57 protein-coding genes (2 of these 57 only partly in view) are annotated in these 57,106 nt (G+C 54.3%); 15 read left to right on the forward strand and 42 right to left on the reverse strand.

Annotated features, from left to right (window positions below):
- From AACY26_RS06440 to AACY26_RS06450, 3 genes are all read right to left on the reverse strand, one after another.
- Positions 1–170 carry the 5' portion of a DUF6160 family protein gene (locus tag AACY26_RS06440; protein WP_339512167.1) on the reverse strand. 274 nt of this gene lie to the left of the window's left edge, so only the first 170 of its 444 coding nucleotides appear in the window; its start codon is at positions 168–170; the stop codon falls past the left edge of the window.
- A gap of 227 nt (positions 171–397) precedes the next feature.
- A complete protein-coding gene (locus AACY26_RS06445) occupies positions 398–3,118 on the reverse strand; it encodes a LuxR C-terminal-related transcriptional regulator (protein ID WP_339512168.1) in 2,721 nt (906 codons plus the stop codon).
- On the reverse strand, positions 3,115–5,826 hold the full coding sequence (locus AACY26_RS06450; protein WP_445261290.1) for a LuxR C-terminal-related transcriptional regulator: 2,712 nt from the start codon (positions 5,824–5,826) through the stop codon (positions 3,115–3,117). Before AACY26_RS06450 ends, AACY26_RS06445 begins: the two co-directional genes overlap by 4 nt.
- 167 nt (positions 5,827–5,993) lie before the next feature.
- Between AACY26_RS06450 and pabB the strand changes: the two genes are divergently transcribed.
- The gene (pabB, locus tag AACY26_RS06455) at positions 5,994–7,361 is read left to right on the forward strand and encodes an aminodeoxychorismate synthase component I (protein ID WP_339512172.1); all 1,368 of its coding nucleotides are present in this window, start codon (positions 5,994–5,996) and stop codon (positions 7,359–7,361) included.
- A gap of 41 nt (positions 7,362–7,402) precedes the next feature.
- Here pabB and thrH read toward each other — a convergent pair whose 3' ends face one another.
- The gene (gene thrH / locus AACY26_RS06460; protein ID WP_339512174.1) at positions 7,403–8,020 is read right to left on the reverse strand and encodes a bifunctional phosphoserine phosphatase/homoserine phosphotransferase ThrH; all 618 of its coding nucleotides are present in this window, start codon (positions 8,018–8,020) and stop codon (positions 7,403–7,405) included.
- Positions 8,021–8,389: 369 nt separating this feature from the next.
- On the opposite strand from thrH, the gene AACY26_RS06465 reads away from it, so the two are divergent.
- Positions 8,390–9,124 carry a phosphoadenylyl-sulfate reductase gene (locus AACY26_RS06465; protein WP_339512176.1) on the forward strand — a complete coding sequence of 245 codons (735 nt, stop codon included), beginning with the start codon at positions 8,390–8,392 and terminating at the stop codon, positions 9,122–9,124.
- A gap of 68 nt (positions 9,125–9,192) precedes the next feature.
- On the opposite strand, the gene cysB is transcribed toward AACY26_RS06465, so the two are convergent.
- The 5 genes from cysB to AACY26_RS06490 all read right to left on the reverse strand — a co-directional run bounded on the left by cysB (position 9,193) and on the right by AACY26_RS06490 (position 13,200).
- On the reverse strand, positions 9,193–10,167 hold the full coding sequence (gene cysB, locus AACY26_RS06470) for an HTH-type transcriptional regulator CysB (protein ID WP_339512178.1): 975 nt from the start codon (positions 10,165–10,167) through the stop codon (positions 9,193–9,195).
- A gap of 126 nt (positions 10,168–10,293) precedes the next feature.
- Positions 10,294–10,806: a universal stress protein gene (locus AACY26_RS06475; RefSeq protein ID WP_339512180.1), complete on the reverse strand. Its 513-nt coding sequence runs from the start codon at positions 10,804–10,806 to the stop codon at positions 10,294–10,296.
- A 135-nt stretch (positions 10,807–10,941) separates the two neighbouring features.
- Entirely contained in the window at positions 10,942–11,856 is a 915-nt protein-coding gene (locus tag AACY26_RS06480; protein ID WP_339512182.1) for a 5'-nucleotidase, read from the reverse strand.
- 7 nt (positions 11,857–11,863) lie between these two features.
- A complete protein-coding gene (locus AACY26_RS06485; protein WP_339512184.1) occupies positions 11,864–12,820 on the reverse strand; it encodes a putative 2-dehydropantoate 2-reductase in 957 nt (318 codons plus the stop codon).
- Positions 12,820–13,200 carry a thioredoxin family protein gene (locus tag AACY26_RS06490; protein ID WP_339512185.1) on the reverse strand — a complete coding sequence of 127 codons (381 nt, stop codon included), beginning with the start codon at positions 13,198–13,200 and terminating at the stop codon, positions 12,820–12,822. Before AACY26_RS06490 ends, AACY26_RS06485 begins: the two co-directional genes overlap by 1 nt.
- A gap of 346 nt (positions 13,201–13,546) precedes the next feature.
- Between AACY26_RS06490 and AACY26_RS06495 the strand changes: the two genes are divergently transcribed.
- Positions 13,547–14,623, forward strand: a complete 1,077-nt coding sequence (locus AACY26_RS06495; protein ID WP_339513106.1) for a 3-deoxy-7-phosphoheptulonate synthase — start codon at positions 13,547–13,549, stop codon at positions 14,621–14,623.
- 116 nt (positions 14,624–14,739) lie between these two features.
- Here the strand turns inward: AACY26_RS06495 and AACY26_RS06500 are convergent, their stop codons facing one another.
- From AACY26_RS06500 to AACY26_RS06510, 3 genes are all read right to left on the reverse strand, one after another.
- Positions 14,740–15,018, reverse strand: coding sequence for a GNAT family N-acetyltransferase (locus AACY26_RS06500; RefSeq protein WP_339512186.1), 279 nt, complete (start codon positions 15,016–15,018; stop codon positions 14,740–14,742).
- Between the two features lie 21 nt (positions 15,019–15,039).
- On the reverse strand, positions 15,040–16,302 hold the full coding sequence (locus tag AACY26_RS06505) for a hypothetical protein (RefSeq protein WP_339512188.1): 1,263 nt from the start codon (positions 16,300–16,302) through the stop codon (positions 15,040–15,042).
- 71 nt (positions 16,303–16,373) lie between these two features.
- Entirely contained in the window at positions 16,374–17,750 is a 1,377-nt protein-coding gene (locus AACY26_RS06510; protein WP_339512189.1) for a GntP family permease, read from the reverse strand.
- A gap of 317 nt (positions 17,751–18,067) precedes the next feature.
- Here AACY26_RS06510 and AACY26_RS06515 point away from each other — a divergent pair, with 317 nt between their 5' ends.
- Positions 18,068–18,319 (forward strand): Lpp/OprI family alanine-zipper lipoprotein, encoded by a 252-nt coding sequence (locus AACY26_RS06515; protein ID WP_010483743.1) that lies wholly within the window; start codon positions 18,068–18,070, stop codon positions 18,317–18,319.
- A 123-nt stretch (positions 18,320–18,442) separates the two neighbouring features.
- On the opposite strand, the gene AACY26_RS06520 is transcribed toward AACY26_RS06515, so the two are convergent.
- From AACY26_RS06520 to AACY26_RS06530, 3 genes are all read right to left on the reverse strand, one after another.
- Entirely contained in the window at positions 18,443–19,405 is a 963-nt protein-coding gene (locus AACY26_RS06520; protein ID WP_339512191.1) for a L,D-transpeptidase family protein, read from the reverse strand.
- Between the two features lie 154 nt (positions 19,406–19,559).
- Positions 19,560–19,841, reverse strand: coding sequence for a hypothetical protein (locus tag AACY26_RS06525; protein WP_339512192.1), 282 nt, complete (start codon positions 19,839–19,841; stop codon positions 19,560–19,562).
- Between the two features lie 63 nt (positions 19,842–19,904).
- Positions 19,905–20,522, reverse strand: a complete 618-nt coding sequence (locus AACY26_RS06530; RefSeq protein ID WP_339512193.1) for an arylesterase — start codon at positions 20,520–20,522, stop codon at positions 19,905–19,907.
- Between the two features lie 10 nt (positions 20,523–20,532).
- Between AACY26_RS06530 and AACY26_RS06535 the strand changes: the two genes are divergently transcribed.
- From AACY26_RS06535 to greB, 3 genes are read left to right on the forward strand one after another with little or no spacing between them, the layout of a single operon-like run.
- A complete protein-coding gene (locus tag AACY26_RS06535; RefSeq protein WP_339512195.1) occupies positions 20,533–21,216 on the forward strand; it encodes an ABC transporter ATP-binding protein in 684 nt (227 codons plus the stop codon).
- Positions 21,216–23,720, forward strand: a complete 2,505-nt coding sequence (locus AACY26_RS06540; RefSeq protein WP_339512196.1) for an ABC transporter permease — start codon at positions 21,216–21,218, stop codon at positions 23,718–23,720. The genes AACY26_RS06535 and AACY26_RS06540 overlap by 1 nt, the downstream gene beginning before the upstream one ends.
- 43 nt (positions 23,721–23,763) lie before the next feature.
- Positions 23,764–24,261 (forward strand): transcription elongation factor GreB, encoded by a 498-nt coding sequence (greB, locus tag AACY26_RS06545; RefSeq protein ID WP_339512198.1) that lies wholly within the window; start codon positions 23,764–23,766, stop codon positions 24,259–24,261.
- On the opposite strand, the gene AACY26_RS06550 is transcribed toward greB, so the two are convergent.
- The 3 genes from AACY26_RS06550 to AACY26_RS06560 form a co-directional block, all read right to left on the reverse strand.
- Positions 24,258–24,581, reverse strand: a complete 324-nt coding sequence (locus AACY26_RS06550; RefSeq protein ID WP_339512200.1) for a class I SAM-dependent methyltransferase — start codon at positions 24,579–24,581, stop codon at positions 24,258–24,260. The genes greB and AACY26_RS06550 overlap by 4 nt on opposite strands.
- Positions 24,582–24,872: 291 nt before the next feature.
- A complete protein-coding gene (locus AACY26_RS06555; RefSeq protein WP_339512202.1) occupies positions 24,873–25,307 on the reverse strand; it encodes a DoxX family protein in 435 nt (144 codons plus the stop codon).
- Positions 25,308–25,407: 100 nt separating this feature from the next.
- Positions 25,408–26,820, reverse strand: coding sequence for a transglycosylase SLT domain-containing protein (locus AACY26_RS06560; protein ID WP_339512204.1), 1,413 nt, complete (start codon positions 26,818–26,820; stop codon positions 25,408–25,410).
- A gap of 233 nt (positions 26,821–27,053) precedes the next feature.
- Between AACY26_RS06560 and AACY26_RS06565 the strand changes: the two genes are divergently transcribed.
- The 3 genes from AACY26_RS06565 (at position 27,054) to AACY26_RS06575 (ending at position 30,524) form a co-directional block, all read left to right on the forward strand.
- Positions 27,054–27,878: a TatD family hydrolase gene (locus AACY26_RS06565; RefSeq protein WP_339512206.1), complete on the forward strand. Its 825-nt coding sequence runs from the start codon at positions 27,054–27,056 to the stop codon at positions 27,876–27,878.
- Positions 27,879–28,529: 651 nt separating this feature from the next.
- Positions 28,530–28,928, forward strand: coding sequence for a molybdopterin-dependent oxidoreductase (locus tag AACY26_RS06570; RefSeq protein WP_339512208.1), 399 nt, complete (start codon positions 28,530–28,532; stop codon positions 28,926–28,928).
- Between the two features lie 3 nt (positions 28,929–28,931).
- Positions 28,932–30,524 (forward strand): sensor domain-containing diguanylate cyclase, encoded by a 1,593-nt coding sequence (locus AACY26_RS06575; protein ID WP_339512210.1) that lies wholly within the window; start codon positions 28,932–28,934, stop codon positions 30,522–30,524.
- Here AACY26_RS06575 and AACY26_RS06580 read toward each other — a convergent pair.
- Positions 30,508–31,305, reverse strand: coding sequence for an acyl-CoA thioesterase (locus AACY26_RS06580; protein ID WP_339512212.1), 798 nt, complete (start codon positions 31,303–31,305; stop codon positions 30,508–30,510). The two genes, AACY26_RS06575 and AACY26_RS06580, sit on opposite strands and share 17 nt — an antisense overlap.
- Before the next feature lie 182 nt (positions 31,306–31,487).
- Complete coding sequence (locus AACY26_RS06585) at positions 31,488–32,261, reverse strand: CHAD domain-containing protein (RefSeq protein ID WP_339512214.1); 774 nt, start codon at positions 32,259–32,261, stop codon at positions 31,488–31,490.
- A 203-nt stretch (positions 32,262–32,464) separates the two neighbouring features.
- Here AACY26_RS06585 and AACY26_RS06590 point away from each other — a divergent pair, with 203 nt between their 5' ends.
- Positions 32,465–32,788, forward strand: a complete 324-nt coding sequence (locus AACY26_RS06590) for a hypothetical protein (RefSeq protein WP_339512216.1) — start codon at positions 32,465–32,467, stop codon at positions 32,786–32,788.
- Between the two features lie 9 nt (positions 32,789–32,797).
- Here the strand turns inward: AACY26_RS06590 and AACY26_RS06595 are convergent, their stop codons facing one another.
- The 7 genes from AACY26_RS06595 to selD all read right to left on the reverse strand — a co-directional run bounded on the left by AACY26_RS06595 (position 32,798) and on the right by selD (position 39,948).
- The gene (locus AACY26_RS06595) at positions 32,798–34,786 is read right to left on the reverse strand and encodes a transglutaminase TgpA family protein (protein ID WP_339512218.1); all 1,989 of its coding nucleotides are present in this window, start codon (positions 34,784–34,786) and stop codon (positions 32,798–32,800) included.
- A complete protein-coding gene (locus tag AACY26_RS06600) occupies positions 34,779–35,759 on the reverse strand; it encodes a DUF58 domain-containing protein (RefSeq protein ID WP_339512220.1) in 981 nt (326 codons plus the stop codon). Before AACY26_RS06600 ends, AACY26_RS06595 begins: the two co-directional genes overlap by 8 nt.
- Positions 35,756–36,673: an AAA family ATPase gene (locus AACY26_RS06605; RefSeq protein WP_339512222.1), complete on the reverse strand. Its 918-nt coding sequence runs from the start codon at positions 36,671–36,673 to the stop codon at positions 35,756–35,758. The genes AACY26_RS06600 and AACY26_RS06605 overlap by 4 nt, the downstream gene beginning before the upstream one ends.
- A 142-nt stretch (positions 36,674–36,815) precedes the next feature.
- Positions 36,816–37,424: a flavin reductase family protein gene (locus AACY26_RS06610; protein WP_339512224.1), complete on the reverse strand. Its 609-nt coding sequence runs from the start codon at positions 37,422–37,424 to the stop codon at positions 36,816–36,818.
- A 34-nt stretch (positions 37,425–37,458) separates the two neighbouring features.
- Positions 37,459–37,737, reverse strand: a complete 279-nt coding sequence (locus tag AACY26_RS06615; RefSeq protein ID WP_089359022.1) for a hypothetical protein — start codon at positions 37,735–37,737, stop codon at positions 37,459–37,461.
- A gap of 76 nt (positions 37,738–37,813) precedes the next feature.
- Complete coding sequence (mnmH, locus tag AACY26_RS06620; RefSeq protein WP_339512229.1) at positions 37,814–38,914, reverse strand: tRNA 2-selenouridine(34) synthase MnmH; 1,101 nt, start codon at positions 38,912–38,914, stop codon at positions 37,814–37,816.
- Positions 38,914–39,948, reverse strand: a complete 1,035-nt coding sequence (selD, locus tag AACY26_RS06625; RefSeq protein ID WP_339512230.1) for a selenide, water dikinase SelD — start codon at positions 39,946–39,948, stop codon at positions 38,914–38,916. Before selD ends, mnmH begins: the two co-directional genes overlap by 1 nt.
- 110 nt (positions 39,949–40,058) lie before the next feature.
- Between selD and AACY26_RS06630 the strand changes: the two genes are divergently transcribed.
- Positions 40,059–41,090 carry a patatin-like phospholipase family protein gene (locus AACY26_RS06630; protein WP_339512232.1) on the forward strand — a complete coding sequence of 344 codons (1,032 nt, stop codon included), beginning with the start codon at positions 40,059–40,061 and terminating at the stop codon, positions 41,088–41,090.
- A 121-nt stretch (positions 41,091–41,211) separates the two neighbouring features.
- On the opposite strand, the gene AACY26_RS06635 is transcribed toward AACY26_RS06630, so the two are convergent.
- The 13 genes from AACY26_RS06635 to AACY26_RS06695 all read right to left on the reverse strand — a co-directional run bounded on the left by AACY26_RS06635 (position 41,212) and on the right by AACY26_RS06695 (position 52,723).
- Positions 41,212–42,048 carry a 5'-nucleotidase, lipoprotein e(P4) family gene (locus tag AACY26_RS06635; protein ID WP_339512233.1) on the reverse strand — a complete coding sequence of 279 codons (837 nt, stop codon included), beginning with the start codon at positions 42,046–42,048 and terminating at the stop codon, positions 41,212–41,214.
- A gap of 165 nt (positions 42,049–42,213) precedes the next feature.
- On the reverse strand, positions 42,214–43,302 hold the full coding sequence (locus AACY26_RS06640) for an AI-2E family transporter (RefSeq protein WP_339512234.1): 1,089 nt from the start codon (positions 43,300–43,302) through the stop codon (positions 42,214–42,216).
- A gap of 117 nt (positions 43,303–43,419) precedes the next feature.
- Complete coding sequence (locus AACY26_RS06645; protein ID WP_339512236.1) at positions 43,420–44,229, reverse strand: DUF4892 domain-containing protein; 810 nt, start codon at positions 44,227–44,229, stop codon at positions 43,420–43,422.
- Entirely contained in the window at positions 44,229–44,891 is a 663-nt protein-coding gene (locus AACY26_RS06650) for a glutathione S-transferase family protein (protein ID WP_339512238.1), read from the reverse strand. Before AACY26_RS06650 ends, AACY26_RS06645 begins: the two co-directional genes overlap by 1 nt.
- A 50-nt stretch (positions 44,892–44,941) precedes the next feature.
- A complete protein-coding gene (locus AACY26_RS06655) occupies positions 44,942–45,811 on the reverse strand; it encodes an alpha/beta fold hydrolase (protein WP_339512240.1) in 870 nt (289 codons plus the stop codon).
- Positions 45,808–46,629: an alpha/beta fold hydrolase gene (locus AACY26_RS06660; protein ID WP_339512242.1), complete on the reverse strand. Its 822-nt coding sequence runs from the start codon at positions 46,627–46,629 to the stop codon at positions 45,808–45,810. The genes AACY26_RS06655 and AACY26_RS06660 overlap by 4 nt, the downstream gene beginning before the upstream one ends.
- Before the next feature lie 86 nt (positions 46,630–46,715).
- Positions 46,716–47,369 (reverse strand): LysE family translocator, encoded by a 654-nt coding sequence (locus AACY26_RS06665; protein WP_339512244.1) that lies wholly within the window; start codon positions 47,367–47,369, stop codon positions 46,716–46,718.
- A 43-nt stretch (positions 47,370–47,412) separates the two neighbouring features.
- Positions 47,413–48,222 carry an AraC family transcriptional regulator gene (locus AACY26_RS06670; protein WP_339512246.1) on the reverse strand — a complete coding sequence of 270 codons (810 nt, stop codon included), beginning with the start codon at positions 48,220–48,222 and terminating at the stop codon, positions 47,413–47,415.
- A 98-nt stretch (positions 48,223–48,320) separates the two neighbouring features.
- Positions 48,321–48,761 (reverse strand): hotdog fold thioesterase, encoded by a 441-nt coding sequence (locus AACY26_RS06675; protein ID WP_339512248.1) that lies wholly within the window; start codon positions 48,759–48,761, stop codon positions 48,321–48,323.
- Positions 48,762–48,841: 80 nt separating this feature from the next.
- Positions 48,842–50,509 carry an AMP-binding protein gene (locus AACY26_RS06680; protein ID WP_339512250.1) on the reverse strand — a complete coding sequence of 556 codons (1,668 nt, stop codon included), beginning with the start codon at positions 50,507–50,509 and terminating at the stop codon, positions 48,842–48,844.
- Between the two features lie 326 nt (positions 50,510–50,835).
- Positions 50,836–51,297, reverse strand: a complete 462-nt coding sequence (sixA, locus tag AACY26_RS06685) for a phosphohistidine phosphatase SixA (RefSeq protein WP_339512252.1) — start codon at positions 51,295–51,297, stop codon at positions 50,836–50,838.
- Positions 51,298–51,307: 10 nt separating this feature from the next.
- Positions 51,308–51,655: a DUF4389 domain-containing protein gene (locus AACY26_RS06690; RefSeq protein ID WP_339512254.1), complete on the reverse strand. Its 348-nt coding sequence runs from the start codon at positions 51,653–51,655 to the stop codon at positions 51,308–51,310.
- Positions 51,656–51,700: 45 nt separating this feature from the next.
- On the reverse strand, positions 51,701–52,723 hold the full coding sequence (locus AACY26_RS06695; RefSeq protein WP_339512256.1) for an NAD(P)H-dependent glycerol-3-phosphate dehydrogenase: 1,023 nt from the start codon (positions 52,721–52,723) through the stop codon (positions 51,701–51,703).
- 537 nt (positions 52,724–53,260) lie between these two features.
- Here AACY26_RS06695 and fabA point away from each other — a divergent pair.
- Both fabA and fabB read left to right on the forward strand, forming a co-directional pair.
- Entirely contained in the window at positions 53,261–53,776 is a 516-nt protein-coding gene (gene fabA / locus AACY26_RS06700) for a 3-hydroxyacyl-[acyl-carrier-protein] dehydratase FabA (protein WP_339512258.1), read from the forward strand.
- Between the two features lie 11 nt (positions 53,777–53,787).
- The gene (gene fabB / locus AACY26_RS06705; RefSeq protein ID WP_339512260.1) at positions 53,788–55,008 is read left to right on the forward strand and encodes a beta-ketoacyl-ACP synthase I; all 1,221 of its coding nucleotides are present in this window, start codon (positions 53,788–53,790) and stop codon (positions 55,006–55,008) included.
- A gap of 64 nt (positions 55,009–55,072) precedes the next feature.
- On the opposite strand, the gene AACY26_RS06710 is transcribed toward fabB, so the two are convergent.
- Entirely contained in the window at positions 55,073–55,537 is a 465-nt protein-coding gene (locus AACY26_RS06710; RefSeq protein WP_339512262.1) for a DUF3859 domain-containing protein, read from the reverse strand.
- A gap of 86 nt (positions 55,538–55,623) precedes the next feature.
- Positions 55,624–56,667: an amidohydrolase family protein gene (locus tag AACY26_RS06715; RefSeq protein WP_339512264.1), complete on the reverse strand. Its 1,044-nt coding sequence runs from the start codon at positions 56,665–56,667 to the stop codon at positions 55,624–55,626.
- Between the two features lie 157 nt (positions 56,668–56,824).
- Here AACY26_RS06715 and AACY26_RS06720 point away from each other — a divergent pair, with 157 nt between their 5' ends.
- Positions 56,825–57,106, forward strand: the 5' portion of a protein-coding gene (locus tag AACY26_RS06720; protein WP_339512266.1) for a pirin family protein. The gene runs 600 nt beyond the window's last position; only the first 282 of its 882 coding nucleotides appear in the window; the start codon lies at positions 56,825–56,827; its stop codon lies off the right edge, out of view.

Raw genomic sequence — 57,106 nt, forward strand, 5'->3', positions numbered from 1 at the left:
GTGTATACAACGCTGCCGATACTACCGTTGAACTGACCTGAAATACTGATGCCATCTTGACCGGTCACTGTTGCCAGCGCTGAATCATCCATAGCTTTCAGTTCAGCCTGCGCCATGAGCGGAGTGGTAAGAAAAGCTGCTACCAGTGCGAATTTATTAATGAATTTCATTATTGTTCTCCACAGTTCTCGGTTTAGATATCCCGAAGGATGCTGCCATTGACTCCTGTCGCTAGCAGCAGGAACGACAAGTTTCGTCGCTGTTCGAGGTGACATTGCTTCCATAATCATGCTCCCTCGAACTCTTAATGCTGTTACATCAAGTCCTGCTATAAACCTACTGTTGCAACTCGCTTCTGCCTCCCTAACCAATGAATGGAGGATAAAATCAAGAGGTCCTACGCCTCACTCAACAAACCCAAACTCTTGCCTTTGAGTACTGCCTGAGTTCGGCTTCGCACACCCATTTTTGAGAACAGGTTGTGTAAGTGCCATTTGATCGTTGCTTCTGACAAATGCACAGCCTGGGCAATATCCCGGTTAGATAAGCCCGCTCCGACAAAACGCAGAATCTCCCGCTCCCTTCGACTAACATCCTGATTATCTTCAAGTTCCTGATAGTCAATAGAGAACTTCTGGCACTGGTCACGCAGCATTTCAGCTAAATACTGCCACTTCTTAGCGTTAGCCGTATCTGCGGTCAGCCATGCATCCATTACAGGAAGCAGCCAAATAGCGTCATCGATAAATAAACGTTGATAACCGCGACTTACACCACTTTCAACGACGGCTTTGAGCAACTCGAATGATCTTTCGGTGTTACCTTTTCTCCAGCAAGCAACTGAAAGTAACAACGACACCCTGAGATTTCTATCACTCATCGGCATACTGTCGTCGCCTGCGAGACAGGCCTCAAGAGACGCCAGCGCTTTATCCGCACGTCGTTCAGAAAGCGACAAACGAGCTTCAGCTAGAATCAAGCTAATGTTTGCGCTGGCAAAACGTGATGCAGGTAAGGTGGCAAGATGCTGTTTAAGCTGCATACAAATTCGCTCGGCCTCATTAGGCCGGCGCAACCATAATAAGAACTGCACCTTACAGCCCATGGCCTGTGCATATACGCGCTCGTAACCCGGCGCGTGCAAACTAAGAATCCACTCATCCAACTCATGAAGGGCTTGATCGCTGTACCCTTCATAAAAGCGGTTACGCACTACTAATAATTGACCACGATTTAAAAGCTCAACCGGCGTGACAACATCGCGCCAAGTAGCGGCCTGGTCGATCTCATTCAACGTAGCTTTATCGGCACCTTGCTCATAAATAATATCGGCGCAAGCCAACCATAGTGGCCCTCCTACACGGCTCTGCTCCCCCAGAAAGCTATCTGCTATTTCGCGCGCTCGATCAGCAATTTCCGCCCCTTTACGCAGTTCGCCAAGTTCTTTGCACAGGCAAACCTCAATTAAACTGGCAACAACATTCAGGTAATCGCTTTGGCTTTCGCTAAGCTTTGACCGCGCCGCAAAGATTGCTTTTGAACCTTCTACATAGGCTCCTTGGAGGATGTAGCAAGCGGCCTGCAGGCATGACAGGCATGCCAAGAACAAGGGTTGAGAAGCTGGCGCTCGCTTCAACCAGTGCCCCGTCAACTTGAGACAACTGTCGAGTTTATCTTGATAAAGCAACACCAATGCCTTGACGATTTGCGTTGCGGCTAGCAATTCAAGAAAGCCTGGACGCATTGTCTCAGCACTAGCATCCTGCAACTGCAGGCTGATTTCCTCTATCAAGGATTCTGACTCTAGGTATTTTTGCTCGAAGGCCAACTGCCATGCGAAAAATATTTGAAAAACGCTGTACTCTTGGATGACCTCGGTAGGAATATCCTGCAAGCATCCCAAAACTTGATATATCTTTTCTTCGGCAATGACTTTCCAGCCATATGTTTCAAGCAACTGAGCAGCAAATGCATAGTCGTGCGAATGAACAGCATATTTGATGGCTTTCTCGAACAGGCCTCTCGCCTCACACCAATGCGCTGCAGCATGCAATAAATGGGTTGGATCCTCTGTTTTAAGCAGCCTACGCTGTAGAAACTCTGCGAATAATGGATGATACCGATACCAGCCATCCTGGCGCTCAGCCTCGACAATAAATAGTTGTTCATCACACAGATAGCGCAGATTTTTTTGCGCATCCTCGCGACCGGTCAATGCATTGCACAACTCGGCATTGAACTCATCCAGCACCGATGTAACATTCAGAAAGTGCTGTATTTCACTCGGCAAATCGATCAGCGCATCCTCGCTAAAATAGTCCGCAAGATTGCGCTCGGTACCCGGCATGCTTGACGTTGGCGTGAACCGTCGGCTGAGGCTCGGCACAATAAGTGAGGCTAAATGAAGTGCGGTTACCCAACCCTCTGTTTGCGTACATACCTTGGCAATATCTGCATCACTGGCTTGGATTGACTTGATATCACGATAGTACTCATGCACCTCATCCTGGCTGAAACGCAGGTCATCAACACCAAACCAGCACGTAGCGTTTCCTTGAATGGCAGCGCAAAATATTCCGACCTTAAATCGCGTACTGATCACAAAGTGAATATTGCAAGGTAATTGGTTGAACGCTCGCCCAATCAACTCTGAGAAACTGCAATCACGGATACAGTGAAAGTCATCCATCATCACATAGAGTTCACCATCGATTTGCTGCAAGCCATTTACAAACTGCTCCAGAAGTTGGTGTTCATCGAGCACTTCATCACTGGCCAGCCCCCGTTTCATTGGCTCAGCGAATCCTGGATACTGAACAGAAATCGCCTCCCCCAGATAACGCAACAAACGTCTTAGATCAGCGTCCAGCGCATCACAAGTTAACCAAGCGACCTTTGCACCCTCAATCAGTAACCGCTGCCGGTATTCGGTTAGAACAGCACTTTTGCCGTAACCTGCGGGGGCATTCAAGACCATTAAATGCTTTTTACGCTGGCTATACATTTTGTTGATCAGTGCAGTACGTGGCAGTAATTGATCTGCACCGAAACTCACTGGTACGAGCTTGCTCGACAGCAGGTTAAAATCTGGCGAAGTTAATTTATTTTGATGGCTCATGATCCCAACATCCCCAGCTCGCGAGCACGTCTTATCGCTTGGGTGCGATTACGTACTTTGAGCTTCTCGTAAATGTTATGAAGGTGCCATTTGACGGTACCCAGTGCGAGACTCAATTGCTGACCAATATCATTGTTAGACATGCCTTGCGCCGCGAGCTTGATGACCTCTTGCTCGCGCTCAGTCAGCGCCTCCTCAATGATTTCCAACTCGCGCTGGGCAGACTGTCCAGGCCAAAGGGCCAAGAGACTGCGGATAAAATTTTGCAGCGCCGGTTGACGTTCGGCCATCTCCAGCTGATGTAGCATGCTGCGGATAGGCTCGCCCTCTTCAAGGAAAAGACTGCGCACCTCCTCTCGCTCGGCCGCAATCAAACACTGTACGAGCAAGCTTTGCGAGCGTTCCTGATAGCCCAACTGCTGATAGCTATAGGCAGCCAAGAGATCCAAGCGAATATGTTCGAGCCCTTCCCAATCGTCCTGCAGCATTGCACGTAGCTGCAGGATTTCATGTATGGCTTCACTGAAGTGGCCACGCGCCTGCTGCAATCGCGTTCGTGACAAACCTTGAATCCAAAGCACTGGATTGAGGCGCATGTGGGCATAGTTGGACGCTAACTCATTCCAGTTAATACTCTTCAGGCGCTGTTCAGCGCGCTTGATTCGGTCGTCACCAGCTTCTTGCAGGGTTCGTAAAATTTCATAGCCGACCGCTTGCGCATAGAAGCGCCAAGCCTTGTTTCGTGCGGCCAGATTCTGGATGTAGATCAGTGTCGAATGTGCTTCTTTGATATTGCCTTGCATGTACTGAAGGTGGGCCAGGCAAAGTGTGCCCTGAGCGCAGAGGTCGACCGGGCTGATGACATCAACGATCGACAGCATTCGCTTGAGAAGGCTTGTCACTCCCTCAAAGCGTCCTTGCTGATAAGCAATCAGGCACTGAGTGATTTTAGGTAAAACCGTGGCCTTGGATTTTTCGTTAAACCAGGACGTCGTACGCTCACGCAGGCGTTCAAAAAGTAACTCTGCCTGCTTGATCTTGCCTTGCTCAAGCAGCAACATCACCTCAACATTGATGAGCTGCATATGCAGGTAATTACCATCAAGGAAATGATTTCTTTGATTGGCCAACGTCAGCAGCTTGCGAGCGGCGTCATGCCAACCCATCATGACGTTTGCGAAAGCGCCGATGACCAGCATTGCAACTTCAAGAAAAGCAGTTCTCGAACCTAATTGAAGCTCAACACGACGCGCCAGCTTGACGCATGTGCGCAAATCATCCTTTTGCAAAGCGATTAACGATTTAATTGCCAATGCAGCCAGCATGCTGTCCGTTAGCTGCGTTTTTGCATCACTATCCCCCCAGCGCAGAAGCAAATCATCAAGTGCTCGATTTGCCTCGTCCAGCCCCAGATCGACCACGCGCACCCATAGATCAGTGAGTACCAAAACCGGGTATTTGACTGCGATATCATCCGGCACATGTTGGCGCCACTTATGTACCAGGCCAAGTTGACCGCGATTGATCAAACTCAGGCCACAGCCATCAACCAGTGCGGCAAGCAACTCAACGTCTTGTGCATGGTAGGCATGTTCGATCGCAAAATTTTGCATGTGGTTGTTGGTAAACCACAAACTCGCATTGAAATGAATTTGCTTAAAACGCTCGGGGTCTTGCTGCTTAAGCCGCGCGCGAAGGAACTCGGCAAAAAAACGGTGGAATCGAAACCATCGGCGATCGCTATCCAGAGGCACCAAGAAGAGCTGCATCACTTCCAGGTCTTCCAGCAACTGCTGCCCGTTATCGCAACCGGTGAGTGACTGGACCAAGCTGCCATTAAAGCGGTGCACCACACTCATATTCAGAAGTGCGTCTTGGCGCTCTACAGATAGCCCCTCGAACACCGCATCGTTCAAGTAGCTACCAACCAAGGCGTGATCACCCTGATAATCAAGCAACAGCTCAAGCCTTTGAGGGTTTGACTTAAGCCACTTGATGACCTGCAAAACCCCAGTCACCCAGCCTTCGGTGTAGGTGTAGATTTTCCTGAGCGCGAGGGATTCGATATTGATCCCATGAAGCTGCAAGTAAACCTGGGTGTCATCCTCACTCAAGCGCAACTCACGTTCGCTAATCTCGATCAGATATCCCTTTGCGCGCCAAGTAGCGAGACTTAGCTTCGGCTTCACCCGTGTTCCAATGGCTAGCGTAAATCCATCGGGAGCATAGTTGATGAGCCTGTCGATCGCGCTAAGCAAATCGGGGTTTGAGATAACTTCGAAGTCATCCAAAACCAGCAACAGCGGCTTACGCATTCGTAGGACATTTCCCAAGACCAATTCCATGGCCTGTAATGTGTCCAAACAGGCAGAATTTCCAATAAGCGCAGGGTCAAACCCTCCAAGATTGGCTTGAGCGCTCTCCAGGGTATGGGCAAGTTGTTGGAAAAAAATCAGTGAAGTATTGGATTCAGCAGTCAAGGTCAACCAAGCTACACAACAACCTTCCTCAACGCGTTTGTTGGCGAGCACTGCCAACTCGGTAGTCTTGCCAAAACCAGCGGGCGCAACGAGCAAGACCAGGCGCTCGGGCCGTGTTGCAAGCTCCGATTGAATGGTTGGCCTAACGAAATAACGCTCCGAAACCTGTACTGGAACTACTTCTGATGTCAGATTGTAATCCGCAGGTTGATCTAGCACTTCATTCATGTCATCCATGACCCGATCCCTGTGATTCATACACCGTTACAATGTTCATTTCCTTGGTTAAGTTAACACTAACCAGCAATCTATTAGCGCGCAAATCAAGCAAAGCCTATAGGCCCGGCAGCGCTGGCACCTTACAATAGCTATTCACGCTTGCTTGAACGCCACGTATGTCATCCTTTCAGGTTCATGCCTTACCCTACAATGCCAGTCCAGGCGCCTACTTCGGCCGTCTGAGGAGTGCTCCGGGCGCCATACTACTGGACACAGGCAGGCCCGCAGCGCTACATGGACGCTATGATCTTATGAGCGCTTGGCCATTGGCTGAAATGTCACCGCTCTCTGATGAATCGGCCAAAGTTTTCCTACAAAGACTGCGCGTTGCCAGCCGCACCTTAAGCACTAAAGATATTCCGAAAAACCTGAGCCTGCCCTTTGCTGGCGGCTTGATCGGCTACTTTGGGTATGATTTTGGCCGGCGCTTGGAAACGATTCCCAGCCTCGCTGAAGACGACTTGAAACTGCCGGACGCGCGTGTAGGTTTGTATGCGTGGGCACTGATCAGCGACCACCAATTGCTCACAACACAACTGGTATTCCATCCACAGGTGAGTCCCAGTGAGCGGCGCAGGTTGATTGACTTGTTTGAGTCACCAGACAGTCAATATTCAGGAGCTTTCCGTCTCGCCAATCGATTCCAAGCCAACATCAGCCAAGGTAAATACCAGCAGGCCATCGCAAAAATCCAAGCCTACATTCAGGCTGGTGATTGTTATCAGGTCAATTTCGCTCAACGGTTCCAGGCCCAATACCAAGGGGATCCCTGGCTTGCTTATCAAGCGTTGCGAACAGCGTGCCCAACACCTTTTGCCGGTTTTCAAGCCTTGCCTGGCGATGCAGCGATCATTAGCTTGTCGCCTGAACGGTTTATGCGCGTCAGCCAAGGTCGGGTTGAAACGCGGCCCATCAAAGGTACACGGCCACGTGATCTCGACCCGGATAAGGACGCGGCTCAAGCAGCAGAATTACTGCACAGCGCCAAGGATCAGGCCGAAAACCTGATGATTGTCGACCTCCTCCGTAACGACCTCGGCCGCTGTTGCCAAGTAGGCTCGGTCCAGGTACCCGAACTCTTTGCCCTTGAAAGCTACCCCAACGTCCATCACCTGGTCAGTGCGGTCACCGGCCAACTCGCGGACGACAAAGATCCACTCGACCTGCTTGCCTGCAGCTTTCCGGGCGGATCAATTACCGGCGCACCGAAAATTCGTGCCATGCAAATCATCGACGAGCTGGAAGACACGCGCCGCGGACTTTATTGCGGATCACTGTTTTATCTGGATATTCGCGGAGAAATGGACAGTTCGATCACCATTCGCAGCCTGCTGGCCAAAGACGGCACAATCACTTGCTGGGGCGGCGGTGGAATAGTTGCAGACTCGCAATGGCAGGCTGAGTACCAAGAATCGCTGACCAAGGTCGATGTCCTGCTGCGCACCCTTGAACAACTTGGCCAGACAGCATCGGCTAGCACCTGAAAGACCCGCATTGCGCGTGTTTTTCAGGTGCCGAATAAAGTTTACAGGCTGAGCTGACGGTTTGAGGCCTTGAGAAACTCGCGCTTCAGATCCTCGTAAGTATGCACGGCCGGGAACTGTGGAAACTCACGGATCACATTGTCAGGCGCATGGAACAAGATACCGGCATGCGCTTCGCTAAGCATGGTCGTATCGTTATACGAGTCGCCTGCTGCAATAATCCGGTAGTAAAGGCTTTTCAAGGCAATGACCGACTGGCGCTTCGGGTCTTTCTGGCGTAGCTGGTAACCGACCACGCGATCGGTTTCATCGGTGACCAGCTTGTGGCAAAGCAAGGTAGGAAAACCTAATTGACGCATCAAAGGCTGGGAGAATTCGTAGAAGGTATCCGACAAGATGATGACCTGGAAACGCTCACGCAACCAGTCGACAAACTCCACCGCACCCTCAAGGGGCTTCAGCGTCGCAATCACCTCCTGAATATCGGCCAGCTTTAATCCATGTTCATCAAGAATGCGCAGGCGTTGCTGCATCAACACGTCGTAGTCTGGAATATCGCGGGTTGTCGCCTTAAGCGACTCGATACCGGTTTTTTCCGCAAAAGCGATCCATATTTCAGGCACCAACACGCCTTCAAGGTCGAGACAAGCGATTTCCACAGGACACTCCTAGCTGTATTTTTATAGAAGACGGCACTCTAACGGCTCGCTATAAGCGACGCAACGCACCAATGGAGCCGCTGAAAACTACTGCGCTAGATATTACTGGGAAAGCCCTTGCTACGGCCCCGAAGCACTGAGCAACGCGGATTGAATGCTCATACAGGGCACTAAAATTGAGCGCGGCCCTGGCCGCTTTTCCGCCCATTTAGCCTTGCACTGTCGTTGCTCGCGACCTTGTTCAAATGCTCCCTATATACACAAAACTCACAGTCGCAATGGCTGTTGGTTATTTAGCGACATATCCCCGATTTGTTACCATCACCACTACAAAGCGCCAAGCGCCATGATAATTAGGAATAACCCCTGATGAGTCACCCATTTGATGTAGCTGAAACAGCGGCAGCCTACGCCACAAAATCACCACAAGAAATTCTCAAGCTGGCCTTCGAACACTTTGGTGATGAGTTGTGGATTTCATTCAGTGGCGCCGAAGATGTTGTACTGGTTGATATGGCCTGGAAGATCAACAAAGGCGTTAAGGTATTCAGCCTCGACACAGGACGGTTGCATCCTGAAACCTATCGTTTCATCGACCAGGTCCGTGAGCATTACGGCATCAGCATTGACATACTCTCGCCTGATTCGGCTGCGCTTGAGCCTCTGGTCAAAGAAAAAGGCCTGTTCAGCTTCTATAAAGACGGCCATTCCGAGTGCTGTGGCATTCGTAAAACAGCACCATTGAGACGCAAGCTCTCGACGGTTAAAGCCTGGGCAACCGGACAGCGTCGTGATCAAAGCCCAAGCACCCGTAGTGAAGTGGCTGTACTTGAAATTGACAGCGCCTTTTCCTCGGCCGATCGCCCGCTCTACAAGTTCAACCCATTGGCGCAGATGTCCAGCGAAGAGGTCTGGAACTACATTCGCGCACTTGAGCTGCCCTACAACGCCTTGCACGAGCGCGGCTTCATCAGCATCGGATGTGAGCCCTGCACCCGCCCTGTACTTCCCAACCAACACGAGCGTGAAGGTCGCTGGTGGTGGGAAGAGGCGACGCAAAAAGAATGCGGCTTGCACGCTGGCAACATCATCAGTAAGGCTTGATCAGTGCGTGCACTTGGCGCTTAAACTAAAAAACCGGCAAATTGCCGGTTTTTTTTGTGGCTGATGGGTTAATAGGTCGGCAGCTCAACGCCTTCAAACAACTCCTCAAGCTCGGACTTGTTATGACACTGCACCGCCTTGGCCAAGACTTCACGAGTCAGGTGAGGGGCAAATTTTTCGATAAAGTCGCACATAAATCCGCGCAGGAATGTGCCGCGCCGGAATCCGATCTTGGTCACGCTTGGCTCAAACAGCTCGCTGGCATCGAGCACAACCAAATCAGGGTCTAGCGCTGGGTCCACAGCCATTTCTGCGACAATTCCAACCCCAAGGCCAAGGCGCACATAGGTTTTGATCACGTCGGCATCGGCTGCGGTAAACACGACTTTAGGCGTCAGCCCCCGGTGGCTAAAAGCCTCATCAAGTTTGGAGCGACCGGTAAAACCAAAGACATAGGTGACAATCGAATACTCAGCCAAGGCTTCCAGCGTCAGTTTCGGCAGCTTGGTCAGCGGATGACCTTGCGGGACGACCACACAACGGTTCCAGCGGTAGCACGGCATCATCACCAAGTCATTGAATAGCTCAAGCCCCTCTGTCGCGATGGCAAAATCGACAGTTCCGTCAGCGGCCATTTCGGCAATCTGCAGCGGCGTGCCCTGATGCATATGCAGTGATACGTCGGGGTATTGCTTGATAAAACCACTGATCACCTTAGGCAAGGCGTAACGCGCCTGGGTATGAGTAGTGGCAATTGAAAGGGTGCCCTTCTTTTCATTGGAAAACTCTTGGGCGATCTGCTTGATGCTTTCGACCTTGCGCAGGATTTCTCCAGCGGTGGTGATAATCCGCTCACCCGCTGGCGTCACGCGCGTCAGGTGCTTACCGCTGCGCGCAAAGACTTCAACCCCCAGCTCATCCTCTAGTAGACGAATCTGCTTACTAATACCCGGCTGTGACGTGTATAGACTCTGTGCAGTAGCAGACACGTTGAGATCGTGGTGCGCAACTTCCCAGATGTAGCGCAATTGCTGGAGCTTCATAACTATCCCTCAAAGCAGATAAGCGCCGTGCTAGTTTCGGCTGTTTCATATAACCATAAGAACGGTTCAATCGTTCAATTTAGACGATTTTTTTAAAATTGCAGCTTTAATCGTCAAGCGCCCCATTCAGAAAATAATCCCGGCATCACCACGGCTGCGATGCTGCAGCATCGGCACCAGGTAAACCGGCACTTCGGCTAGTTGCAAGAGTCGTGCTGCGGTTCGGCCCATTGGAATATCCAGATCTGTTCCGTGGCTATGACTGCCTATGACTAACAAATCCACTTCTAGTTTCTGTGCTTGAGCCAATATCACCTGCGGCGGATCGCCCTGCACTACGCGTACCGCTCGAATCAACGCAAGATCGTCCGGAGAATCAGCTATTTCATCCTTGAAGCCTTCCAAGACTCGCGCCTCAATCCCCGCCATAACAGTCTCCAGGCCTTTATGGCGAAGCGTTTTCAAATGTTCCTCGTCGAGATAGGTTTTAAGTACTGATTCTGCAAACAAGCCCATGGGTTCCACAGCATGGATCACATATAAGCTGGCATTAAACGCCCGGGTCATGGCTAACGCATGTTGCAATACATACGGCGCATAGAGCCCAAGGTCGGTGGCATAAAGAATAGTTCGGATCATGCTGGCTCCTTGTACCCGCATGACGGGTCCTACTTGAGCTTAGCAGTGCGGCCAGCATGTCAATTTAAATGCGCGCTTAAATAAGATCAGTGGAAATCGGGGCAGACGTTTCAATGCCCACGAAAACAGGGGCCCTCACCCCTTGATCGGCTGCAACTCGTTGCTCACACCATGGGGGACATGGCCGGTTGCAACAACTGCCCTTGCCTTTTCACAGTGACTGGCCTGGTCATCGAAAAACACATCGGCACCGAAGGTGTCGAGAATGGATGATTTATCCAGCCCGCCAAGGAAAAACGACTCATCCAAACGGATGTTCCACTCGCGCAGGGTTCGGATAACCCGCTCGTGAGCAGGCGCAGAACGCGCAGTAACCAATGCAGTGCGAATGGGGCATGACTCTTCAGCGAACTCTTGCTGTAGCTTGTGCAGAGCGGCCAGGAATGGCTTGAACGGCCCTCCTCCAAGCAGTTCTCGGGCTGATTGCTTCTCATGACTCTGAAACGCCTCAAGCCCGCCGGACTGATAGACCCGCTCGGATTCATCAGAGAACAATACTGCATCACCGTCGAAGGCGATCCGCAGTTCATTGCTGGCTTCACGCCGACTGCCGCCGGAAAGGATTGTCGCGGCGCCAAACCCCGAGCGCAGCGCACTGCGTACATCCTCGGCATGGGTCGATAAAAACAAATGACAGCCAAACGCTGCCAGGTAAGGATCAGGACTACGGCCGCCAACAAATGCAGCCCGAGAAATACCCAACCCGTAATGCTGGATCGAGTTGAAGGCACGCAGGCCAGTGTCGGCGCTATTGCGCGAGACCAGAATCACCTCGACGCGTTGCTGCCCCAGGGTTTGGTTGAGCGCGAGCAGTTTTTCTACAAGCGCAAAGGCATCTCCCGGCATGAGGATCTCGTCCTCGTGGTCAATCTGATACTGGCGATAAGCCGCAACGCCCTCACCCACATAGACCTGGTGACTCTCACGCAGATCGAACAAGGCACTGGACGAAATCGCCAGGACCAATTTGTCGCCCAGTACCTTGCTCATAGTCGCCTCAACCTTGGGAGTTACGTTGATCAATAAACTGCAGGGCCTGATACAGCATCTCGGTGCGAGGCATCGAACACCCGGCAGCGGCTGCAGCTGCCAGCGGCGCGGCATAGATCGCCTTTAGTTCGAGCGGACGCTTGTGGTCATAGTCGTGATACATGCTGGGCAAGTAGTCCGGCATGCGTTCAGTGGCCTTGAGCATTTTTGCCGCAAAATCGGCCGGGATTTGATAACCACAGGCCGCAGCACCGGCCACCACTTCATCCATGATTGCAGCAATCAGCTCACGGCTGCTCTGGTTACCCATCAGGCCGCTGGTACCCGAGTTGAGCAGAACCGACAGACCGTTGTAGGGCACGTTCCATACCAGTTTTTGCCAGCGCGCTTGCCCCAATTCGACCGCAGCCATGGAGTCAATGCCTGCCAAATTGAACATTGCCGCCCCGGCTGCAGTGATCTGCTCACGCTCTTCATCCGAGGCCGGACCTGAGTGATACCCCAGGTTCACCGCGCCCAATGCCTGATGCTCGATGACACCGGCTTGGGCGCGATGCACACAAATCAAACACAAGCCACCGAGTAAATGCAGGTTGTCGGGCAATAAAGGGCGCAGCTCATCTTCAACACCCAAACCGTTTTGCAGCAACAAAATTTTTGCGCCATCGGCAGCCGCTTGGGTGATGGCTGGGACCAATGCAGCATTCCTGGTGGTCTTGGCTCCGACCAGCAACCAGTCACAACGCGGCATATCCGCTGCATTGCTATACGCCTGAACAGGATTAAGCGTCAGCGCGCCATGCACCGCACTATTGAGCTGAATGCCATTGGCAGCAACGGCGCGATACTCGCTGCGCAGCAGAAAATGCACATCAAAGCCTGCACGCGCGAGCATCAAGCCATAAAAACCGCCAATTGCGCCGGTGCCAATAATGCCGATACGTGGACGTGGAGTGCTAGACATCAAGGAAGCTCCTCAGCGGGACGCGAATAGGCCGCGTCCAAAGCAAGGCGCAGATCATCTGCGCGTAAACGACAATTGAGCCGATCATAAAAACTGCCATCCTTAACTGCAAACAATGCTGGCAAATGAAACACCTCATAACGCTGTACCGCACCAGGATTATTCGCGGCATCAATCCAGGCAATGCGTTCAACCGGCAACCCCATCCAGGGCAGCGTCTGACGCGCCCAGCGACAGCTGGCGCAGCCGGTACTGGTAAACACCAGCAATGTCCTGCCCCTCAGATCCAGCAGCTTGCGGTCGACATCCAGGTCCGTTAGCTCGTACTCAAGCGCAATACCTTCAACTGGCGCTGTTGAGTTTTTGGAGTGGTGCGTCACGATTAACCTCATTCTATTGATTTGCGAGGCAAAGTGCGTTTTGCACGCAAAAACCATCGTAGAGCAGCAAGCAAGCGACACGCCTGACTGCCCCACTTTCACCTTGGGCAATAACCCCCACGCTATTACATCCAGCTGATTTCGCCAATAAAGCCGCTATTTGCAAAATAATTTGCCTGACCCGCGATTAATCGGCAGCACAATTGCGTTCAACCATTGTCGAGCCCGCCTGTTACGCGATAAGGTTCTGTTTCCCCGCTGTGCTCATTATTGCTGTGCTCCGCCACACGGGGAGCGCTGGCGGCCGGCACCCGTGACCTGACGAATCTGACTGATGAATAGCACGATGGCTGATTTACCGATTGATGACCTGAACGTTGCCTCCAACGAAACGCTCATCACCCCCGAACAACTCAAGCGTGAAATTCCGCTGACCGAAGCCGCATTGCGCACTGTCGCCTCTGGCCGTGAAGTAGTGCGTAACATTCTCGATGGTAAAGACCATCGTTTGTTTATCGTTGTCGGCCCTTGCTCGATCCATGACATTAAAGCGGCCCATGAATATGCCGAGCGCCTGAAAGTACTGGCGGCTGAAGTCTCTGACACACTGTATTTGGTCATGCGCGTTTATTTTGAGAAGCCGCGCACCACGGTGGGCTGGAAAGGCCTGATCAACGACCCATACCTGGATGATTCATTCAAGATCCAGGATGGCTTGCACATTGGCCGCACCCTGCTGCGCGACCTGGCCGAGATGGGCTTGCCGACAGCGACCGAAGCGCTGGACCCAATTTCGCCTCAGTATCTGCAAGACCTGATCAGTTGGTCAGCGATTGGCGCGCGCACCACAGAATCTCAAACTCACCGTGAAATGGCTTCGGGCTTGTCTTCGGCAGTCGGTTTCAAGAATGGTACCGATGGTGGCCTGACTGTTGCGATCAACGCCCTGCAGTCAGTTTCAAGCCCCCACCGCTTCCTCGGCATCAATCAGGAAGGCGGCGTGTCGATCGTCACCACCAAAGGTAATGCCTACGGTCACGTGGTATTGCGCGGCGGTAACGGCAAGCCAAACTATGATTCGGTAAGTGTTGCAGTCTGCGAGCAAGAACTCAGCAAGGCAGGCATTACACCCAACATCATGGTCGACTGCAGTCACGCCAACTCCAACAAGGATCCGGCGCTACAGCCTCTGGTGATGGACAACGTGGCCAACCAGATTCTCGAAGGCAACCAATCCATTGTCGGCCTTATGGTCGAAAGTCATCTCGGCTGGGGCAGCCAGTCGATCCCTAAAGACTTGTCACAGCTCAAGTACGGTGTATCTATTACCGATGCCTGCATCGACTGGGAAAGCACCGAGAAGACCCTGCGTAACATGCACGCCAAACTCAAGGATGTGCTACCCAAGCGTCAACGCGGCTAGGGGCTGGCCATGGATGGCTGCAGCAATACAGCTGCAACCATCTGCGCTGTGTTTGCCTGCAATGCAAAAAGCCGGGATATCCCGGCTTTTTTGTGCGTGCTGATCTAGAGCAAGTATCAGTTGCTGCTCAAACGCTGTTGACGCTCCATGTAGCGCTCAACATAGGAGCATGACGGAATCACCGTATAGCCCATACGCTCGGCGTATTGCAGCGCATGTTCAGTCAGCTGCGCTGCAATACCCCGCCCGCGCAGGCTGTTGGGCACAAAGGTACGATAGATATCCAATGTTTGCTTGCCCAAGTCCATGTAGGCCAAGTAAGCACGATCACCATCCACTGTGATTTCGAATTGGTGACCTGCTTGGTCATGATGAATGGACAACGCCTCGCTCATTACTACTCCTCAATGAGATCATTACTCAACCCGAACCTTATCAATCTTTCCTAGACGCAGCGACATTTGTGCTGTGCCGTTGCCACCTTGGACGGTCAGGTAGGCCTTTTGGTTCGCGACCCGGGTCAAAACACCTTGATAGTACATCCCATCATAAGTGATAAAACGCATACGCCTACCAATATAATCAGGCAAGGCATCAACATGCACGAAACCTGAGGAAACCAAGACCGGCTCAGTCGATACTACATTGGCCAGTGCGGCCTTGTCTGCAGCAGCTACCTTGAGCGCAACCGGGTCCACCCATTCAAAGCCAACATCCTTGACCAACGACTGATTAACAATAACGGTTGGCCGCATCATGCTCAATGCGTCCTTGGCCTCGAAGAACTGCAAACCATCCCACACCATTCCTTCCGTTGGCTCAAGCTCGACTCGCAGTGATTGAGGATCAGCAAGATAGCGGGCGTAGGCATCAAGCACCGACTGGTTGAGCGCGACACGCTGATGGCGCAAAGACTTATCAAACTTAGCGATGGCAGCCTTACGATAAGCCTCCGGCGTTAGCCCCATCTTGGCGGCACAAAAGGTTTGCACTTTGCGCTGGTACTCGTTATCACTCAACTCGACACTCAAGCGCTTGATACGCGGTGGATTACTGCGAATATCAGCCGGGTTATCAGACATGTTCGCCAATGACAGGCTGACCTGCATTGCGCCCATATCGCGCGTGTCTGAATCCAGATGAAAAGTCAGCTTCTGCGCCGATGGCTCGAACAGATAGGAAAACTCGCCATCGGTTTCGAGGGTGCGATACCCCATATCCAGTAACTCATTGGCACCGATGTGTTTTACATCGCCACAGGCCACATCACTCAGGGCGCTGTAAATATCGGTTTGCGCGGGCGGCTGGTAAAACGCCTGAGCCAGGGGGCCGAACACATCAACCGACAAGCCCTTGATACTGACCGCCAGTTGCTCGGGAACCTTGCGCTCAGCCAGACGCTCCTTGAAACGCAACAGCTCGGAAAGACCATTGAACTTCAATTCTGCATGGGCAATTTGCAGCTTATCGCCAACTGCCGGTATGCGGATATTGACGTCCTCAAGCCCGACACGGCCATCGAATGAGGACGTAATGCCGCCATAGCTGATATCAACGACGGGCGCCAAACGATCCCTGGCATCGTTCATGATCGAGCGAACTGAGAGGTACAGCGATAACTTGATAATTATCGCCACCAGCAAAACAGACAGCACGCCCCACTTGATCAGTTTTCCCATAACCATCCCAGCTCCTGGCCATCATTCCAATATCACCACATATTACCAAGCAAATGCTTTAAATCAGGGACTTACAGCACACTTATGATGCCAATGCAGATCAATACCGCAATCACGGGAACCACGACGGTGACGACAAAAATATCTTTGTAGGCATTCTTGTGGGTCAGGCCCATGATCATCAACATTGCGATAACCGCGCCACAGTGCGGCAAGGAGTCCAGCCCGCCCGCAGAAATATTGGCGATTCGGTGTAGCACCTCGGGCTCGACGCCCATATCCAGATACTTTGGCGCCAGGCTTTGCATGAATATCTGCAAGCCACCGGAAGACGACCCCACAATTGCCGAGACCACGCTGACCGATGCAAAAACTGACAACAACGGCGGCAAATCCAGGGATAACACCCACTGCGAAAACTGCATGAAACCTGCGGTATGCGTCACCACACCACCAAAGCCAATCACGGCGGCCGTGTTAAGCAGCGGCATGATCGAATCATCCGCCCCCTGCCCCAGCATCCCGAGTGTGTTACGGCGCAACCCAGCAAACAGCATGATTGCAGTTGCAGTCGCGATAACCAATGCCAGGCTCGGCCAGAGAATTGGCTGTTGCTGGCTAAATTGCAGCATGCTGGCGAGCGCTCCGCTCGGCCCTGCACTGATCCCAGCAGCCATCAGAAGACGCGGCAGCAAAATCACCCCAAGCACCACCGCGATCGGCACCAGAGCCACGGCCCAGTGCGGCCCTTCTCCGGGCACTCCTGCGATCTGCTGCATACGCTGATCTTGAGCGTTAGACTCAAACCCCTCGCCTTTGGCGATTGCCAAACGCCACTCACGTTGCACATAGGCCATGCCTAATACGATCATGATTACCGAGGCAACAATTCCAATCCAGGCACCTGCAAACAAATCGGTTCCCAAGGCGTTGGCGGCAATTACGTTGTGAATAGACGGCGTGCCCGGCAAGGCGGTCATGGTAAAGGTACCGGCCCCCAAGGCTGTCGCAGCACAAAAGAGTCGCTTAGGCAGATTGGCTTCACGCATTAAACCTATACCCAGCGGGTACATGGTGAAAATGACGACGAAAACCACCACCCCGCCATAGGTCAAGAGTGCGCATACCAGCATGGTGACCCATAAAGTGCGCTTAACGCCGAGCCAACGGGTGATCGCCTGTGCGATGCTGCTGGCCGCCTGGCTTGCAGCCATGGCCTTGCCAAAGATGGCGCCGCACAGGAACAACACAAAAAATTTACCGGCGAAGGTGAATGCGCCCAAGGGCCCGAACGGAAAATACTCGAGCAGCGCCTGAGGCACTAACAAGTCATTTGTGAGTGCAACTATTATCGAGCTGAATAACGTAGCGATAAATATATTCACGCCACGCAGGGCCATGAATATTAGCAACCCCAATGCAACCAACAAGCCTAAATTACCCAGCATAGTCCTAGCCTTTTTTGTTTTTTAGATGACAGCTCAGTGAACTAATGTAGCCCTGATGTGGTCGGTTTAGAGTGCCCGACGAATGCCATGGCCTTTATACCCGTCGGCCACTGTTGCAGCCTTGCCACGAACGGATTGTATGTTTTTCATACAGCGGATGTAAGCGTTAAACACATGGCTGAAAAAAACGCAAAAAAACAGGCTAGACTTGCACTCGATCAGTTTACTTACTACAAGTTATGAGTAGTATGTACGCCGGCTAATCCCCCTTAACTGGGGAATTGCTTTATGGAAAACTTAACATTTAGGGGAACACAATGAACAACGTCCTGAAATTGTCTGCTCTGGCTTTGGCCGCAGTATTGGCTACTGGTTGCAGCAGCATGTCTAAAGAAACTGAAGCTCGTCTGACTGCTACTGAAGACGCTGCTGCACGTTCGCAAGCCCGTGCTGATGAAGCCTACCGTAAGGCTGACGAAGCTATGGCTGCTGCTCAGAAAGCTCAGCAAACTGCTGACGAAGCTAATGAGCGTGCTCTGCGTATGCTGGATAAAGCAAGCCGCAAGTAATAGCCTTCAGGCTAAAGAAAGCCGGCCCATTACGGGCCGGCTTTTTTATTGCCCCAATTTTATAAGTGCAAATAAAAACCCGCCGGTTTTCACGCGACGGGTTGCTTTAACGCAGTCTGCAGATCAGAACGGATTGCTGATTTGTTCATTATTGATTGGTGCACTCTGCTCAGTGGCGATCTCGATGGGCAAGCCGTCTTGTGCAGCCACAACTTCACGCACCACCTCCCAGTCCAAGCGGAAGTTGGCAAACTCATATTGCTTGAGCAATGTATTGATCACCGCGGTGTGTTTATCAATAACCGATACCTTGCCCTCGTCATCAAGGGGCTCATGCGCCTCTAGGTAAACACGGCCATTGCTGCGACCGAACTTGTAGGGCTCATTGATGATACGTACCGAGGTACCCACCGAGGTCATGGCCGCCAGTTCAAGCACATTCTGATTAAACATGCGGAAGCAGCCATGGCTGACACGCATGCCGATGCCGAATTTCTTGTTGGAGCCATGGATCAGATAGCCAGGCACTGAAAGCGCCATTTTGTATGGACCCAACGGGTTATCCGGACCTGGCGGCACCACCGATGGCAATGGATCGCCATCGGCAGCATGTTCTGCGCGTATCGATTTAGGCGGGTACCACGCCGGGTTAGGCGTTTTGGCAGTGATGCGTGCATTGGCAACCGGCGACCCCCAGCCTTCACGACCAATCCCCAGCGGATAGGTGTAAACCACATCCTTACCCTTGGGGAAATAGTAGAGGCGGTATTCAGCCAGGTTGATTACGATGCCTTCGCGGGGGCCAGGCGGCAGGATAAAGCGCGTCGGCAGAATGATCTCAGCGCCCTCGCCCGGCAACCAGGCGTCAATACCCGGGTTGGCCGCGACCATTTCGGAATAGCCCAGGTCATTGGCTGTCGCGAGGTCAGCAAATGTATCTTCGTACTTGGCCTTGACCACCTGAACCTGGCCAATAATGTCATCGCCAGGTGGCGGCAATGGGAACTCAAGAGCACTTGCAGATCCTGCAACCAACAATGCGGCAACAGAAAGGCAGCGGGAAACCGCAGATACGTGCGACAACATCCGATAATCCTTGGAAAGGTGGCTGATAGACGTGCATTACTGATTTCGATTGTACACCGCGGCATTGAGCACAGGGAGTCCCGTACAGCGAGAACAGCTATCTGGATGTGACAACCAAAGTGGCGCGTGGTTGCTTCTGTAAATAGCGAGGTGCTCAGTCAACCAGCAGCATGGAACGCTCACCTCGGCGCTGGGCTTCGAGTATCTGCTTGCATAAGGAACACAAGCGCTTGTCGCGCAACATGTCCTTTTCAAGCGGCTGCCAGCGTGGCTGTGAAGGCAGGAAGCCGCCACACAAAGTCCGATCCCCTGAATTGCCCAGTTCTAGCTGGCGCTCAACCAAATGCACACGCACCTCCCGACAGGCGAACAAGTCTAGCTGCTCATCAGGTTCGATCAGTTTATAGGCATGCAAAGACCAGGCAATACGCGGCATTTAGGGCTCCAGAAGGGGGCGCCACATTATCCGAAACACAGGATTCAGAAAAGCCTGAAACACTTATTCAGGCTCATTTAATAGTGGTTGCAGCTCCGGCCACACGTTTTCCAGCAGAATCGGCTGGGCCGCAAGCGCAGGATGCAAGCCATCGGCCTGCATCATCTCGGGTACACCGCCAACCCCTTCCAGAAAAAAGGGTACAAAGGGGACTTGTTTCTGCTCGGCCAGATCACTAAAGACCTGAGCAAAGGCATTGGTGTAGCGTTGGCCATAATTAGGTGGCAGGCGCATGCCCAACAACAACACCTTGGCGCCCTGTTCACGCGACTGGTCAATCATCCCGGCAAGATTTTGTTGCAATTGGCTTGGTGCCTGCCCACGCAAGCCATCATTACCTCCCAGCTCAAGAATGACCCATTGGGGCTGGTGCTCCTTAAGCAACGCGGGCAAGCGGGCGGCGCCACCTGCACTGGTATCGCCACTGATGGAAGCGTTGATCACTTCTGTGTCATAACCTTGCTCGGCAATGCGTTTTTGCAACAAATTCACCCACCCCTGACGGGTATCCAGGCCAAAAGCAGCACTGATACTATCGCCAACAACCAATATCGTCCCTGCAGATGCACTGCTGATCCACATCGTCAGTATCAGGACAACGCCGATAAACCCTGTACGCATTGGATTCTCCATGAGCTCATGTATTCTCACCGCGCGAAACCTCAGCAAAGTGGTTCCCAGCGCGGAAGGCGAGTTAAGCATATTGCACGCCCTCAGCCTCGACCTCAATGCAGGAGACAGCCTGGCAATCGTCGGCAGCTCGGGTTCGGGTAAATCGACCCTGCTTGGCTTACTCGCCGGGCTCGACTTGCCGAGCACAGGCAATGTCGAACTGGCCGGCAACAATCTCGGGGAAATGGACGAGGACCAGCGCGCCCGGGTTCGCGCCGAACATGCAGGTTTTGTGTTTCAGTCCTTCCAGTTACTCGACAGCCTCAATGCGCTGGAAAACGTCATGCTGCCGCTTGAGCTTGAAGGTCATCCTGATGCCCGCGAGCGTGCTCGCGTTCTGCTTGAGCGTGTCGGCCTTGGCCATCGCCTGACTCACTATCCACGCCAACTATCCGGTGGCGAACAACAACGGGTTGCCATTGCCCGCGCATTTGCCGCCGAGCCCGACGTGCTCTTCGCCGACGAGCCAACCGGTAACCTTGACAGCCATACCAGCCAGCGCATCAGTGATTTGCTGTTCGAGTTGAACCAGGAGCGTGGCGCCACCTTGGTCCTGGTTACCCACGACGAACGCCTGGCGCACCGCTGCCACCGCTTGATTCGTCTTGAAGGCGGTCACTTGATCGACGCAGTAGAACCTTAATGACCAGACTTCCCTGCTCCCGCCTTGTATCCCTGGCCTGGCGCCAACTGCTGCGCGAGTCCCATTCTGGTGAGCTGCGCATTCTGTTCTTTGCATTGATCATTGCGGTCGCGGCCAGCACCGCAATCGGTTACTTCAGTGCGCGGCTCAACGAAGGAATGTTGATGCGCGCCAGTGAGTTTCTCGCAGCCGACATGGTCCTTTCCGGCAGTTCACCGGCAGCTGATGAACAAGTCAGCCAGGGTCAGACGCAAGGCCTTGATCACGCGCAAACCGTGGAGTTTTCAAGCGTCATCGCCACCGACACGGGCATTCAGCTAGCCAGCGTCAAGGCGGTCGACAAGGCCTACCCTTTGCGCGGGCAACTCAAACGCGCGGATAAACTCTACGGCCCCGAACAACCGAGCAGCGGCCCTGAGCCAGGCAATGCCTGGGCTGAGGCACGCTTATTCGCGGCATTAAATCTGAAAATTGGCGACAGCATTGATGTCGGCAACAAAACCCTGAAACTAAGCCACGTACTGACTTACGAGCCCGACCGCGCTGGTAATTTCTACAGCCTCACACCGCGGGTCTTGATGAACCTTCACGACCTGGCTGCAACTGGTGTGGTGCAACCGGGTAGCCGGGTCAAGTACCGCGAGCTATGGCGTGGCACGCCTGAACAACTTGCAGCCTACAAAAAACTTATCGAGCCGCAGCTCGAAGCCAATCAGAAAATCGAAGGTAGCCGCGACAGTAACCGACAGATTGGCGGGGCTCTAGGCCGAGCCGAACGCTACCTGAACCTTGCGAGCCTGGCCGCCGTACTACTTGCCGGCGTTGCCGTGGCTCTATCCGCCACTCGCTTTGCTGCTCGGCGATTCGATGCCAGCGCACTAATGCGCTGCCTGGGTTTATCGCGCAGCCAAGCGCTAGGCCTGTTCGGCCTGCAATTGGCCATACTCGGTATTAGTGCAAGTCTCATTGGCGCCCTGCTCGGCTGGTTAAGCCAGTTTGGACTGTTCTATTTACTCAGAGAGCTGCTTCCGCCCGACCTTCCATCTGCCAGCTTCGGCCCAGCACTGGCAGGCATGGCAACCGGTTTAGTTGCACTTGCAGGCTTTGCCCTGCCGCCGCTGGCCGCGCTGGGGCGTGTTCCACCGCTACGGGTACTGCGCCGTGACTTGCTGCCAGTACCGGCCAGTTCATGGCTGGTATATGGGGCAGCACTCTTTGCGCTCGGCTTGATCATGTGGCGCCTGAGCCTCGATTTGCAGTTGACCTTTGCCCTGCTGGGTGGCGGCATGATCGCCGCAGTAGTCTTGGGTGGTTTGCTGCTAATGGGCTTGAAGAGCCTGCGCCGGGTACTGGCCAGAGCCTCCTTGCCTTGGCGCCTTGGCTTGGGCCAATTGCTGCGCTACCCACTTGCAGCGGCAGGGCAATCGCTGGCATTTGGCTTGATTATCCTGGCCATGGCGCTTATTGCACTGCTCCGCGGTGAGCTGCTCGATACCTGGCAAGACCAACTACCGGAAGATGCACCCAACCACTTCGCCCTAAATGTACTGCCAGATCACAAAGCTGCTTTTGAGGCTCGCCTTGCCGAACTGTCGCCCAAACCTGCGCATTTATATCCGGTTATTCCAGGTCGCCTAATCAAAATCAATGATCAGCCGGTACAACAAATCGTCAGTAAGGACAGCCGGGGTGACCGCGCGATTAATCGTGACTTGAGCCTTACCTGGGCAACTGATTTACCCACTGATAATGAGCTGCTTGCAGGCAGTTGGTGGCACGCAGGTGAGCCACAAGACATGCCCGGTGTATCAGTCGAGTCGGAACTGGCTGAAAGCATGCAGTTGAAGCTGGGAGACCGACTCAGCTTTGTTGTTGGCGGGCTTAGCCGTGATGTCCGCGTGACCAGCCTGCGTAAAGTCGACTGGAACAGCTTCCAACCGAACTTTTATATGATCTTCGAGCCAGGCACCTTGAAGGATTTACCGGTCACCTATCTAACCAGCTTTTACCTGCCAGCACAGCAAGATCGCCAGCTGGTTGAGCTTGCTCGCCAATTTCCGGCAGTGACATTGCTCCAGGTCGATGCCCTACTCGCTCAACTGCGCAGCATTGTCGCTCAGGTCACTGTGGCGATTGAGTTTGTCCTGTTGTTTGTATTGGCTGCGGGACTGGCGGTTTTATTTGCCGGCTTACAAGCCACCCTTGATGAACGAATTCGTCAGGGCGCGCTGCTTCGCGCACTGGGCGCTGAACGCAAGCTCTTGGTTAAGGCGCGGCGCACTGAGTTTGGCCTGCTTGGCGCCGCAAGTGGCGTGCTCGCCGCCTTTGGTTGCGAGTTGATCAGTTTTCTTCTGTACCGCTACGCATTTGATCTCAACTGGCAGCCTCACCCCTGGCTACTGGTCTTGCCCGTGATCGGTGCCGTGCTGGTTGCATCAGCTGGCGTACTCGGCACACGACGAGCCTTGAATGCAAGCCCACTGACAGTGCTACGCGAGGGTTGATAGACTCACTCCATTTAACTGCCAAGGTTTACAACAGGTATTTATGAGTCGCTATCGCCCTCCACGCTCTGCTGGCACGCCACTGATTACACCTGAAGGCGAAGCCCGCATGCGCGCTGAACTGCATGAGCTCTGGCATGTGCGCCGCCCCCAGGTGACCCAGTCCGTCAGCGAAGCTGCCGCCCAAGGCGATCGCTCTGAAAACGCTGAGTACACTTATGGCAAAAAAATGCTGCGCGAGATCGATAGTCGAGTGCGCTTCCTGACCAAGCGCCTGGAAAGCTTAAAGGTCGTCAGCGCTCAACCCAGCGATCCAAACAAGGTCTATTTTGGCGCTTGGGTCACGGTTGAGGATGAGGACGGCAAAGAAGCACGCTACCGTATCGTCGGGCCTGATGAACTCGATCTGAAGCAAAATATGATCAGCATCGACTCACCATTGGCCCGGGCATTGATCGGTAAATCACTCGAGGCAGAAATCACCGTTCAGGCACCCACAGGCGACAAGACCTGGTACGTGATTGCCATCGACTACCCCTAACCTCGCTTGTTGCCAGTGGGTCGGGTAATCAAGCCCTGCCGCGCCACACGCACCAGTTGTCGAACCTGCTCATCAAGATGCTCAGCCGCTATTGCGGGCAGCACGGCCATATCAAAACTGTCGCTGGCGAAACGTGCCAGGCAATCGTTTGGTTCGACGAACTGAATTAAAAAGGCGCGAGACGTGCTGCCACGACGCGGCCAGCCATCCAGATAACGCAGCAAAGTAGGCTGATGAGCACCACCGAGTAAAATTTTAGGGTTGCGTTTGATCAGCCCGGAGGTGATCGGGGCTAAACGAATATAGGGTTGGCAAGTCATGCTCGCGTCTCCGCCTCAGAAATCCCGCTGGGCAGCGGTGAGAGGCGACACCGAACCAGCGCTTTAGCGGTATTTCGAAGCCTGTTGAGGTCTTCTCGGGGAATTGCACTGGGCAAGTCCCGCGGCGCCCCGCAAGTAGCTGTTTAAATCGGCGCGTTTGAATCCTAGAGAATCAGGCTTATCGCTGTCAATACAGGCGATACAAAAACCTGATGATTAATTAGTTATTCGTAGAACAAAACTATCGCGCACAAAAAAGCCCGCAGTAGCGGGCTTTACAAGCCAGGATGATCAGATGGAAAGACGCTGATCCACCGACAACTTCCCAGCACCTTCAATCAGAATAGCAACACTCGCGGCAAGCAGCGCCAAAGCGAATTCGTAGCCATTTGCACTCATAAAGAAGCCGTTGCTGATATGTACGCTGAAAATTGCCACCAGCATAGTCACGCTCAAAGCCAGTGCCGCCGGACGAACCAGCAAGCCAATGATCAACGCCAGACCACCAAAGAACTCGGCGCTGCCTGCTAGCAATGCAAACAGATAGCCTGGGGTCATGCCCAGGCTTTCCATCCACTGGCCAACGCCTTCAAGGCCGGGGCCACCAAAGGAGCCAAACAATTTTTGCGCACCATGCGCCGCAAAAGTAAGGCCGACAATAACGCGCAAGATAGTCAGCCCGTAGCCTGCGTGGGTGGTCGTTAGCGATTTAATCAGTGTGCTCATGTTGTATTCCTGAAGGGCATTAAGTTGATGGATGCTATATTAACCAATTAATTCGATACCACTAACGCATAAAATCCATAAAATATATCTAATTTATAAATCATTCTCTTGCGCTCACTTTTGTGCCCTGAGGCTCAAGCAAATAACGCTCGCGGTCATAGGCCAAATAGTACTTGTTCACGCTATTAACATAGCTGACAACGCCCATTCCCACCTGCTCCATAGCGATACGCTCAACCTGGAAGAACCATTGATTGGGATTAAGGCCACGACGCTTAGCCTCGGCGCGCATGCTCTGTACCCGCGCAGGCCCCATGTTATAGCCGGCAAGAACAAAGGCCATGCGCTCACGTTCATTGAGCTTCGGGCTGTTGAAATAGGATTTACGAATCATCGCCAGGTACTTGGCGCTGGCCAGTACATTGTTATCCAGCACCGTGATATTGCCGACACCCACTGCACGCGCGGCAATCGGGGTAATCTGCATCAAGCCTGTGGCACCGCCACTTCCGCGCGCCCTGGGGTTGAGGGTTGACTCTTTGAACGCCAGTGCCGCCAGTGCCAACCAGTCGAAATTCAGTTGCTTGGCATAACGCTGCAGTACCGGACGAACCTGCTCCAGCCGCTGACGCTCAACCCGGCCCAAGGGATAATGCACCTTATAAAGGCGCCGATATATCCGCTGAAAGGCCACGTCCTGGTCTTCGGGCGCACGGTAGCTGATGAAGAAGCGATCAATTGCTGCGCTCAGCATTGGCGCATCACGGCGCACATACCAGCGCATCACGCCATTATTGGACAGCACCAAATGCCGCTCAATGCGCAGCTTGGGCATGACCTTGGTCCAGCGCTCAGCAATCGGCAGCTCAACAGCCGTGGAGGTAAAAATCCCCGCCTGAACCATTTCCAGAACATCTTCGACGGCCAATGTCGGATCAACCCACTCAATCACAATCGGTGATTTATTGCGCTTGATCAGCTTGCGGTTGACTTCATTGATCGCCTCACCCGCCACGCTGCCTGCTGGCAACGCAATACTGCGCCCTGACATCTGGTCCAGGTACTTGTAACGTCGATCCCCCTGACGTCCAACTACGACCAACTGGACGTTGCGGCGTATTGCGCCGCTTGCGGTAACAGCCGAGGCCTTGCGGACCGTCAGCAATTCACCCGGCGCGACCAGATCGCCCTCGCCACGCTGCAAGGCGCCTAGCAGTTGGTCTTTGGCCATGGGAATGATCTTTAGCTTGATGGCTCGACCATCGTGCGCATTACGGTTGAGGTACTGTTCGAATGCTCGCAGGCGATGGTATTCAACGCCAATGCTTTGCCCTTTGACTTCACCGGAGCTGTTGCGGCTTTGATTGACCAACACACGCAGCTCGGCACCCCGGCGAATACTCGCCAGATCGCGCGAGACTGAAGGTTTTGCCACTTCCAATGGCCCAGCCACACGCGCTACGGCCGTAAAAGGCAGCAGTAGCAAGCACAGCACAAGGAACATTCGTGGCATTGATACTCCGGACCATGACCCAATCAAGGCATAGTCATTGGTCAGCTAAAAACAAACTGATGACAGTCGCGCATGCGTAAATGGCCGCGGAGACTCTCACAGTCGCTTATATTTCGCCAGCACAACTTAGCACTCAACATCACATAAAACTTATAACTATATGTTTTTAATAGATTTATTTATAAAGTGAAAAGCTCTGATATTCTTACGAATCATATTAACTGGGTAGCACCATGCAGCTCACTGACATTGGCGTCAATCTCACCCACCCCAGCCTAGCTGAACAATGCGCGGCAGTTCTCGATCGCGCCTACGCCGCGGGAGTGACGCAACTGCTTTTAACCGGCACCAGCCTGGTCGAAAGTGAACAGGCCATAAAGCTCTGTGAGGAACACGATGAAAGCCAAAGCCGACTGTTCAGTACGGCCGGTATCCACCCACACGATGCCAGCAGTTGGAGCAGTGACAGCGCCAGCCAACTAAAAGCACTGTTGGCACACCCGCGGGTGCGTGCTGTAGGCGAATGCGGACTGGACTTTAATCGTGATTTTTCACCACGCCCCCAACAAGAAAAAGTACTTGAAGAACACTTGGCCCTGGCAGTCGAACTGAAGCTGCCGGTTTTCCTGCATGAACGCGATGCCAGTCAGCGTCTGCTCGAAATACTGAGTGATTACCGCGATAAGCTGCCAGCTGCCGTGGTGCATTGTTTCACAGGTGAGAAGCGCGCCCTGTTCAACTACCTCGACCTGGATCTGCATATCGGCATCACTGGCTGGATTTGTGATGAGCGCCGCGGCACTCACTTGCAGCCCTTGGTCCGGGAAGTACCTGAGGGACGCCTGATGCTCGAAAGTGACGCCCCTTTCCTGCTGCCACGTACCTTGCGACCCAAGCCCAAGAGTGGTCGGAATGAGCCCGCCTACCTGATCGAAACGTTGAAAACTGTGGCCGAGCATCGCAACGAAACGATTGAACACCTTGCCGCTCATACCAGCGCAACCGCTCAGTCATTTTTCTGCTTGCCCAAGCTGAAGATGGCGGACACCACTGATTAACCCGTGAATAGATTGCTTGGCGCTATACATTTCATAGCAATAAGCAATTCGTCGGGGCGGCTGCAGTTTTATAGGGTGAGCAAAACCCAATTGGAGCCCGCTCATGTCACGCCCTGCAGCTATCCGCCAAACCCCACACCATTGCCAAGCGGGCGTCAGCCTTCAAGGCAAAACCGTGCCTGCAGTACTGATCCCCGGCGCCCTTGCTGGCACAGCATTAGCGGTCACTGCCAATGCCCTGTATTCAGCGAGCATCATGCCCCTATTGTTGGGATTGATAGGCTTGTCTGCCGCATATGCTGTACATCGGCAAGTATTGAGCTTCACTCAAGCAAGTGGCGCCTGTACACAGCACATCAGCTGTTGAGCCAAGGTAGATACATCAAGTCATTGATTTAAAGCTAAACTCATGCCTGACTGTGACTCAATCCTGTGCACAGCTGGGTGTGATCTTGTTATTCAAAGCTGCCACGTCCCTTTGTATTAGCGCTATATTTTGAAGTCTGTTGGCGTTGTACTTCACACAAGGATTCAACAGTGCGGCTCTCTCGGATAACACTTTATAGCTTTTTAGTGTGCTGCCTTATTGCTACCGGCGGTGTATGGGCGTCCCCGGCCTACCCGCCAAACCGGCCTGCCCTGTCTGTACAGTTGAGCGATGGACGTTTCGTCGACCTGACCCTCAATGACCTGAAACAAATGCCCAAGCGCATGATCACGACCAGCGAGCCGAATGCGAGTGAAGCCATTGTCTGGACCGGGGTCGATCTAAGCTATCTGTTGACTCACCTGAAAATTTCACCAGACGACTACTTCTTTCTTCGCCTCGAAGCGCTGAACAAGTACTCAGTTGTTATCCCCCGTGAAGACATCCAACGTTTTAATCCAATAATCGCCTATCTACGCAATGGCAAATCGATGCCTATCTCGGAATATGGGCCGCTCTACTTGATTTACCCTTTCGATTTATTCCCAGAACTCAACGCGCAGATATATTTCAACCGCTCAATTTGGCAACTGAGCAAGATCAGCCTCTTTAACGAGAACTAACTGATGCCAAGTCCTAATGTCGCACGCTTTCAAGCGAACCAAACACGCCTAATGGCGGTGCTGGTTGTCTTGGTGCTGGTTATGGCCGTAATCGTTGGCAGCGCTCTGTGGATGGTCGTGAGGCAGGCTGAAACCTTGGCATCACCCGCACTGCACAGCGAACTGTGGCGCTCACATCAAGTCAATGCTCAAATTCGTCGCACACTCTCAGCCGCGCAAGCCTTCAAGCAAGGCGATATAAGTGGCGATGATTTAACCGTACAGTTGCAAGTTTTGCGCAGCATCACCCGAACGTTTGAAGCGGAGCATGTCTTCGATTTTCTACCCGTAAGTAGACCCGACGCCGAACATGCCTTGAATGAAGTCATACGACTTAGCAAAGACTGGGACGACCGCGCAACCTGGGGCGATCACGTAAGTGCGAGCACCCTTGCAGATGAAATATCACAACAACTCCCCCGCCTGCTTGAGCCCATGACCGACGTCATGGTTTCAGCCAACATATCCCTGTCCAACGAGTTGGACGATGACCGGCAAAAACTGCACTCCAGCTTTCTCTACCTGGGTTGGTCGCTACTTGGATTGCTCATTGGTGGCGCACTCCTGGTTGCCAGGCTGATCGTCAGTTACCTGCAGGTTCGGCGGCTCTCGTTACGCCTGGGCGACCTTAATCAGAACCTTGAAGCGCGGGTCGAAGAGCGAACCCAGGAACTATCTGAAGAGCAGGCGTTGCTCAATTACATACTCGAAGCAAGCCCCAGCGATGTGGCGCTACTCAACGCTAATGATACTAAGGTGCACTTTGTTAACGAGCGTCTGCTCAAGCGCAGCGGTATCGAGCAACAGCAGGATTTTTCCATCAATGCATTGTTCGCTCAGCCCGGTGAAGGTGAGCGCTTTCATGAAGCGCTTGAAGCCAGGCGTCAAATCAACGATTGGGAAGCGCTTCTGGCAGGTGAACAGCCCTATTGGGGTGTGGTTTCAGGCCGCGTACTCGATCAGATAGGACGAACCTCCTACCTCATCTGGTCTTACGACATCAGTGTGCGTAAACAGATGGAACAAGAGCTATTGACCCTGGCCAATACCGACAGCCTGACCGGTATCAACAACAGGCACGCATTCATGCAGTTGGCTGAAGACTCACTCAAGCTCAATCACCGTTACAAACGCCAATGCGCCGCCCTGATGATCGATATCGATCACTTCAAGCAGATCAATGATCTGCACGGCCACCAAATCGGCGACCTGGCACTGCGCGCGGCGGCTGAAGCGCTGATTAATGGCTTGCGCGAAGTTGATGTACTTGGCCGTCTGGGCGGTGAAGAGTTCGCCATACTGCTGCCTGAAACCGACTTTACTCAGGCCCGGCAAGTTGCCGAACGCCTGCGCAAGAACATCGAGAGCATGCGGGTCCAACTGCCCAATCAAAGCACATTGAGCATGACCGTCAGCATCGGATTGGCAATGAACACTGCACAAGAAAGCCTGGACCATCTGCTCGGGCGAGCAGACAGTGCGCTATACCAAGCCAAGACTAACGGGCGCAACCGCGTTGAAACAGCTGACGAGCTTGTATTCAGGCAAAAACTGTAACTGTTTGCCGGCTGATTGCCAGCAAGTCACCCGCGTCAGACCACAACGCCGCCGCAACGTGGCCATAGCCATCTTTCGCGTATTCAATATGTGCCCGGTACAGAAACCAATCATCGGAGGTTGACTGCTTGAGCGGCTGGACAAACTCAATCGTCCAGGTCAGGGTGCTGCCCGGCGCCGGCGTTTTCAGGTGCGGCAATACCGCTGGAGGCCAGGCATCGACCAAGGCCAATAAATAAGCCTCGGTAATAGCTTGCGGTTGCTCTTCGCCACGAAGTTGCACCCAACCGCCCATTTGTCGCTCGGCGTTGCCCGTAAACGGCATGGCGCCGATGGCCCAACGCATCGCTAAATAGCGGGTGAACTCAGGCGTGACCTTGGGGATATAAGGCAGTTCCTGGCAGTCGTCAGCCGGTTTGACCTGTGGCGCAGGCTCGGCCTCAACACTGATAACCGAATCACGTGAGGCGCCAAAGCTTCCCTGGATCAAGGTCACGACTTGCCCGTTCTGTACCGCGCGGCCCAGCACCTGGCTTACCGCCCGACCCTCACGCAAAACCTCGGCCTCGAAGCTGATAGGGACACCAGGCTCAGCTGGCCCTACAAAGGTCACAGCCAAGGAACGCACGGGCCGTTCGGAAACAATCTGCGCCTTCATGGCCTCGTAGACCAATGCGGCGACCAAGCCACCAAAGCTTGCACGTCCCTGCCCCCATTGTTGCGGGATCACCACATCGGCAGGGTTACTACGAACGGCTTGAAGCAATGAGGAGAAGGTCATAAGCATCTCGAGGATTCAGAATGAAACTGATCCTACGGGAAAACCTGGCGCCCACGAAAGTAGCGGTGCCCGCATCGAACATGGCTCTTTTTAAGCCCAATCCACAGATGACGCCGGACACAGCCAGATACCCAGCCAATTTAATGTCCGGATAAACCGCTCATTTGACTGCTTAGCCCTACTCATTCATTTGCGACCAGCATTTTCCTTAAGTTCTCCAGCGCCTTGGAGGTCGCTATTTCGGCACTGAGTAAGTCTGCCTGCCAGGAAGGCACACAAGGACCCAAGTCTGTTTCAGCCGCGCCGAGGGTTAACCATTGCAACACATCGTGCCAGCGTCCCAGCGCATCCTGAGTCTGTTTGAGCGCTTTTTGACTGGCGCCATCAAGCTTTGCAACCTTGGGGTATGCCTCAGCGTTGTAGCGTACCCGTTTGACAAACAAGCGCAGGTCATGCCAGTCATGCAGCGGATCTGCCAGGCCATCAATCAAGCGGCGTTGAGCCTTAAGCAGCCGTGACTCAAGTTTGGACTCGACACGCTTCAATGAGCCGTCCCGCTCAGCCAGTCGCCATTGTATGGGCCACTCATCAAGGGCATGCCACAGCGCCGACAACTGATCACTTTGCAGTGTTTGTAGGTAGCCTTGCAGCACGCGTTGACGGCGCTGCTCGACTGGATTAGGCCCTTGTTGCTTGCGCTGTAACTCAGCCACCAGCACCTCAAGCTCACGCACCGGGCCTGTCAGCTTGCCCAGCTGTGCAGTATGAAGCTGTAGTTGATCGCAGGCAGGCAGTCCACGCAATGGTTTGAGCAAACTGCGTAAACGGCGCAAATTAATACGCAAGTCATGCAGTGCTTCAGTATCAGTCAACGCCTGCATGCGTGCTGCGCAAGCAAATAAACTGACCTGTCGTTTCAGGACCTGAGCGCTGATGCGATCAGCAAATGCTGACATTCCGATTCTCCTCTTCAGATCACCCAGGCTAGCGGATGCATACGACGCAGCGAACGACTGCCCAGAATCTAGATTTCATCCTTGCTTGGCCCTGACTGCTTTACAAGTCGACATTCGTCACAAAAGGTTATTACAGCTCCTGTTTACCCCGTTACCTGCGCCGCAGTTTATGCTTGGGCTTTGTACTTGATAGGCTGTTCAGTTTGACGAGATTTATTGGGCTTCGCGGCCTTGTCCGTACACTGGCTGGCGCCGGTAGCTGCGGATTCAGCGCTGCCGTTTTTGCGACAAGCCAATGCCCGCCCGAATTTGCCGAGAAAAGCCAACTTAGCCTGGCCATGGGCTGGACAGTCATAGCACTCGGCCTGCTACTGGGATTGGTAGCGCTGGGCTTTGCGTGGCGCTATTCGCGCAAGCGCAGCCTGGCAATCAAGCTCGCTTGCCGGGTTGCAGCTGTGCTGGCGCTGCTTACGTCTGCGGCAATAGGCCTGGGTGTGGCCTTGAGCGTTTTCTTCCTAAACTGCTGAATTGGCCGGTTAAGGCCGGGTTAAACGCCAAGGCAGAGCCCTGCGCAACGCCCGAAGATGCAGCTCAAGGACCTGCAAAGATTGACCTTGACCGGCATAGCGCTGGGCCTCAAAAGCGCTGGCGAACTGTTCGATTTGCCTCGCTTGCCCCGGCAATGCCTGTGCAGCGCGGTGGGCGAAGTCACGTGGTCCCTCTGCTGGTTGGCGTACAAGTGCGTGGCGCGCCAACAAGCGTTCAAAACGGCTAAAGATTCTCTGCTGTTGGTCGCGCTGGCGCTGCCATGGTTTAAATAAAAACAGCGCAATCAAAGCCAGCACCATGGCTCCACCACCGACCAGACACAAAGCCAACCAGCGACCATCGACCTTGCCAAACAAACGCTGAAACAGCTCCAGTTGCTGCGCACCCTGATAGCCCAACACCCAGCGCTGCCAGTCGTAATTGACTTGATCCCAAGCAAATCTGAGCTGATTGAGCCACGCCAACTGACGATAGCGCAGTGGTGAGAATGGTGACTTTTCCAGGAAGCTGTTTTCGCCCGCCACCGCTTCTTCCAAACCCAGCTCTATACGTTCGGGCGCGACTTCAAATGTCGGGTCAGCCCGAAGCCAGCCTTTGCCTGGCTGCCAGTATTCAACCCAGGCGTGCGCATCAAACTGGCGAACCTGTACATAATTGCCAGACGGATTAAGCTCGCCACCTTGATAGCCCGCAACAACCCGTGCCGGAATCCCCGCAGCACGCAGTACAAAGGTCATCGCCCCTGCATAGTGGGCACAAAAACCGTTACGGGTTTCGAACAGAAAATCGTCAATGCTGTTAACCCCAACCGCTTTCGGGCGCAACGTGTAGTGAAACGGCTGGCGATTGAAGTTGCGAAGCACCGCCTGCACCAGTTGCTCGGCTTGCGGATATTGCTGCTTGAGTTGCTGCGCCCAGGCGCGGCTGCGCGGATCGCCCTCCTCAGGCAGCTGCAATGAACGTCGCAAACTGTTTGCTGAGGCTGTTGGCTCCCGCAGCGCCTGCGGCCATGACGTCACGTTATAGAGCAAGGACCGATCCACAGGTTTTTTTCGCTGCAGGCGAAAATCACTCATCATGCGCGTGTCTTCAAGGGTGGTCTGCGCTACATCCAGGCTAAATAGCCAGGGCCTGGCGCTTGGTTGCATCACAACCTGGTAATTGATCGGCTCGCCCTGCTTGTGCCACGACGGCTGCAGTGGCAGCCGTGCAAACCCTGATTGTGACCAGCGCCTGCCATCAAAACGATCCAGGGTCAGCGCGCGCCAGTAGAGTTGATTTCGCGGTGGCGGTTGCCCTTCAAAGCTGGCGCGAAACGCCAGTTCACTGGACTGGCTCAGCTCGGCAATATCGGCCGGTGCCATGTTGTCCGAAAGACCGGTAATGCCTTTTGAATTCGCCCCTGGCAGCGACCATAAAGGCCCCATTCGCGGGAAGAACAAGAACAACAACAACATCAAGGGCAAGGCTTGCAGCAGCATTGAGCCTGCCAGTTTTGCCGTTGCCCAAGGGCGCGTTGCCAGTGTGCTTTGTTGCAGCCCGATCATCGCCGCCAACAACGCACCAACCGGCAACAGGCTAAAAACCGCGGTGAGCATGCTGTCATCAAACAAATAGGCGGTGACAACGGCAAAGAAGCCCAGAAAGATAAGCACCAAGGCATCGCGGCGTGTCCGCATCTCAACCAGCTTCAGGACAAATGCGGCAATCAACAACACCACGCCCGCATCAAGCCCAACCAGGCTACCGCGTGAAACAAAGACACCAATCCCCGCAGCAAGCATCAAGGCGCCTTTCAGCCAGGCATTGGGAAACCGGGCACGCATACGGTAGATCTGCACCCGCCAGGCTGCGCAACCAAGCCATAGACCGACAATCCACAGGGGCAAGTGGCCAAGGTGCGGGATAATGACCAACACCTGGGCAATCAGCAGCCAGGTCAGGCTAACGCGTGGGATGCTTTGCGGCTTATTCATGCAGGCGGCCCGATTCAGCTGTGCCCGAACCGAATAATGCCAGCGCTCGCAAGCATCTATCGCGATGTTGCTCGCCGCTGCTAACGCCGATATGCAATCCGGGCAAGTCCAGCGAAAAGGCTTGCTGGCGCTCGCTCAACTGCAGCACCCAATAACACAGCAGTGACAAGCGGGCCTCGGTATCACTGGCCAATGCACTGAAGTCCAGGCTGACATCACGGCCGCTCAGTGCGCTAAAGTCCTTGACCAATAAGCCCTGCCCCCGGGAATAGGCTTTCCAATGCAGGCGACGCTTCGAATCACTCGGCTGGTAGGCCCGAAGCCCCTGGAAATCATCCGCACCACTGCCCCGTGCCCGCGCGCCTTGCTCTTGCTGATCATCGCCAAGCCCTGCGCCAAGCGGCAAGTCACCCTCAATCGGACGCGGGTATACCAGCAATTGCAAATCCAGGTCGACCCAACTCCAGGCCACCAGAATTCCCAGAGGGAAACGGCTCTCGACCCGCAACCTGCCAGGACGCAACCAGCCACGCGCAGTTGCCGGCAACCCAAGCTCGGCGTCACTCCCCGACAACGGGGCCACATCGAGTTGCAGCATGTCCTCGGGTTGCCAGCCCAGCACAATCGCCTCATGGGCCCGGCGCTCACTTTCAATCCGCACGTTGAAGCGCGCGTGCTCGCCAACAAACACAGGCTCGGCAGGCCCGGACTTGAGTGTTAAGCCGCTCAAATTAAGGTAGGTATGCAAAATGGCGACGATAAAGACCGAACCCAGCAAAAACGTCAGGCCGTAAGCCAGGCTGTTTTGATAATTGATCGCTGCCAGCAACATCAGAGTCAGCGCCAGAATAAACATCGCGCCAACCCGTGACGGGATGATGAATATTTGCCGCTGGCTCAGGCGCAGGCTTTTCGCGGGTGGAATGCGCCGGGACAACCAGCGATTCCAGCGCGACTGCAGACCTTGGATCAAATTGCTGCCACCTCGCGCAACAGCCATTGCACCAAAGTGCCACCGCTGTGGCCTGTAGGATCTGCACGCTCACGCAGGCGATGACCGACCACCGAGGGCAAGACAGCCTGCACATCTTCGGGGATCACATATTCACGGCCCTCAAGGAGCGCCCAGGCCCTAGCGGCGGCCAACAACGCCAGGCTGGCACGCGGAGAAAGCCCCCAGGCGAACTGAGGTTGGGTGCGGGTGGCCTCCACCAGGCGCAATACATAGTCGACCAACGCATCGCTGGCCCGGACTTTTGGCACTTCATCTTGCAAGAGGGCCAGTTGCGCGTGATCGAGTATTGGCGCCAGCTTGGGCAACATGCTGCGCCGCGCATCGCCCATCAGCAGGGCCTTTTCAGCCGCTTTGGCCGGATAGCCCAAGGACAAGCGCATCAGGAAACGGTCGAGTTGAGACTCCGGCAAGGCAAAGGTGCCGCCCTGGCTCACCGGGTTTTGCGTGGCGATCACAAAGAACGGATCGGGCAAGGCACGGGTTGCACCCTCAATGGTGACCTGGCCCTCTTCCATCGCTTCAAGCAGCGCGCTCTGGCTCTTGGGGGTGGCGCGGTTGATCTCGTCCGCCAGAACCAACTCGGCAAAGATCGGGCCTTGGTGAAAGACAAATTGGCCGGTGTCCTTATCAAACACCGAGGTCCCCAGGATATCGCCAGGCAATAAGTCAGAGGTGAACTGAATCCGCTGAAAGCTTAAACCAAGCACCCTGGCCAAGGCCTGGCTAAGCGTGGTCTTGCCCATGCCGGGCAAGTCTTCAATCAATAAATGACCGCGCGCAAGCAGGCAGGCCAGTGCGAGTCTGACCTGCTGCTCTTTACCCAAAAGTACTTCGTTGACTGCGCTCAGGCAGGCATCCAACTGGCTGCGCATCATGAACTCCTACGACAAGTTAACCTGATGCTACTGGCAGCCGCAGTTACGGCAAAGGGCTATGTAACCTTTACTCACGAAACTGTGAGCAACGCCCTCAAATAACCCATTGAATAACCTGGCTGTGGCAATGCGCAGCAGCTTAGGTCGGCCTGATCATCTCGAAAGTATCGCGAGTACGGGTATACGACATGCCGCCAAGGCGCCCGACGATATCCAGTTTATGAGGATCGACTCGGCCTTTTTCATTGAGCACCGCATCATCGATGTGCGCCAGCAACACTTGCGCGAAAATCAGATGGCAGTTCGGGTTGTGTTGGGGAAAAGGCTGAATCTGCGAAACCTTGCACTCAAAGGTAACTGCTGCACCAGAGACGCGCGGCACCGCAACCCGCTCGCTGGCGACACTGGCTATGCCGCAATGCTCAAACTCGCTGACGCCATGCTCCAGGATGGCAGAGCTGGCGTTCATCGCCTCTGCGTGCTCAAACGAAACCAGTTGGATCACCAACTCGCCGGTTTCCTTGGCGTTGCGCAATGTGTCTTTCAGGCTGCCATCGGGATGATGATTGACATTGACCAGCAAGGTCGGCGGCTCATCGCTAATAACCTGGAAGAAACTAAAGGGTGCAAGATTGCTCACCCCGGCAGCGGAACGACTTGAAACCCAGGCAATGGGCCGTGGAGTAACGGTCGAAGCCAGCCAACGGTAAGCATCAAGGGCTGCTAACTGACTAAAATCGATGCGCATTGGCAATTCCCTATCAGGGTTTATTTCAAGTGTTTTAACGACCCGCGCGGGACTCGTCGATATAAAACCGCGCTTTCTGGGCCTTGCTGCTGCAACCTTCGTAGGCTTCAAACTGCTGCTGGGTTTTAGCCGCGGTCAACAATGACAAGGCCTTGGAATAGCTGACAGTACCGGCAAAACCTTCGGCCTTGGCCAGGTCGAGCTGTTTCCAGGCCGCATCCAACTGATTGGCGCAACTATCACGATTAACCGTTTTGCCAGAACAGCCAGCCAGCAGCGCAACAACTAGGGGTAAGCAGATCAATGCCTTCATGGTGTCTCTCCAAAAATTGATATACCTGCTGGCCAAGGCTAACAGAAGGTTGCGATTGCTCTCAAAGCAAATTAGTTCAACCCATTGCACGCTCACGCAAGTATTCGACCACCGCAGCTTGCTCACCACTGAACTCAATACGACCGGCCTTACTCTCATGCTGAAACACGTACATCGGGTCGTAATACTCGATCAATAGCGTTTCAATCCAGCCACGATGCAGGCTTACATCGTTATTGGCCTGCTGCTCTACCAAGGCTTGATCCATGATCGCAGCCAAGCGCTGATAACGCTCGCCCCCTAAACGCTTGAGAATATTAGCCAAGCTTTGTTGCAGCCGCTCAGCGAAGGCCACAAAGCCTGCTTCTTCGCCCAGTAATTGAACAAACTCAGCCCGAAGATCAATCACATAATCCTTGAGGATTCGCTCAACCCGCCCTTCTACACTGTCCTCCAGCCAAACCAGCGGGAAACCTTGCATGCCGTTATACAAAGGCAAAGGCAGCGAGCAACGGCCGATAATCCGTCCTTCGTCTTCCAGTACGAATTGATTGATGCCACGCTCGCGCTTTTTCAGAATGTCGATAGCCAGGATATTTTCGAAATCGATCTGTGTGGGCTGAGCCGTTGCGCGCTTGCCGAAACTCGATCCACGATGGTTGGCATGGCCTTCGAGATCCAGGCTGTTTTCAAGTTGCGCAACCACTTCGGTCTTGCCGGTGCCGGTCATGCCGCCGACGAGTACAAACTGGCTCTGCTGCAGGGCAAGTTCTGTGGTTTCAATCAAGAAATTGCGCATGGCTTTGTAGCCGCCCGTTACCCGCGGATAGGCGATGCCAAGTTCCGACTTCAACCACTGCTGCACGAGTTGCGAACGCAGACCGCCTCGAAAGCAATAGAGATAACCTTGGGGATTCGCTTCGGCAAAAGCCGCCCAGGCCACCAGGCGATCCGCTTTAAGCTGGCCGTTGACCAGTTGGTGCCCCAGTTCGATAGCAGCTTGTTGGCCATGTTGCTTGTAGCAGGTGCCAACCTTTTGCCGTTCGATATCGTTCATCAATGGCAGGTTGACCGCACCAGGAAAAGCTCCCTTGCTGAACTCAACCGGAGCGCGGGCATCCATCATCGGTGCGTCTTGCAAGAATATCTGGCGGTAGTCGTTGCTATCGTCACGCATTACACAACCTCAACCGCGTAGCGCTGTCGCTCACACATTTGACCAATGGACTCAAGGCTCAACCCACATTCAGCAGCCGTTTGCAGAAACTCGGCTTCCGCTTCAGGCGTCACCGCGACCAGCAAGCCACCACTGGTTTGCGGGTCACACAAGAGCAATTTGCACAGCTGCGGCAGTGGCGCGATCTTGTCGCCATAGCTGTCGAAATTACGCAAGGTTCCACCCGGTATGCAGCCCTGCTCCAAGTAATACTCAACGCTGGGCAGGCGTGGCACCTTGGCAAACTCGATGCGCGCAGTCAGGCCGCTGCCATCGGCCATTTCAACCAAGTGCCCGAGCAAACCAAAACCGGTGACGTCAGTCATGGCCATCACACCCGGCAATTTGGCAAAGCGGCTACCCGGCTTGTTCAGGGTGCACATCCAGTCACGCGCCAGGCCGATGTCTTCATCGCGCAGTTTGGCTTTCTTCTCGGCGGTGGTGAGAATGCCGATACCCAAGGGCTTGCTGAGGTAAAGCTTGCAGCCGGGCGTGGCGGTGTCATTACGCTTCATATGACGTTTTTCAACCAAACCCGTGACGGCCAGGCCGAAAATGGGTTCCGGTGCATCAATCGAGTGCCCGCCAGCCAGGGCGATACCCGCCTCGTCACAAATCGAGCGGCCACCACGAATCACTTCACGAGCCACTTCGGGCGCCAGTACATTGACCGGCCAGCCCAAAATGGCAATCGCCATCAACGGATCACCGCCCATCGCATAGATATCGCTAATGGCATTGGTCGCCGCGATTCGCCCGAAATCATAGGGGTCATCGACAATTGGCATAAAGAAGTCGGTAGTGGAAACCACACCGCGCTCCGCGTCGATCTCGTACACTGCTGCATCGTCACGAGAGGCATTGCCGACCCAGAGTTTGGGATCAAGATTCTGCGCGCCACTGCCGGCCAGGATCACTTCCAGCACCTTTGGCGAAATTTTGCAGCCACAACCGGCGCCGTGGCTGTATTGGGTCAAACGAATTGGCTCACTCATAATTTCTCACTGGTCGTATCGACAGGCGGACAGATTCTAGCAAATGCAGCCTTGGCGCTAGCGCCTCTCGCGGGTATGTTGTTAAAACAATGCGTTATGAGGGATTTACGGTGAAAAAGCGAGTCGCCCTGGTCTTGGGTTCAGGCGGTGCACGTGGTTATGCACACATTGGCGTTATCGAAGAACTGGAAGCCCGTGGCTACGACATCGCATGTGTTGCAGGGTGCTCCATGGGGGCTGTGGTGGGCGGTATCTACGCCGCCGGAAAACTCAAAGAATACAGTGAGTGGACGCAGAGCTTAGACTACCTGGATGTATTGCGCTTACTGGATGTCAGCTTTCGCCTGGGCGCAATTCGCGGTGAAAAAGTCTTCGGCCAAATTCGCGAGATCGTCGGCGAGGTCAATATTGAAGACCTGCGGATTCCCTTCACCGCAGTGGCAACCGACCTGACCAATCAGCAGGAAATCTGGTTTCAGGAAGGCAACCTGCACCAGGCAATGCGCGCATCAGCAGCGATTCCAAGCCTGTTTACCCCGGTAATCCAAGGATCGCGCATGCTCGTCGATGGTGGCCTGCTTAACCCACTGCCGATAGTTCCTGTGGTTTCCAGTCATTGTGACCTGATTATTGCTGTCAACCTCAATGCCACCAACCAACAACACTATCAACTGCCGGTAATTGAGCGCCCAGCGGCAATCAAGGGTCGCTTTGATCATATGATGGCATCGCTCGGGTCACGCCTCCCCACTTTGCGTCGGAAAAACACTGAGGGCGAAGAACAGATGCTGCTGCTCGAGGATGATTCGGCGATTGAGCACGAATACATCCTGCAACCGGACCAACAACCCCCGGCGGCCCCCGAGCCTGAGGCTGAAGCGGCTCCCAAGTCGGCGTCAGGCTCGCGTATCGCCAATGTTGGCGGCCCAGCCTCGTTATTAGAGCTGGTTAACCAGAGTTTTGAAGTGATGCAGGCATCGCTGGCGCAGTACAAAATTGCCGGATATCCGCCGGATATCCTGATCAATGTACCTAAACGCGTGTGCCGTTTCTTTGAGTTCTATAAGGCCCCAGAGCTGATTATGCTCGGTCGCCAGATTGCCAAGGATACGCTGGACAAATACGAGCGCGGCGATCACTAGACGGCTCTGGGCAAAGCCTTGATCGCCACAATGGATAAGGCCGAGTCAAACACGCCCAGCCTTGCTCCAACGCCAGGAAATATCCCGCTAGGCAGGATATTTTCCCTGCTAAGCCGTGCAATCAGTTTGCTGGTTTCCAGCCCCCACGCTCAGCCGCCTCACGAAACTTGACCCGGTTGGCTGGCGTATCGGCGGGTTCAGACTCACCGAAGATCGCTTTGATCCAGTGGCCATCGGTGGGATTAGGAAAGAGGATGTACTGGCCACCAAACTTGTCATGGTTGTCGTCTACCAACTTGGCCCGCTTCTCAACTGCATCGACATAATAACCACGCTCGAAATCATTGAGATTGTCACCCAACATCAACACCACATTGAACTGCTCGGCGATCTTGTGTTGTGCCGGCTCTTTGTTCGAGCTTTCACGCAGAACGGTCACATGGGCCTCATCGGCATAAGGCAGCTTGTGCTTACGCAGATTATTCAGCGCGTACGTGTAGGTCTTGTCGCCCTGATCACGGCTGGACACGTAGAAAATCTCAACACCGCGCGACTTGGCGTAGTTTAGAAACTCCAGAGCACCTGGGGTCAAGGTGGGGCCATTGTCAGCCACCCAGCGATCCCAGTCTGGATCATCAAAAAATTCTTTATCCTGAGCGATCAAATATCCCCAATAGCTATTACTGCTGAGGATGGTGTCGTCGATATCACTGATAATTGCAGGTTTTTTGTCACCAGGCTTTTGCTCGGCCAATGCTTGGTCCAGCCGCGCCTTGGCGATGTTAAAACCCTGATAGTAGAGCGCCCGATATTCAGCGGCAGTCTGGCGCCAGGCCACTGCATCAGTCAGTAAGTTGGAGTTTACGGCATCGGGCTCGGCGCTTGAGGCCTGCGAGCTGACCACGGGTACAGTCAACAGCAACAAAGACAGGCTAATAGCATTCTTGAGGTGGGACATAGGTACACTCCTTGTAGTGCCTTGCGCTTAGGGCAGCGTAAGCGCAACCACTCATACACCGGCCGCAGCTGTATCACAACCATGAAGCCGCGCAGGCACAACAATATGGCGCTCCCATATATGTACGGCAACCGACAGGGCTAACCGATCACAGGTCGTTTTACATCAGCTCGGAGGTTGCTCGGTGCTGCGTATCACCACGCCTGTTTCGGTCTCGATTTTTGGTTGCCCATGTGCCACCCAGTCCGTGACCAGATTGTAAGCGACCGCCAGGATCGTTGGGCCCAGAAACAGCCCCATAAGACCGAAAGTCAGAATACCGCCAAAGACGCCGAGCAACACCACCACCAACGGTAAATTGCCGCCACGACTGATGAGGTAGGGTTTGAGAATATTGTCGACGCCACTGATGATCAGTACACCCCAGATGCCGAGGAAGATGGTCATGCCAACCTCGCCATTCCAGGCCAGCCAAGCCACAGCCGGCGCCCAGACCAGTGGTGGAAACATGATCAGGCTTGCGCCAAAGGTCAATAACGCCAGAAGTAGCGCACCCGGAACTCCGGCGATCAAAAAGCCGATGTAAGCCAGTACCGCCTGCGCGGCTGCTGTACCAATCACGCCGTTGACTACGCGCTGGATGGTGCCTGATATCAAGTGAATATAGTGATCTGCCCGGCCCTCAATTAAACGCTCAAGCAAGCTACGGGCAAATGCGGCGAGACGCGGGCCATCACGGTAGAAGAAGAACACCAGCACCAGGCTTAACGCCAGTTCGAGCATGCTTCCGCCAACCTGCGCGCTGCGCTCCAGAAGCCAGTTGCCAACCTGGCCAAAGTAAGGTCGCAGCGATGCAAAGAAAGCCGCGCCCTGCTGGTCAATGGTGACCCAAAGTGAAACCAGGCGATCACCAACCAGCGGCACGTTCGCTAGCCATGTCGGCGCTGCTGGCAAGCCGGTCACCTGAAGGTTCTTGATCAGGCCAGTGGCGTCACGAATATGGTCGGCCAGGTTAAAGCCAAGCATCACCAACGGCACGGCGACCAGCACTATCCAGCCCAGCGTGAGAATGGCTGCCGCCAACGACTCCCGGCCGTTAAGCGCATCGGTTAATCGACGCATCAATGGCCAACTGGCAAAAGCCAGCACAGAAGCCCAAAACAGCGCCGACCAAAATGGCGCAAGCACCCACAAGCTTGCGCCCAGCAATGCCAGCAGCAGTATCTGCACCAGCAAGCGATCGTTATTGAGCATTTCCAAGTCCTAAATAAGGATGAAACGAACAAAGGCCCTGTGGGTTAACACAGGGCCTCGTTAATAGGAGACAGCCTAACGGCAGCGGCGGCTGAGTTGCGCCATGTACGCTAGCTGTTAACGCAAAACATTGACCTGCAAACCGGCAACATCCGCATTGCCCAACTCCAGGCGCGAGCCGCGCACCCGCTGCTCAACTAATGCCTCACGCCAGCTTTCAGCATTGTTACCGGCAAGGCTAACACGCATTGTGCTATCGGAATTCAAGGCACGTGACAACACCTCGACCCATGCAGGCGTTGGCTCCTGCTGGTTGGACAAGTTCAGCACACCAGAGGTTCGCAATTGACGCAATAATGTTGCTGGCGTAGGTAGCATCTCCCCCAGCGCACTGTCACTGGCAAGCAACTCGGCATGCAGGTATGCCCGGCGATTACCGCGCGTGATGCTGTACAGCGCGAGAATGCTGTCTTGTTGCGGTTCGGCCAGCCGAAACAAGGCGAACGACTGCTGATCATCCGGCCCATAGAGGATTGACTTGGAGAACACCGAATTAGCCCACAGGCTACTCCCTCCGCAGTCACGCCCCTGACACCAATAAAGCATTTGGGCGTTCTTGGCCAACAGCGCTTCCCGGGTGCTATTGAATACTTGATCTGAACTGTGTGTCTCGGGCAATCGATACGTGATCGCGGTGAGATCGCCCTTGAGTTGAATTTCATTTTCATAGCGCAGACGGCCACTAATTCTGCGAATAGAGCCTTGCGGATAAATACGTTCCTGCTCCGCTTGCTCGCTGTAATCGACGATCTGGCTACCGGTAAAGCGCGGCATTACCGGTAAATCCTTACTGCCCGCCACATCCGCCAATACCGTGGAGCTCAATACCATCGCTAACGCGACACATACACTACGTATACCAGTCATTAGCGAGCCAACATTGTCTGGGCGGATTTGACGACCTTTACACCGTCATCTTCGCTATGTGGAATGGACAGCCCACGCTGCACTGCCGGACGTTGCGCAATGGCATCAAGCCAGCGCTGGAGGTTATCAAGGCCATCCATCGAGACCCCAGCCCAGTCGTGTAGCCGAACCCAAGGAAAGGTTGCGATATCCGCGATGCTGTAATCCCCTGCTAAAAACTCGGCCTGTGCAAGACGCGTATCGAGCACTTCATATAAGCGCCGGCACTCATGCTGATAACGGTCAATGCCTACTTGGATTTTCTCAGGCAAATAACGATAAAACACGTTTGCCTGGCCTTGCATTGGGCCTACACCACCCATTTGGAACATCAGCCACTGCATTACCAGCGAACGGCCTTTGACATCTTGCGGCATCAACTGGCCGGTTTTCTCCGCAAGATAAATCAGGACCGCACCGGACTCAAACACCGCAAAATCATCGTGATCTCGGTCGACAATAGCGGGGATACGGCCATTGGGGTTAACGCGAAGAAAGGCTGGGGTTTTCTGCTGTTTCTTGTCGAAGCTCAACGCGTGCACCTTGTAAGGCAGGCCAAGCTCCTCGAGAGCAATCGCTACTTTGTGTCCATTCGGTGTCGCCGCGGTGTAGAAATCAATCATGTACTTCTCCATTGCAATGACACCACCATTCCCCAGTTGGGTTTGCCAAGTCAAGAAGACAGCATAAAGCGATTGAAACAGTCTGCTACAAGCTGTGCACCGCGCTCGTCATCAAGGTGCAGGTGATGCCCTCCCGGCAGCCTGGTGACCTCGAAGTCAAGCTCGCTCATGACCTCGTCGTAGCTGGCTTTGGCTTTGCCCAGCAAGATGCCCTGCTCGGCCACAACCAAGCTAACCGGGCAAGCGATTCGCTTGGCGAATGCCATGGCCTGGGCCTGGGTCAATAGTAGTTTAGACGGCAATGTGAGCCGACTGTCGGCACTCCATGAATAGCCTCCGGGCACCTCGACCAAGCCGCGCGCAGCCAATAGCTGTGCGGCCTCAAGGCTGACCGAGGTCATGCCGTTCATACGCATCTCTACAGCACGCTTGAATTCGGGGTGGACCGTTTTACGTTTTTTGGCCAGCAGCATCTGCGCCATCAACGCGTCACCAAAGCGCTGCGGGGCACCTTCAGCCTCAAGTGTATGCGGGGTCACGCCATCGATCAGGGCCAGACGCTCAACCCGTTCAGGCAAGGCACCTGCCAGCAAAAGACCCACAATTGCCCCCATCGAATGACCGATAATGCTGAACTTCTCCCACTCGAGAAATTCAGCTGCTTGCAATACGTCGTAGACATAATCCCATATCGCATAACTGACGCCCGCTGGGCGATGCTCGGATAAACCATGCCCTGCCAGGTCCAGGGCTACAATCCGCAGCCCCTCGAGCTTGGGCGCAAGTCGTGCATAAGTGGCAGCGTTGTCCAGCCAACCATGCAAAGCCAGCACCGGCTTGCCGTCGACAGGCCCATAAACCTGGGCTGCGAGTTCTATATGCGGCAAACGCAACCGCAACTCTTGGATGTTTGAGCTCATGCAGTGTCCTTACTTGAATCGTCGCTGCCAATATCGGCCCAGCGCTGGAAAAATGACTTTAACAGCTCTGCCGTTTGCACCGGATGCTCCAAGGGAAACATGTGACCGCCCGGCATGGTCAGGTATTCGCCTTTTGGTATCCGCCGTACGTGCCGTGTGTGATGCGCCAGTACCACCCGGCTATGCTGGCCACGCACCATGGCCAGCGGCACTTTCAAGTGTTGCGCGGGGCCAGCACTGATGTGCGGCACATTGCGATAGATATTGATTTCCGTGGCCGGATCAAAGCGCAGGCGCAGCTCCTCTCCAGCGGGTTGCAAGCCATGCTCGATATACGCACTCAAGCAATCTGGATCAAACCGGCGGAACAGGCTCTTGGCCGCGAAATAACGGTGTGCTTCAGCGGCATCGGCAAATGCCTCACGCCGACCAATCGTTCGGCCGGCCGGGGTAATGCGATCTATAAAACCGAAGCGTTTGGCGGCGCGGATCACCCACTGGTCAGCCAAGGTCAACAGCGGTGAGTCGAGCATGGCGACACCCAGGTACAACTCAGGGCGCAACTGGGCCGCGTGATAATGCAAGACGCCACCGAGCGAATGCCCCACCCCCCACACCGGCTGCTCGCGCTGCTCGATATGATGGATTAGCTCGCGAACCAGATTGCTCCAGTTTGCATTAACCGGGAAGTCAGGGTCATGGCCGTGCTGGCCGATGTGTTCGACCTTGTATTGTGGCCCCAGCGCGTCAAATAACTTGGTGTAGGTCGCGGCTGGAAAACCATTGGCGTGGGCGAAGAATACCGTTTGAGGAGGCATTGGCTAACTCAATTAAACGAAACTGAGCGAATTGTCCTGCACCCACGCCGTCATCACAATGACTGTAACTGCCAGTGATGATGGTGCTATTGCCAAACACCCAGCGCCAAAGCCACGCGAACCAGAATTGCCGCAGCAACAAGAATAAAAACAACACCACAGAGTAAATCAATGGTGGGGACCAAACGCATCAAGCGTACTTGCAAGCTGCGATGGGTTAAACCAATGCTTAGCAGGCTAAACCAGAGCAAACCAACGCCAAACAAAATAGTTGCTGCAGCCACCTTACCTGACACAGACATATGCGCAGGAATCAAACTGCTCAACAGCGCCAGGAAGAACACCAATGCCTTGGGGTTGAGCAGATTAGTGGCAAAGCCGCGCAACCATGGTCCCAGTGCCGAGGGTTCCAAGGCGCGGGTGAACTGTCCGGCTTGCTCGGCCGCGGGGCTAAACCGTGAACGTAAAGCACCAACCCCCAGCCAGGCCAAAAAGACTGCCCCTGAGATCTGAATCAGACTAAACAGCAGCGGTGAACGGCTGAGCAGCAATGACACGCCGGTCAGCACCAAAATCCCATGCAACAAAATGCCACAAGCCAGCCCCAATGCACTGAGCAAACCGCTGCGTCGACCTTGATGAATTGAGGTTCGCACAACCAAGGCAACATCGGGCCCGGGGCTGACAAGCGCTATCAAAAACACAGCCGTCAGCGACAGCAAGACAGAACTCTCCTGCATGGCAATCTCCACAAGATTAAGTAAAAACTAAGAAGGGTTTAAATCAGCGGTTTGAACGCAGCTTTGCTGGCGGCAAACCATAGGTTCGCCGGAACAAGCGCGAAAAATGTGCTTGATCGTAAAAGCCCAGCTGCAGGGCAATGTCACTTAGCGAGTCACCACGCAGAACCCGTGGCAGCGCTCGCTCCAGGCGCAATTGAGTCAGCCATTGATGCGGTGGCAAACCACACTGGCGGCTGAACCTGCGCAGCGCTTGCCATGGACTCAAGCCGCAAAAAGCAGCCAGCTCTTCCAGCGACGGCGGCTGATCGAGCCGTGACTCCATCCACTCACGCAAACGCACCCAAGTACGCAAGTCAAAGCCTTGATCCTGTTGCTTGATCCTCAGGGTCGAACCCACAGCCAGCAATGTCGCAAACATATTCAGCAGGTTGCTTTCCTGGGCCAATGTCGAATCACCATTGACCAGCGAGGCATGCAGCGCGCCCAACTGCTGTTGCAACTGGCTATTGCGCAAGGAAGAGCTGGTCAGACGCGGTGTCCCATGACGCTCATCACTCAAGCTGCGGCTTGCCTGCTCGAGCCGTTTCGGATCAAGGGCCAGCACCCGAATGCTATAGCCCTCGCCGGTTAGACTTGCACCGTCATGGATTTGCTCAGGCGCCATCAACAACGCATCCCCAACAGTCGCCTGCTGACGTTCACCTTGGCACACATAGCGATGCTGCCCGCGCAGCAGCAAACCGATGTGATACTCAAGGTGAAAGTGCCGTGGAAAGGCAAAATTATGGTACTCGGCGTTGATTAAACGCACGCCGGGTAAGCCACTGATGATGTGTTGAGTCTGTTCCATAGCCGCTACTTTAACGCTTTGCAGCGGCCTGATCTTGGACAAAATTGCAGCGGGCAGCACAATCGAGCCTGGCTGCCGGGACGGTGTGCCTTAACGGCTCACTTTGGTAACTCGCCACCATGGGCGACAACCGCAACCGTCAGCCGCGAGATACAGCTGGTTTTGCCATCTTCAGTAGTCAGCCGAATGTCCCACACATGGGTGGAGCGGCCCAAATGAACGGCTCGCGCAACAGCCCTAACCCTTCCGCTGCGGACACCGCGCAGATGGTTAGCATTGACCTCCAGGCCCACACAGTAAAATTTCTCTGTATCGATGCACTGGTAGCTCGCGGTTGAACCCAATGTTTCTGCAAGCACCACCGATGCCCCGCCATGCAGCAGTCCGTAGGGTTGATGAGTGCGCGAATCAACCACCATGCTCGCGGTTATCGACTCATCGTCGAATGACTCAAAGCGAATATCCAGCTGTTCACCGATGGTATTTTTCAATGTTGCATTCAACTCATCGATATCGGGAGTTCGGCGCCACAGGCTCATATGCGTTCCTTTTCCATAACGTTGCACCACCACCGGTGAGCCCGAATCAAGCACAACCGGTGAGTATTTGTTCATGCGGGTTAGTCATGCCAGACCAAAGGCTGGCGACTGTCACTCCAGGCCGGAAAACGACTGGCGTAGGTATCCTCGACCACATTACGCTTGATTTTAAGCGTGGGCGTCAGAAACCCATTCTCAATCGACCATGTGTCCTTGACCAACACCAATCCTTGCAAGCGTTCGTGCTGATCAAGTTGTGCATTGACCTCCTCCAACAGCTTCACCAAGCTACTTTCAAGCTCGCTTCGGCTACTGTTGGCTGCATCCTGGCGACCGATTTCCGATAACACACAAAGTGCCATCGGCTGCGCCATGCCGTCGCCGACCACACACACCTGCTCGATGCGCGAATGCACTGCCAAGCGATTTTCGATCGGTGCAGGCGCGACATACTTGCCTTTGCTGGTCTTGAAGATTTCCTTGATTCGTCCGGTCAGGCGTAGATTGCCCTCGCCGTCTTGCTCACCCTTGTCCCCGGTACGCAGAAAACCGTCCGCAGTAATGGTCTCAGCGGTTTTTTCCGGGTCCTTGAAGTAACCCTGCATGGTTGCGCCGCTGCGCACTTGCAGCTCACCATCTTCGGCGATGCGCGCCTGCACCCCGGTGCTGTTTTGACCGATCCAGCCTTTTTTGTATTTACCCGGGCGGCAAACGTGGGAGTATCCGCAATTTTCGGTCATGCCATAGACTTCAAGCACATCCAGCCCCATGCGCTGATACCACTTGAGCAAGGCTTCAGGCACAGGCGCAGCGCCAGACAGAGCAAAGCGGATCGCATCCAGGCCAAGTCCGGTCAGGACTTTCTTGCCAACCACAGGCCCGATGATAGGCAGCTTGAGCAAGAAATCGAGTCGCTCGGCCGGCATTTTGCTGTAGACCCCCATCTGGAACTTGGTCCAGATGCGCGGCACGGCAAAAAAGACGGTCGGGCGGGCGCGCTTGAGGTCTTCGAGGAAGGTATCGAGACTGGCAGCAAAGAATACAGTCGGCCCACCGTAGAAGGATGAAAGCTCAATAAACATGCGCTCGGCGACATGGCACAGCGGTAAATAAGACAAAAGCCGATCATCTTCAGTGACGCTAAATAGCGTACGCGCATTGCTCGCGGCAAAGCCGAAATTACTGAAGTTATGCATCACCCCTTTAGGCAAGCCAGTGGTGCCTGAGGTGTAGATAATAGTGGCTAGCTGGTCGGGCGCCGGGCTCGGGCTGTCCTGAATCGGCGAACAGGCCTGCAAATCGCTCCAGCTGAAGTCAAAACTGCCTTCGGGATGCAACGGCATTGCGACCGTTGGAATGGAATCGGCGATTCCCGGCGCCATGCTCGGCCAATTATCTAGCTTGCCAATGAATGCCAGCACCGACTCAGAATGCTCAAGCACATGGCTGACCGATTCGGCCGTCAGGTTGGGGTACAGCGGCACCGACACATGACCAGCCATCCAGATTGCCAGATCAGTGATTATCCAGTGCGCGCAGTTTTTTGAAATGATTGCGATATGACTGCCGGGCGGTAAGTCCCGGGTGCGTAGCCAGTGCGCCGCGCGGCGGGCTTGCTCGCCAACCTCAGCCCAGCTGAGCCTCTCAAGGCTGCCGTCTGGCAATGGCTGGACGAGGTAGCATTTATCGGGATGTCGCGCTTCTCGATGGTAGAAGGCATCGAGCGGTAGTTGGATCGCATCAGCCATGAAGTTTCTTCCCTTGTTATTATTTTCGGGGTCAAACCAAGCAATTGCTTGGTTGACTATTTCACGCCCAAAGGCATCCCGCAAGAGGAGAAATGTTTCGTTGTGTAGTTGTTTTCAGTTAGTGAAAACGCTGAAATGGTAGTGAGCGGCGATAGGACAAGGCACGGGTGTAACAGCCACAGACTGGCCCGGCGAGCAAGCGCTGCGAGTCAAGAACGGTGAAAAAGCGGTTGGGGCCGAGCGTGCTCGACTTTAGGTGCTGTAAGTGATCATTCAGAGCAGGTTTTAACGCCCTGATATCCAGCGCAATCGTTTTCAGGGGTCACTTAATGATGAGCATGGACCACGGCCAGTAGATCCATGGTTCCGGCGGCAACCATTGGCCCATCCAGCTCCGCCAGGCTTGCCGTCATCATCGGCAGTGGCTGTTCGCGATGACCATACATCAGCAAACCTGCAAGATCGCCGACTAAAGGCTGATGAGTCACCAGCAAGACTTCCTCATCGGCGTACCGGTCCAGTTGACGAATCACATTACGCGACTGGCTATCAGGCGTTAACCAAGGCACCGTAATGATTGGCGAGTCGTAGCCAAGCACCTCGGCAACCAGGGCCGCCGTTTGCTGGGTGCGCAGGTATGGGCTGGCAATGATCTGCCGAAGTGGGCGCCCTTCAAGCTGCAATGCCGCCTTGCGCACCTGCTCGCAGCCACGCGCAGTCAAGGCACGCGCGGCATCAGTTGCAGCCTGGGGCTGCGCCTCACCATGGCGCAACAACCACAAACGCATTAGCGCAGGCTCACAATTTGGGCTCTTCGTCACGCACCGGGTGCGGCGCAGGCTCAACCGAATGCGGAGCCTCTCCTTGAGGGGCCTGCGGGGTTGGCCAATCGGAAAAAGGCCAGGGTTTGGCTTCGGTATTGAAAGTGCCGAAGCGTCCAATCTGCGCCAGGTACTGACTCAGGCTGTCGCCAAAAGAAAGCAGTGTCTTGCTGGGCGCGCCGTAGAACAAGCGATAAGCCAACTGCATCACAACAGTCACGCCAAGCACCACGACCACGGCTTGCCAAATAATGCTGAACAGCACCATCCAAAGAATCCTGAGCAGCAGTGACTCGCGTTCGATAAGGGTATTTTTCTCAGCCATGTGATTCTCCCTGAATAACCTAGACGCAACCCTCTAAAGGGCTGCCTAAAAACCGGTGGTGGAAATAAAGTCGACGTCTGTCTTGGGTTCTGCCAGCATCAACTTATCAATCACCTGGCCCAATGTACGCCCGCCAAACAAAATGGCGTACAAACCGCTAACCAGAGGCATGTAAACCTCCATTTCGTCAGCTTTAGCCTTGAGTACCTTGATCGTATTGACCCCTTCGGCAACCTCGCCAAGGCGCGCCACGGCGTCATCAAGGCTGAGTCCTTCGCCCAACGCGAAGCCAACTTGATAGTTGCGACTCTTGGGCGATGAACAGGTGACAATCAAATCACCAACGCCCGCCAAGCCGAGAAAGGTCATGGGGTTGGCACCCAGCTGCACGGCAAAGCGGGTCATTTCAGCCAAGGCGCGAGTGATCAGCATGCTTTTGGTGTTCTCGCCCATATCCAGCGCCGCAGCCATGCCTGCGATGATCGCGTAGACGTTTTTCAATGCCCCGCCCAACTCGACACCAAAGCGGTCATTACTGGCGTATACGCGGAAGGTCTTGCCGTGCAGAACCTCTTGTACACGCTGACACAGGGCTTCGTTTTCACTGGCGACTACGGTCGCAGTCAAGGCGCCAACAGCCACTTCCTTCGCCAGATTTGGCCCCGAAATGACGCCGATGCACGCATTCGGTGCGATTTCTTCAATAATCTGGCTCATCAGCTTGAAGCTCTTGGCTTCAATGCCTTTGGTCGTACTCACCAGCATTTTATTGCTAAGCAAGGGCGCGACCGGTTGCAACACTTGGCGCAATGCGCTTGATGGCAAGGCAACGAAAATCAACTCACAACGCTCGACGGTTGACTGCAAATCGCTCAAGGGCTCCACAGCAGGATGAATTTTGATCCCCTTGAGGTAGCGTGGGTTCTCGCGCGTAGCCAATATCGCTTCGACCTGAGTCTCGTCGCGCATCCAATGCAAAACGCGCTGACCATTTTCGGCCAAGAGATTTGCGATAGCCGTGCCGAAACTGCCGCCACCCAAGACGGCGATAGGTTGTTGCTCTGTCATAAAAAATCCGTTGTGCGCCATTTACACTGGCATTCTGAACGCATTATACGGGCCAAAGGCCCAGCGGCTAGTCCAAACCGGAATGAGAGCTGCTGAGTGATAGCTCATAATGGCTTCGCCACTCACTCAAACGTGACAAATAGCAGCATGGCGTTACAGTTTATCGCATGGCTATCAACGCAACGCATGACACAGCAGCTAATTCTGCTAGGTTGGACGCAGAGCGCAACTGGCCTGCACGGCGCACTGATTGCAAGTGAACGATTAGGCACTACAGGCTTCATACAAATAAGGCTTGTGGTGACTTAAACTAACCACCAGCAAGTGACTAAAGTGCTACAGGCGAACGCTCATCTAACAACTAAAATGTACTTTCAGGCTACAATTGGCAAGCAGAGTACAACTGTACACTGTAAGCTGTGACTTTCATGGCAACCTAGCAGTCTATTAGTGTAAGCAAGCTGGCCTGCGACCTGTCGCGTAACCAGCCCGAACGACTTGCCCAGCCATGGAGCATGGGATTATTGAGGAGCTCGCATGACCAAACAAAACGCCTTCACCCAAGAAGATCTGTTGCGCTGCAGCCGCGGCGAACTGTTCGGCGAGGGTAATGCGCAACTGCCCGCCCCTAACATGCTGATGATGGACCGCATCGTCCATATCAGTGACGTCGGCGGTAAGTACGGTAAGGGCGAGATCGTCGCTGAGCTCGATATCCACCCAGACCTGTGGTTCTTTGGTTGCCACTTCGAGGGCGACCCGGTGATGCCCGGCTGCTTGGGCCTTGATGCCATGTGGCAGCTCGTTGGCTTTTACCTGGGCTGGCAAGGTAACCCCGGCCGCGGTCGTGCGCTGGGTTCTGGCGAAGTTAAATTCTTCGGTCAGGTACTGCCTACCGCGAAAAAGGTCACTTACAACATTCATATTAAGCGCACCATCACTCGCTCGCTGATCCTGGCTATCGCAGATGGCACGGTCAGCGTTGATGGCCGCGAGATTTACAGTGCCGAAGGCTTACGCGTTGGCCTGTTCACCTCCACTGACAGTTTCTAAAGGATTTTTCCATGCGTCGCGTCGTAATTACCGGCCTCGGCATCGTTTCTTGCCTTGGCAATGACAAAGAAACAGTCTCCGCCAACCTGCGCGCGGGTCGTTCTGGCATTCGTTTCAATCCGCAGTACGCTGAAATGGGCCTACGCAGCCACGTTTCCGGCTCGATTGACTTGAATCTCGAAGAACTGATCGACCGCAAGCTCATCCGCTTCATGGGTGACGCGGCGGCCTACGCTTACTTGTCCATGGCTGAGGCGATCAAGGATTCCGGACTGACCGAAGACCAGGTTTCCAATCCACGTACCGGCCTGATCGCCGGCTCGGGTGGTGCCTCGACCGTCAACCAGATGGAAGCCATCGACACCCTGCGCGAAAAAGGCGTCAAGCGCATTGGCCCGTACCGCGTAACCCGTACCATGGGCAGCACCGTTTCAGCGTGCCTGGCCACTCCATTCAAGATCAAGGGCGTCAACTTCTCGATCTCTTCTGCCTGCGCAACCAGTGCGCATTGCATCGGCCAGGCCATGGAGCAGATCCAGCTCGGCAAGCAGGACGTCGTTTTTGCTGGCGGCGGTGAAGAAGAACACTACAGCCAGAGCTGCCTGTTTGATGCGATGGGCGCGCTGTCGACGCAGTACAATGAAACCCCCGAAAAAGCTTCCCGTGCCTATGACGCCAAGCGTGATGGCTTTGTTATCGCTGGCGGCGGCGGCATGGTTGTGGTCGAAGAACTCGAGCACGCCCTCGCCCGCGGCGCAAAAATCTACGCCGAAGTCGTTGGCTATGGCGCAACCTCTGACGGCTACGACATGGTCGCACCAAGTGGCGAAGGCGCTATCCGCTGCATGAAGCAAGCGCTATCCACCGTTGATACACCTATCGACTACCTCAACACCCACGGCACCTCGACACCGGTTGGCGACATCGCTGAAATGCGTGGCGTGCGTGAAGTCTTTGCCGACAAGGCACCGGCGATCAGCTCGACCAAAAGCCTCTCCGGCCATTCCCTTGGCGCTGCCGGCGTTCAAGAAGCCATCTACTGCATGCTGATGATGGAAGGTAATTTCATCGCCGGCTCGGCAAACATCGATGAGCTGGATCCGGATGTTGCGGATATGCCAATCCTGCTGAAAACCAAAGAAAACGCACAAATCGACACTGTCATGAGCAACAGCTTCGGTTTTGGCGGCACCAACGCAACACTGGTGATGAAGCGCTGGACTGGCAAGTAAGCGACACTTATAAGCTAAATAAAAAGGGCGCCATCGGCGCCCTTTTTAGTGCGTGCGATTTAACTCAACGCACGGTGAATGTTTGCTCGGCGAGCTTGCGATCACCCTGGAAAACCATGAACTGCCACTGGCCCGGGACTACCTCATAAGGCTCGGTAAACTCAAACGCCATGGTATCCAGTGGTGCGCCGGGCACCATCTTCTGCGTAACCACGAACTTGTCATGGCGCTGACCATCAGGGCTGGTGACGCCCGGCGTTAAATACAGCAGTGTCAGAGGCTCAGCATCCACTGTCTTGCCTGTCAGCTTGTAACGCATACCAAACTTGGTACCCAGCTTGGCTGGCACGCTGTCAGTGGCTTCGATCTCTTGATTAGCCCGTGTCAGCACACGCTCACCGGGCTTGAAGTCTTTGTATTGAGTGGCAAACACACCGTACTCGACCGGCCCTTCAACACGCACTTGCGCCTGTACAAACCCAGCCATCATTGTCAGTGCCACAGCGGCTCCAATACGAATGCAATACATGTCGTGCTCCTTGTTTTCGATGGCGCGAGCCTATGACGCCGGTGTGACAAGACAATGACAGCATTCATATTTTCATCCCCTGGCGATCACTCAGCGCTGGGTTGCTGCTCGGCAAGCTCCGCCTGTACGGTGCGCGGCAGCACTGCCAGGAAGTTGTCATGTGCAACTTTCTGCGCAACATCTGCGGGCAAGGCATCCAGAAACGGCACGAAGCTGTCCATGTAATCCTTGAGGCTGTCAAAGCGCCCCACCACATCGGAACCCAGCATAAACCGCGCAGGGTAACTGCTGACGAGCCTGACCCATTCAGGATCTGGATTTCCCTCTTTATCCAGCAAGTAGGGATGGGCGACAGTCCATGACAGATCGATATACAGATTTGGGTAGGTCTTAAGCATCCGCTCAAGCGTCGGCAAGAGGAAATCCAGCTTGGTCTGGTGACGGTGAATCTCCATGCTGGTGCCGGCGTGGGCCCAGATGAAGCGCACGCTTGGATGGTTGCGCAGTGGTTCTTCAATTTCTGGCAGGTACAGCGGGTTGCGCTCGCGCTTGGAGGTGATATTGGAGTGCAGCATGACCGGCAAATCGTACTCTGCCGCCAAGTGGTAGATCCGCGACAATGCCTCGTTATTGGCGCGCGGCGTATCGCCCTCAATCAGCGCCGTGAGATCATCATGACGAGTAAAGATTTCACCAATGCCTTGCCATAAACCCGGATCTAGCTCCAGAGTCTTGCGCACCAAGGCATCGGCGTTCTTGTCATTGGGATTGAAGCCAGACAAAAACGGATGGAAGCGCCGACGCTGCTCTGCGGGGAGCTTATTATAGGCATGGGCAATCAAGGTATCGGTCGCGCTATACCAATAGGCATTGGCATCATCACCGGCGTAATAACGAGGACGCTTGGGTTCGTCCTCATGCCATTTCTTGGCAACCGGAATACCCGAGAGCATCACATGCTCGATATTGGCTGCGGCCATGTTGGCGACCAGATCATCAAGCCCCGCGCTTTCCTGAAAGAAGTCAACAAAATGCAGGTGTGCATCACTGAAGCGATAATCCCGCGCTTCAACAGTGCTTGCTGCGGTGGCTACGGCGAGTACCGCGATACCCAAGCGAAATAATGACAAACGCAAATACTCCCTATAACGTGATTTAGATAGAGTCAGTTAAGCTCTGGAGAGTTCATCCGGCAATGATGCCCATTGTTACAAGACGTCAAAGAACCAGGTGATTATTTAAGCCCATGAGCGGGTTAGGGGCTGCCGTTATTTTGGAGAGCAGTAAATGAGTGAGCTTCAAGTAATTCAGCCACGCCTCGAAGAAATTGAAGGGCAGCCCATACTGCGCCCTCTTCCCTCGGCCAAATGCCGCAGCGTCGGCCCCTTTGTGTTTTTTGACCACATGCTTGAACACAACTATCCGCCGGGCAGCGGGATGAATATCAACCAGCACCCGCATATTGGCCTGTCGACACTCACCTACCTGTTTGAGGGCCAGCTGCAACACAAGGACAGCATCGGTTCTGACCAGTTGGTAAAGCCGGGTGATGTCAGCTGGATGACAGCA

This window comes from Pseudomonas sp. RL_15y_Pfl2_60, assembly GCF_963970595.1.
Lineage (GTDB): Bacteria > Pseudomonadota > Gammaproteobacteria > Pseudomonadales > Pseudomonadaceae > Aquipseudomonas.

Excerpts from the sequence above, each read along its gene's own strand:
- AACY26_RS06710 (WP_339512262.1), bottom strand. The coding sequence starts at position 55,537 with ATGTATTGCATTCGTATTGGAGCCGCTGTGGCACTGACAATGATGGCT.
- AACY26_RS06670 (WP_339512246.1), bottom strand. The coding sequence starts at position 48,222 with ATGGAACAGACTCAACACATCATCAGTGGCTTACCCGGCGTGCGTTTA.
- AACY26_RS06475 (WP_339512180.1), bottom strand. The coding sequence starts at position 10,806 with ATGATCCGAACTATTCTTTATGCCACCGACCTTGGGCTCTATGCGCCG.
- cysB (WP_339512178.1), bottom strand. The coding sequence starts at position 10,167 with ATGAAGCTCCAGCAATTGCGCTACATCTGGGAAGTTGCGCACCACGAT.
- AACY26_RS06695 (WP_339512256.1), bottom strand. The coding sequence starts at position 52,723 with ATGACAGAGCAACAACCTATCGCCGTCTTGGGTGGCGGCAGTTTCGGC.
- AACY26_RS06675 (WP_339512248.1), bottom strand. The coding sequence starts at position 48,761 with ATGAGCCTGTGGCGCCGAACTCCCGATATCGATGAGTTGAATGCAACA.
- AACY26_RS06450 (WP_445261290.1), bottom strand. The coding sequence starts at position 5,826 with ATGAATGAAGTGCTAGATCAACCTGCGGATTACAATCTGACATCAGAA.
- AACY26_RS06595 (WP_339512218.1), bottom strand. The coding sequence starts at position 34,786 with ATGAATAAGCCGCAAAGCATCCCACGCGTTAGCCTGACCTGGCTGCTG.
- AACY26_RS06690 (WP_339512254.1), bottom strand. The coding sequence starts at position 51,655 with ATGGCTGAGAAAAATACCCTTATCGAACGCGAGTCACTGCTGCTCAGG.
- sixA (WP_339512252.1), bottom strand. The coding sequence starts at position 51,297 with ATGCGTTTGTGGTTGTTGCGCCATGGTGAGGCGCAGCCCCAGGCTGCA.
- AACY26_RS06615 (WP_089359022.1), bottom strand. The coding sequence starts at position 37,737 with ATGAAGGCATTGATCTGCTTACCCCTAGTTGTTGCGCTGCTGGCTGGC.
- AACY26_RS06635 (WP_339512233.1), bottom strand. The coding sequence starts at position 42,048 with ATGTCCCACCTCAAGAATGCTATTAGCCTGTCTTTGTTGCTGTTGACT.
- fabB (WP_339512260.1), top strand. The coding sequence starts at position 53,788 with ATGCGTCGCGTCGTAATTACCGGCCTCGGCATCGTTTCTTGCCTTGGC.
- AACY26_RS06480 (WP_339512182.1), bottom strand. The coding sequence starts at position 11,856 with ATGAGCAAGGTACTGGGCGACAAATTGGTCCTGGCGATTTCGTCCAGT.
- mnmH (WP_339512229.1), bottom strand. The coding sequence starts at position 38,914 with ATGCGTGACGATAGCAACGACTACCGCCAGATATTCTTGCAAGACGCA.
- AACY26_RS06655 (WP_339512240.1), bottom strand. The coding sequence starts at position 45,811 with ATGAGCTCAAACATCCAAGAGTTGCGGTTGCGTTTGCCGCATATAGAA.
- AACY26_RS06500 (WP_339512186.1), bottom strand. The coding sequence starts at position 15,018 with ATGAGCGAGGCGTTGTCCATTCATCATGACCAAGCAGGTCACCAATTC.
- fabA (WP_339512258.1), top strand. The coding sequence starts at position 53,261 with ATGACCAAACAAAACGCCTTCACCCAAGAAGATCTGTTGCGCTGCAGC.
- AACY26_RS06520 (WP_339512191.1), bottom strand. The coding sequence starts at position 19,405 with ATGTTGTCGCACGTATCTGCGGTTTCCCGCTGCCTTTCTGTTGCCGCA.
- AACY26_RS06645 (WP_339512236.1), bottom strand. The coding sequence starts at position 44,229 with ATGACTGGTATACGTAGTGTATGTGTCGCGTTAGCGATGGTATTGAGC.
- AACY26_RS06465 (WP_339512176.1), top strand. The coding sequence starts at position 8,390 with ATGAGTCACCCATTTGATGTAGCTGAAACAGCGGCAGCCTACGCCACA.
- AACY26_RS06660 (WP_339512242.1), bottom strand. The coding sequence starts at position 46,629 with ATGCCTCCTCAAACGGTATTCTTCGCCCACGCCAATGGTTTTCCAGCC.
- selD (WP_339512230.1), bottom strand. The coding sequence starts at position 39,948 with ATGAGTGAGCCAATTCGTTTGACCCAATACAGCCACGGCGCCGGTTGT.
- AACY26_RS06605 (WP_339512222.1), bottom strand. The coding sequence starts at position 36,673 with ATGCGCAGCCAGTTGGATGCCTGCCTGAGCGCAGTCAACGAAGTACTT.
- AACY26_RS06565 (WP_339512206.1), top strand. The coding sequence starts at position 27,054 with ATGCAGCTCACTGACATTGGCGTCAATCTCACCCACCCCAGCCTAGCT.
- AACY26_RS06515 (WP_010483743.1), top strand. The coding sequence starts at position 18,068 with ATGAACAACGTCCTGAAATTGTCTGCTCTGGCTTTGGCCGCAGTATTG.
- AACY26_RS06555 (WP_339512202.1), bottom strand. The coding sequence starts at position 25,307 with ATGAGCACACTGATTAAATCGCTAACGACCACCCACGCAGGCTACGGG.
- AACY26_RS06485 (WP_339512184.1), bottom strand. The coding sequence starts at position 12,820 with ATGTCTAGCACTCCACGTCCACGTATCGGCATTATTGGCACCGGCGCA.
- AACY26_RS06585 (WP_339512214.1), bottom strand. The coding sequence starts at position 32,261 with ATGTCAGCATTTGCTGATCGCATCAGCGCTCAGGTCCTGAAACGACAG.
- AACY26_RS06650 (WP_339512238.1), bottom strand. The coding sequence starts at position 44,891 with ATGATTGATTTCTACACCGCGGCGACACCGAATGGACACAAAGTAGCG.
- AACY26_RS06665 (WP_339512244.1), bottom strand. The coding sequence starts at position 47,369 with ATGCAGGAGAGTTCTGTCTTGCTGTCGCTGACGGCTGTGTTTTTGATA.
- pabB (WP_339512172.1), top strand. The coding sequence starts at position 5,994 with ATGTCATCCTTTCAGGTTCATGCCTTACCCTACAATGCCAGTCCAGGC.
- AACY26_RS06510 (WP_339512189.1), bottom strand. The coding sequence starts at position 17,750 with ATGCTGGGTAATTTAGGCTTGTTGGTTGCATTGGGGTTGCTAATATTC.
- AACY26_RS06550 (WP_339512200.1), bottom strand. The coding sequence starts at position 24,581 with ATGACTTGCCAACCCTATATTCGTTTAGCCCCGATCACCTCCGGGCTG.
- AACY26_RS06540 (WP_339512196.1), top strand. The coding sequence starts at position 21,216 with ATGACCAGACTTCCCTGCTCCCGCCTTGTATCCCTGGCCTGGCGCCAA.
- AACY26_RS06560 (WP_339512204.1), bottom strand. The coding sequence starts at position 26,820 with ATGCCACGAATGTTCCTTGTGCTGTGCTTGCTACTGCTGCCTTTTACG.
- AACY26_RS06610 (WP_339512224.1), bottom strand. The coding sequence starts at position 37,424 with ATGCGCATCGATTTTAGTCAGTTAGCAGCCCTTGATGCTTACCGTTGG.
- AACY26_RS06640 (WP_339512234.1), bottom strand. The coding sequence starts at position 43,302 with ATGCTCAATAACGATCGCTTGCTGGTGCAGATACTGCTGCTGGCATTG.
- AACY26_RS06505 (WP_339512188.1), bottom strand. The coding sequence starts at position 16,302 with ATGGGAAAACTGATCAAGTGGGGCGTGCTGTCTGTTTTGCTGGTGGCG.
- AACY26_RS06580 (WP_339512212.1), bottom strand. The coding sequence starts at position 31,305 with ATGACCTTCTCCTCATTGCTTCAAGCCGTTCGTAGTAACCCTGCCGAT.
- AACY26_RS06680 (WP_339512250.1), bottom strand. The coding sequence starts at position 50,509 with ATGGCTGATGCGATCCAACTACCGCTCGATGCCTTCTACCATCGAGAA.
- AACY26_RS06575 (WP_339512210.1), top strand. The coding sequence starts at position 28,932 with ATGCCAAGTCCTAATGTCGCACGCTTTCAAGCGAACCAAACACGCCTA.
- AACY26_RS06535 (WP_339512195.1), top strand. The coding sequence starts at position 20,533 with ATGAGCTCATGTATTCTCACCGCGCGAAACCTCAGCAAAGTGGTTCCC.
- greB (WP_339512198.1), top strand. The coding sequence starts at position 23,764 with ATGAGTCGCTATCGCCCTCCACGCTCTGCTGGCACGCCACTGATTACA.
- AACY26_RS06445 (WP_339512168.1), bottom strand. The coding sequence starts at position 3,118 with ATGAGCCATCAAAATAAATTAACTTCGCCAGATTTTAACCTGCTGTCG.
- AACY26_RS06530 (WP_339512193.1), bottom strand. The coding sequence starts at position 20,522 with ATGCGTACAGGGTTTATCGGCGTTGTCCTGATACTGACGATGTGGATC.
- AACY26_RS06525 (WP_339512192.1), bottom strand. The coding sequence starts at position 19,841 with ATGCCGCGTATTGCCTGGTCTTTGCATGCCTATAAACTGATCGAACCT.
- AACY26_RS06495 (WP_339513106.1), top strand. The coding sequence starts at position 13,547 with ATGGCTGATTTACCGATTGATGACCTGAACGTTGCCTCCAACGAAACG.